This is a genomic window from Clostridium intestinale DSM 6191 (assembly GCF_900130055.1).
GTDB lineage: Bacteria > Bacillota > Clostridia > Clostridiales > Clostridiaceae > Clostridium_T > Clostridium_T intestinale.
In genome coordinates this window covers 346,029-403,699 of the sequence record NZ_FQXU01000004.1, presented here as the reverse complement: position 1 = coordinate 403,699, position 57,671 = coordinate 346,029, and the positions used below count along the sequence as shown (strand labels likewise).

59 protein-coding genes and 2 pseudogenes (2 of these 61 cut by a window edge) are annotated in these 57,671 nt (G+C 32.0%); 51 read left to right on the top strand and 10 right to left on the bottom strand.

Features of this window, described 5'->3' with window-relative positions; translation table 11 throughout:
* The 5 genes from BUA92_RS05800 to BUA92_RS05780 form a co-directional block, all read left to right on the top strand.
* On the top strand, positions 1–28 hold the 3' portion of the coding sequence (locus BUA92_RS05800; RefSeq protein WP_073017665.1) for a hypothetical protein. It extends 308 nt beyond the left edge of the window; only the last 28 of its 336 coding nucleotides appear in the window; its start codon lies beyond the left edge, outside the window; it ends in the stop codon at positions 26–28.
* Between the two features lie 19 nt (positions 29–47).
* Positions 48–380 carry a hypothetical protein gene (locus tag BUA92_RS05795; protein ID WP_073017664.1) on the top strand — a complete coding sequence of 111 codons (333 nt, stop codon included), beginning with the start codon at positions 48–50 and terminating at the stop codon, positions 378–380.
* A 326-nt stretch (positions 381–706) separates the two neighbouring features.
* Positions 707–1,159, top strand: coding sequence for a MarR family winged helix-turn-helix transcriptional regulator (locus BUA92_RS05790; protein ID WP_073017663.1), 453 nt, complete (start codon positions 707–709; stop codon positions 1,157–1,159).
* A 196-nt stretch (positions 1,160–1,355) separates the two neighbouring features.
* Complete coding sequence (locus tag BUA92_RS05785; RefSeq protein WP_073017661.1) at positions 1,356–2,762, top strand: alpha/beta hydrolase family protein; 1,407 nt, start codon at positions 1,356–1,358, stop codon at positions 2,760–2,762.
* Positions 2,763–2,866: 104 nt separating this feature from the next.
* Positions 2,867–3,373 (top strand): hypothetical protein, encoded by a 507-nt coding sequence (locus BUA92_RS05780; protein WP_073017659.1) that lies wholly within the window; start codon positions 2,867–2,869, stop codon positions 3,371–3,373.
* Between the two features lie 146 nt (positions 3,374–3,519).
* On the opposite strand, the gene BUA92_RS05775 is transcribed toward BUA92_RS05780, so the two are convergent.
* From BUA92_RS05775 to BUA92_RS05765, 3 genes are read right to left on the bottom strand one after another with little or no spacing between them, the layout of a single operon-like run.
* Positions 3,520–4,377, bottom strand: a complete 858-nt coding sequence (locus BUA92_RS05775; RefSeq protein ID WP_073017657.1) for an FtsW/RodA/SpoVE family cell cycle protein — start codon at positions 4,375–4,377, stop codon at positions 3,520–3,522.
* A gap of 54 nt (positions 4,378–4,431) precedes the next feature.
* Positions 4,432–5,736, bottom strand: a complete 1,305-nt coding sequence (locus tag BUA92_RS05770; protein ID WP_083553422.1) for an FtsW/RodA/SpoVE family cell cycle protein — start codon at positions 5,734–5,736, stop codon at positions 4,432–4,434.
* Positions 5,712–6,053 (bottom strand): PadR family transcriptional regulator, encoded by a 342-nt coding sequence (locus BUA92_RS05765; protein ID WP_073017653.1) that lies wholly within the window; start codon positions 6,051–6,053, stop codon positions 5,712–5,714. The genes BUA92_RS05770 and BUA92_RS05765 overlap by 25 nt, the downstream gene beginning before the upstream one ends.
* Before the next feature lie 248 nt (positions 6,054–6,301).
* Between BUA92_RS05765 and BUA92_RS05760 the strand changes: the two genes are divergently transcribed.
* The 3 genes and pseudogenes from BUA92_RS05760 (at position 6,302) to BUA92_RS05750 (ending at position 8,629) form a co-directional block, all read left to right on the top strand.
* Positions 6,302–7,378: a tetratricopeptide repeat protein gene (locus BUA92_RS05760; RefSeq protein ID WP_073017651.1), complete on the top strand. Its 1,077-nt coding sequence runs from the start codon at positions 6,302–6,304 to the stop codon at positions 7,376–7,378.
* A gap of 124 nt (positions 7,379–7,502) precedes the next feature.
* Positions 7,503–8,018, top strand: a pseudogene (locus tag BUA92_RS23560) (DUF2947 family protein).
* 266 nt (positions 8,019–8,284) lie between these two features.
* On the top strand, positions 8,285–8,629 hold the full coding sequence (locus tag BUA92_RS05750) for a hypothetical protein (RefSeq protein WP_073017648.1): 345 nt from the start codon (positions 8,285–8,287) through the stop codon (positions 8,627–8,629).
* Positions 8,630–8,778: 149 nt separating this feature from the next.
* Here BUA92_RS05750 and BUA92_RS05745 read toward each other — a convergent pair whose 3' ends face one another.
* Positions 8,779–9,990, bottom strand: coding sequence for a PucR family transcriptional regulator (locus BUA92_RS05745; protein ID WP_073017645.1), 1,212 nt, complete (start codon positions 9,988–9,990; stop codon positions 8,779–8,781).
* Positions 9,991–10,212: 222 nt separating this feature from the next.
* Between BUA92_RS05745 and BUA92_RS05740 the strand changes: the two genes are divergently transcribed.
* The 17 genes from BUA92_RS05740 (at position 10,213) to BUA92_RS05660 (ending at position 28,779) form a co-directional block, all read left to right on the top strand.
* Positions 10,213–11,031 carry a DAPG hydrolase family protein gene (locus BUA92_RS05740; protein ID WP_073017643.1) on the top strand — a complete coding sequence of 273 codons (819 nt, stop codon included), beginning with the start codon at positions 10,213–10,215 and terminating at the stop codon, positions 11,029–11,031.
* 97 nt (positions 11,032–11,128) lie between these two features.
* Positions 11,129–13,105: an oxidoreductase gene (locus BUA92_RS05735; RefSeq protein ID WP_073017641.1), complete on the top strand. Its 1,977-nt coding sequence runs from the start codon at positions 11,129–11,131 to the stop codon at positions 13,103–13,105.
* Positions 13,106–13,197: 92 nt separating this feature from the next.
* Positions 13,198–14,148, top strand: coding sequence for a flavodoxin family protein (locus BUA92_RS05730; RefSeq protein ID WP_073017639.1), 951 nt, complete (start codon positions 13,198–13,200; stop codon positions 14,146–14,148).
* 256 nt (positions 14,149–14,404) lie between these two features.
* Positions 14,405–15,040 carry a GNAT family N-acetyltransferase gene (locus tag BUA92_RS05725; protein ID WP_073017637.1) on the top strand — a complete coding sequence of 212 codons (636 nt, stop codon included), beginning with the start codon at positions 14,405–14,407 and terminating at the stop codon, positions 15,038–15,040.
* A gap of 42 nt (positions 15,041–15,082) precedes the next feature.
* On the top strand, positions 15,083–15,460 hold the full coding sequence (locus BUA92_RS05720; RefSeq protein WP_073017633.1) for a VOC family protein: 378 nt from the start codon (positions 15,083–15,085) through the stop codon (positions 15,458–15,460).
* A 296-nt stretch (positions 15,461–15,756) separates the two neighbouring features.
* Positions 15,757–16,203, top strand: a complete 447-nt coding sequence (locus BUA92_RS05715) for a PTS sugar transporter subunit IIA (protein ID WP_073017631.1) — start codon at positions 15,757–15,759, stop codon at positions 16,201–16,203.
* 7 nt (positions 16,204–16,210) lie between these two features.
* Positions 16,211–17,038, top strand: coding sequence for a BglG family transcription antiterminator LicT (gene licT, locus BUA92_RS05710; RefSeq protein ID WP_073017629.1), 828 nt, complete (start codon positions 16,211–16,213; stop codon positions 17,036–17,038).
* A gap of 132 nt (positions 17,039–17,170) precedes the next feature.
* Entirely contained in the window at positions 17,171–18,553 is a 1,383-nt protein-coding gene (locus tag BUA92_RS05705; protein WP_073017627.1) for a PTS transporter subunit EIIC, read from the top strand.
* Between the two features lie 10 nt (positions 18,554–18,563).
* Complete coding sequence (locus tag BUA92_RS05700; RefSeq protein ID WP_073017625.1) at positions 18,564–19,379, top strand: MBL fold metallo-hydrolase; 816 nt, start codon at positions 18,564–18,566, stop codon at positions 19,377–19,379.
* Between the two features lie 454 nt (positions 19,380–19,833).
* Positions 19,834–22,497, top strand: coding sequence for a PRD domain-containing protein (locus tag BUA92_RS05695; RefSeq protein ID WP_073017622.1), 2,664 nt, complete (start codon positions 19,834–19,836; stop codon positions 22,495–22,497).
* A 62-nt stretch (positions 22,498–22,559) separates the two neighbouring features.
* A complete protein-coding gene (locus BUA92_RS05690; RefSeq protein ID WP_083553419.1) occupies positions 22,560–23,831 on the top strand; it encodes a PTS sugar transporter subunit IIC in 1,272 nt (423 codons plus the stop codon).
* 44 nt (positions 23,832–23,875) lie between these two features.
* Positions 23,876–24,178 (top strand): PTS sugar transporter subunit IIB, encoded by a 303-nt coding sequence (locus BUA92_RS05685; protein WP_073017620.1) that lies wholly within the window; start codon positions 23,876–23,878, stop codon positions 24,176–24,178.
* A gap of 22 nt (positions 24,179–24,200) precedes the next feature.
* Complete coding sequence (locus tag BUA92_RS05680; RefSeq protein WP_073017618.1) at positions 24,201–24,506, top strand: PTS sugar transporter subunit IIA; 306 nt, start codon at positions 24,201–24,203, stop codon at positions 24,504–24,506.
* Between the two features lie 59 nt (positions 24,507–24,565).
* Positions 24,566–25,330, top strand: coding sequence for a ChbG/HpnK family deacetylase (locus BUA92_RS05675; protein WP_073017616.1), 765 nt, complete (start codon positions 24,566–24,568; stop codon positions 25,328–25,330).
* A 115-nt stretch (positions 25,331–25,445) separates the two neighbouring features.
* On the top strand, positions 25,446–26,279 hold the full coding sequence (locus BUA92_RS05670) for an alpha/beta hydrolase (RefSeq protein WP_073017614.1): 834 nt from the start codon (positions 25,446–25,448) through the stop codon (positions 26,277–26,279).
* Between the two features lie 116 nt (positions 26,280–26,395).
* Positions 26,396–27,295 carry an ROK family protein gene (locus tag BUA92_RS05665; protein ID WP_073017612.1) on the top strand — a complete coding sequence of 300 codons (900 nt, stop codon included), beginning with the start codon at positions 26,396–26,398 and terminating at the stop codon, positions 27,293–27,295.
* A 17-nt stretch (positions 27,296–27,312) separates the two neighbouring features.
* A complete protein-coding gene (locus BUA92_RS05660; protein WP_073017610.1) occupies positions 27,313–28,779 on the top strand; it encodes a glycoside hydrolase family 1 protein in 1,467 nt (488 codons plus the stop codon).
* A 127-nt stretch (positions 28,780–28,906) separates the two neighbouring features.
* On the opposite strand, the gene BUA92_RS05655 is transcribed toward BUA92_RS05660, so the two are convergent.
* The 4 genes from BUA92_RS05655 to BUA92_RS05640 form a co-directional block, all read right to left on the bottom strand.
* A complete protein-coding gene (locus BUA92_RS05655; protein WP_073017608.1) occupies positions 28,907–29,125 on the bottom strand; it encodes a DUF2922 domain-containing protein in 219 nt (72 codons plus the stop codon).
* Positions 29,126–29,166: 41 nt separating this feature from the next.
* Positions 29,167–29,391 carry a DUF1659 domain-containing protein gene (locus tag BUA92_RS05650; protein ID WP_073017606.1) on the bottom strand — a complete coding sequence of 75 codons (225 nt, stop codon included), beginning with the start codon at positions 29,389–29,391 and terminating at the stop codon, positions 29,167–29,169.
* Positions 29,392–29,601: 210 nt separating this feature from the next.
* Positions 29,602–29,790, bottom strand: coding sequence for a YvrJ family protein (locus BUA92_RS05645; protein WP_073017604.1), 189 nt, complete (start codon positions 29,788–29,790; stop codon positions 29,602–29,604).
* 108 nt (positions 29,791–29,898) lie between these two features.
* Positions 29,899–30,339, bottom strand: a complete 441-nt coding sequence (locus tag BUA92_RS05640) for a hypothetical protein (protein ID WP_073017602.1) — start codon at positions 30,337–30,339, stop codon at positions 29,899–29,901.
* Between the two features lie 382 nt (positions 30,340–30,721).
* On the opposite strand from BUA92_RS05640, the gene vanR reads away from it, so the two are divergent.
* The 9 genes from vanR (at position 30,722) to BUA92_RS05595 (ending at position 40,587) form a co-directional block, all read left to right on the top strand.
* Positions 30,722–31,417 (top strand): VanR-ABDEGLN family response regulator transcription factor, encoded by a 696-nt coding sequence (gene vanR / locus BUA92_RS05635; protein ID WP_073017599.1) that lies wholly within the window; start codon positions 30,722–30,724, stop codon positions 31,415–31,417.
* Positions 31,418–32,518 (top strand): ATP-binding protein, encoded by a 1,101-nt coding sequence (locus tag BUA92_RS05630; protein ID WP_423236806.1) that lies wholly within the window; start codon positions 31,418–31,420, stop codon positions 32,516–32,518.
* A gap of 140 nt (positions 32,519–32,658) precedes the next feature.
* On the top strand, positions 32,659–33,546 hold the full coding sequence (locus BUA92_RS05625; protein WP_073017595.1) for an ABC transporter ATP-binding protein: 888 nt from the start codon (positions 32,659–32,661) through the stop codon (positions 33,544–33,546).
* Positions 33,547–34,794 (top strand): ABC transporter permease, encoded by a 1,248-nt coding sequence (locus BUA92_RS05620; RefSeq protein WP_073017593.1) that lies wholly within the window; start codon positions 33,547–33,549, stop codon positions 34,792–34,794. It abuts the gene before it with no gap.
* A gap of 306 nt (positions 34,795–35,100) precedes the next feature.
* On the top strand, positions 35,101–35,343 hold the full coding sequence (locus BUA92_RS05615; RefSeq protein WP_073017591.1) for a hypothetical protein: 243 nt from the start codon (positions 35,101–35,103) through the stop codon (positions 35,341–35,343).
* Positions 35,344–35,680: 337 nt separating this feature from the next.
* A complete protein-coding gene (locus tag BUA92_RS05610) occupies positions 35,681–36,352 on the top strand; it encodes a response regulator transcription factor (RefSeq protein WP_242950065.1) in 672 nt (223 codons plus the stop codon).
* Complete coding sequence (locus tag BUA92_RS05605) at positions 36,349–37,491, top strand: HAMP domain-containing sensor histidine kinase (protein ID WP_073017586.1); 1,143 nt, start codon at positions 36,349–36,351, stop codon at positions 37,489–37,491. The genes BUA92_RS05610 and BUA92_RS05605 overlap by 4 nt, the downstream gene beginning before the upstream one ends.
* 2 nt (positions 37,492–37,493) lie before the next feature.
* Positions 37,494–39,824, top strand: coding sequence for an ABC transporter permease (locus tag BUA92_RS05600; RefSeq protein ID WP_073017584.1), 2,331 nt, complete (start codon positions 37,494–37,496; stop codon positions 39,822–39,824).
* A gap of 4 nt (positions 39,825–39,828) precedes the next feature.
* Positions 39,829–40,587, top strand: a complete 759-nt coding sequence (locus tag BUA92_RS05595; protein ID WP_073017582.1) for an ABC transporter ATP-binding protein — start codon at positions 39,829–39,831, stop codon at positions 40,585–40,587.
* A gap of 69 nt (positions 40,588–40,656) precedes the next feature.
* Here BUA92_RS05595 and BUA92_RS05590 read toward each other — a convergent pair whose 3' ends face one another.
* Complete coding sequence (locus BUA92_RS05590; RefSeq protein ID WP_073017580.1) at positions 40,657–41,484, bottom strand: helix-turn-helix transcriptional regulator; 828 nt, start codon at positions 41,482–41,484, stop codon at positions 40,657–40,659.
* Between the two features lie 138 nt (positions 41,485–41,622).
* On the opposite strand from BUA92_RS05590, the gene BUA92_RS05585 reads away from it, so the two are divergent.
* The 4 genes and pseudogenes from BUA92_RS05585 (at position 41,623) to BUA92_RS05570 (ending at position 45,690) form a co-directional block, all read left to right on the top strand.
* Positions 41,623–42,477 (top strand): NAD-dependent epimerase/dehydratase family protein, encoded by an 855-nt coding sequence (locus BUA92_RS05585; protein WP_073017578.1) that lies wholly within the window; start codon positions 41,623–41,625, stop codon positions 42,475–42,477.
* 479 nt (positions 42,478–42,956) lie between these two features.
* Positions 42,957–44,172: pseudogene (mef(A), locus tag BUA92_RS05580) on the top strand (macrolide efflux MFS transporter Mef(A)).
* A gap of 52 nt (positions 44,173–44,224) precedes the next feature.
* A complete protein-coding gene (locus BUA92_RS05575) occupies positions 44,225–45,064 on the top strand; it encodes a nucleotidyltransferase domain-containing protein (protein WP_073017575.1) in 840 nt (279 codons plus the stop codon).
* The gene (locus BUA92_RS05570) at positions 45,061–45,690 is read left to right on the top strand and encodes a Vat family streptogramin A O-acetyltransferase (protein WP_073017573.1); all 630 of its coding nucleotides are present in this window, start codon (positions 45,061–45,063) and stop codon (positions 45,688–45,690) included. The genes BUA92_RS05575 and BUA92_RS05570 overlap by 4 nt, the downstream gene beginning before the upstream one ends.
* Positions 45,691–45,816: 126 nt before the next feature.
* Here the strand turns inward: BUA92_RS05570 and BUA92_RS05565 are convergent, their stop codons facing one another.
* Positions 45,817–46,665, bottom strand: coding sequence for a MurR/RpiR family transcriptional regulator (locus BUA92_RS05565; RefSeq protein WP_073017571.1), 849 nt, complete (start codon positions 46,663–46,665; stop codon positions 45,817–45,819).
* 341 nt (positions 46,666–47,006) lie between these two features.
* Between BUA92_RS05565 and gnd the strand changes: the two genes are divergently transcribed.
* The 13 genes from gnd to BUA92_RS05500 all read left to right on the top strand — a co-directional run.
* Complete coding sequence (gnd, locus tag BUA92_RS05560) at positions 47,007–47,909, top strand: phosphogluconate dehydrogenase (NAD(+)-dependent, decarboxylating) (RefSeq protein ID WP_073017569.1); 903 nt, start codon at positions 47,007–47,009, stop codon at positions 47,907–47,909.
* Between the two features lie 2 nt (positions 47,910–47,911).
* Complete coding sequence (locus tag BUA92_RS05555; RefSeq protein ID WP_073017567.1) at positions 47,912–48,913, top strand: D-isomer specific 2-hydroxyacid dehydrogenase family protein; 1,002 nt, start codon at positions 47,912–47,914, stop codon at positions 48,911–48,913.
* A gap of 12 nt (positions 48,914–48,925) precedes the next feature.
* Positions 48,926–50,029: an iron-containing alcohol dehydrogenase family protein gene (locus tag BUA92_RS05550; protein WP_073017565.1), complete on the top strand. Its 1,104-nt coding sequence runs from the start codon at positions 48,926–48,928 to the stop codon at positions 50,027–50,029.
* A 10-nt stretch (positions 50,030–50,039) separates the two neighbouring features.
* Positions 50,040–50,870, top strand: coding sequence for a PTS mannose/fructose/sorbose/N-acetylgalactosamine transporter subunit IIC (locus BUA92_RS05545; protein WP_073017563.1), 831 nt, complete (start codon positions 50,040–50,042; stop codon positions 50,868–50,870).
* A 15-nt stretch (positions 50,871–50,885) separates the two neighbouring features.
* Positions 50,886–51,743, top strand: coding sequence for a PTS system mannose/fructose/sorbose family transporter subunit IID (locus tag BUA92_RS05540; protein ID WP_073017561.1), 858 nt, complete (start codon positions 50,886–50,888; stop codon positions 51,741–51,743).
* A gap of 20 nt (positions 51,744–51,763) precedes the next feature.
* The gene (locus BUA92_RS05535; protein ID WP_021802734.1) at positions 51,764–52,267 is read left to right on the top strand and encodes a PTS sugar transporter subunit IIB; all 504 of its coding nucleotides are present in this window, start codon (positions 51,764–51,766) and stop codon (positions 52,265–52,267) included.
* Between the two features lie 30 nt (positions 52,268–52,297).
* On the top strand, positions 52,298–53,185 hold the full coding sequence (locus BUA92_RS05530) for a hypothetical protein (protein WP_073017559.1): 888 nt from the start codon (positions 52,298–52,300) through the stop codon (positions 53,183–53,185).
* A gap of 3 nt (positions 53,186–53,188) precedes the next feature.
* A complete protein-coding gene (locus BUA92_RS05525; RefSeq protein ID WP_073017557.1) occupies positions 53,189–53,641 on the top strand; it encodes a PTS sugar transporter subunit IIA in 453 nt (150 codons plus the stop codon).
* 12 nt (positions 53,642–53,653) lie between these two features.
* Positions 53,654–54,727: a mannonate dehydratase gene (gene uxuA / locus BUA92_RS05520; RefSeq protein ID WP_073017555.1), complete on the top strand. Its 1,074-nt coding sequence runs from the start codon at positions 53,654–53,656 to the stop codon at positions 54,725–54,727.
* Between the two features lie 11 nt (positions 54,728–54,738).
* Positions 54,739–55,368: a bifunctional 4-hydroxy-2-oxoglutarate aldolase/2-dehydro-3-deoxy-phosphogluconate aldolase gene (locus BUA92_RS05515; RefSeq protein ID WP_073017553.1), complete on the top strand. Its 630-nt coding sequence runs from the start codon at positions 54,739–54,741 to the stop codon at positions 55,366–55,368.
* Between the two features lie 36 nt (positions 55,369–55,404).
* Positions 55,405–56,112, top strand: a complete 708-nt coding sequence (locus BUA92_RS05510) for an HAD family hydrolase (protein ID WP_207650336.1) — start codon at positions 55,405–55,407, stop codon at positions 56,110–56,112.
* Between the two features lie 668 nt (positions 56,113–56,780).
* Complete coding sequence (locus BUA92_RS05505) at positions 56,781–57,485, top strand: N-acetylmuramoyl-L-alanine amidase (protein WP_073017551.1); 705 nt, start codon at positions 56,781–56,783, stop codon at positions 57,483–57,485.
* A gap of 41 nt (positions 57,486–57,526) precedes the next feature.
* Positions 57,527–57,671: the 5' portion of a DUF1659 domain-containing protein gene (locus BUA92_RS05500; protein ID WP_073017549.1), read on the top strand. 77 nt of this gene lie beyond the right edge of the window; 145 of the gene's 222 nt are visible here — the first part of the coding sequence; the start codon lies at positions 57,527–57,529; the stop codon falls past the right edge of the window.

Below are 57,671 nucleotides of genomic sequence, written 5' to 3'. Positions count from 1 at the left end.
AGTATATTTAACTTCCAAGGATAGTTAGCAATTAAAGGAGATAGGTTATGAAGAAAGTTGTTGCTTTGTTTTTAATTTTTATATGTTTATCTTTAAATACAATTGGAGTAAAGTCTGTATTTGCTGTTTCTGAAACTTTTAAGGAGGGTATTTATAGATTGTCTGATTTTAATATTTCTCAAGGTAATATCTACACTGTAAGTAATATTTCAAAAACTAATGGTGTTCATGTGCTAATCTTTGATAAGGATTATATTCCAATTCAAAATATAAGATTAGCTCCTTATTCATTAAATATAGATACAATACCAATGATGCCCGAGTATTTATTTGTAGTAACTGGCAATGGAGAAGTAACTATTAGTCCAAAACCATCTTAAATAGTGTGTTTAATTGAAAACTAAGAAGTGTTCCTTAGAAGAATAGATAAGTAATATTTATTACTGTTTTAACTAAATAGTACTATTTATAATGCCGTAATATTCGAAATGAATTTGCGGTATTTTTTAGTACTAGTTAAAAATAAGATAAAATAAAAAGCTTGCTGAAAATTTAGTGTTACAGAATATGTTAAAGATGATATGATTAAGCTATGAGTATTATCTATATATATTTCTTGTATAGTAATAATGTGGAAATTTATCCGAACATTAGTTGACATATATATAATTTATAAATATATTAATTATTGATAGGAGTGAATGGAATGGATAGCAAAATAATTAATATTGTAAAAGAAATTAATCAATTAGAATATGCATGTAATAGCATGCTCACAAAAGAATATGAAAAATTACTAGATGACAATATTAGCAATAGTCAGATTATTGTATTAGGGCATATTCATGAAAATGAAAGTATTTCTACTAAAGAATTAGCAAAATTGATGAATATTTCTCCCAGTGCTATTAGCCAGACATTAAATAGACTTGAGAGTTCAAAGTACATAAAACGAACCATTAACCCTGATAATCGTAGAGAAATTATTGTTCAATTAGATATAAAGGGCGAAGAGTATATAGAAAATAGCAATAAATTAGAGCTAGAAATTATTGAACGTTTTTATTCAAAAATGAGTTGGGAAGACTTACTTAATTTAAAAAATATTATGGGAAAGTTCGCTGAAATAATAAAGGAAGAGCAAGAAAGTAAAGAATAATATACAATAAACTTGAGTATACAGAGAGTTTGTAGAAGGGATATTTTCATTTTTGAAAATATCTCTTTTTTTAATGATTTAGAACTAATTTCTTAAAATCTTTATAGTTGACAATGATATTTAGTTAATGTATATTAATAATTAAGTATACTTAATTATTTTCTTTAATGTTTTTAAAAGAAAAGGAGGAAAATGAATGCGTATTTTCGAAATATTACTTTTCGTTTCAAGTATTTGTTTATGGTTAAAAAGGATTTGGGGAGGGATAGTACTTAAAAGCAAGGTATATTGGATATTATTTTTTAGTGCAGATATTATCCTATTTCTTCACATTATTATAGAGGGTGCACGTTGGCAGATGAGTTTTATCTATATTAGCTTAATAATAGGCTTAATCTTAGAGAGCGTGAGTATATATAAAGGTCTTAATAGCACAAGCAATACTTTAACACGTTCAGTAATTTTAACATTTATCTTAGGAATTTTTGCTTTAATATCAATTAGTATTCCAATCATACTTCCTGTTTTCAAGTTAGCAAAGCCTACAGGGGTATATTCTGTAGGAACTTCAAATTTTATATATACTGATCAATCCCGAAAAGTGTCTAATGGGGAACCTAGGAAGATAAATGTTCAAATATGGTATCCAGCTGAAATAGAATCATCAATAAAAAAAGAAAAATATATTTCGAATTTAAGTGAATATTCAGCTGCTATTGAGAAAGTGTATGGGGTACCAAAGCAGCTATTAAGCTATCTGAGTTTAATAGATTCACATACATATAAAGATGCTCCTTTTACAGAGAAAGTTGAAAAAGCACCTGTTATATTTTTTTCTCATGGAAATATGATGGGGCAACGATTTACGAATACATTTCAAGCTTTAGAACTTGCAAGTCATGGGTATATTGTTGTAGCAGTGGAACATCCAGAAACTGCTTTAATGTCAGTCTATTCAAATTCAGATTTTGTGACTTTTAAAGGTACTTCTTCAGGATTACCAATGGAATATGAAGTTCAGAACAGAGCGTCTAAGCCTGTTATTGAGCAACAAACACTTGATATAGAATTTGTATTAAAACAAATTCAAGATATGAACGAAAAAAATGATAAGCCTACAATAAGTGGTAGAATGGACTTTGATAAACTAGGGATCATAGGACATTCACAGGGAGGAGCCACTGCAGTTGATGTAATGTATAAAAACAAAGCATTTAAAGCTGCAATAGATATGGATGGATATCTTTATGGAGAAGAAAGAATGGAGGCATTAGATAGACCATTACTAATAATGAACGGAAAATTTGAATATGAGGAATTAAAAGATTCCGTAGAAATGTCAGAAGCCGAGCAGGCAAAAAGAAAGATTGTCTTAGGTGATTTAGGAACTTCTATTGATATAAAAGAAGCAGGACATTTAAGTTTTACAGATATTCCTTTATATTCACCGATTATAGAGATCTTAAGTCCTAAGATAAAGCAAAATCATAGGATTATTAATGAATTGACATTGGTTTTCTTAAATAAGTATTTTAAAGAAGATATAAAAGATTTTAACTCTCTCCTAGACATATATCCAGAGATTTCGTTGAGTAAAAATTGAATTTAATTTTAATATAGATATGGAGTGAAAAAGAATTTGTGGAAAAATATAGTATAATTAATTTATATATATAATACTACGAATTTAAATAAGGAGATGAGTTTATGGGAATATACGAAATAGATTCTCAAAATATCCTGATGGTATCTAGACTTATGTCAAATATTAAGCCAGAGTGGTGGGATATTGAAGATGCTACGCAACAATTAAGTGAAGGCACAGGTTGGTATTTCGGCACAAGTAAGGATACTCCCAAAGGATGGATATTATGTAAATCCTATGAGGGTTATAAAACTGGTGAAATTGAATGTCTTGGATATGACAATAATGGAGTTTGTGAGATTGGGAAAGCATTACAACCTTTAATTGAAAAGTCAGAAGAATGGGCAAGAGAAAAAGGATTTGTTAACATGCGTTTTACAATAGGATCAAGTGGATTATCCTGTCATGGAAAAAACTTAAGGAAGCCTTGGGAAGAATTAAAAGATATCCAAGCTGTTGATAGAGAAGAATATAACTGGTTTCTATCAATGGGATACATACCATCTGGTGTATTACCTAACATATATGGAGAGAAATATCATGGAATTCTATTAGTAAAAACTTTATAAGTCAAATATTGATAGTTCCTGAGATAAAAGAATAAGTTTAAAAATGCCGTAGTATTCAATGAATATGCGGCATTTTCTGTTCATAGAGCATAAATAAAAAAAAGAAATACTTAGTGCTACCAACACTAAGTATTTTTGAGAGTATTTTATTTTAAGGCTATTGAACTAGACTTTGTATACCAGGTTATTGATATAAAATAGCTTATTATTGGAGAAATTCCATAGCCCATTAAAGGAACTGGAAAGTTACCAAATAATGTAGAAATTAAAACTATCATAAAATATAAACCTAAGCATGTTGAAGGTAACTTAAGATGTTTTGGTGGAAATAATATAAATGGCACTGGCAATATAATAAGAGAAAGCACACCTAATATAAGCCATATTAATCCCATATTGGCTAATAAACTCAATATTCCTTCCACATATGATACTGGGGGTAGGGTATCTAAAAACACCCATGAAATTATAATTAATATAGAAAGTATCCCAACGATAAATGAACGTAGACATTTTTTATCAGTCTTAGCATACAGCATAACCATCATTGGAATGGCAAAGGAGGTTAACTCAGAAGCATCAGGCTGAATTAACAGTAAAATTGATATCACCATTGTTATTATGATAGTAAAACGTAAATTTTTTATTTGTGATAGTTTCCATAACTCTATTATTAATATTGGTAACACTATCATTGAAACATTGAACTTAATTATCCCAATGGATAGCCATCTATGGACTCCATCTATGCCAGGGTTAACAAATGTTAAAATTATAAATATTAGTGATATTACTATTATAGAAACACCATAAAAACTGTTCTTTTTAATATTTAATTTAATTGAGGTTACAAAAGTTGAAATCAATCCAGCTATTACTAAAAAAAATATATTTTGTGCCCAAATAGATGTTGGGATTTTATTGTAATACATTGCTATCACTCCAATAGTGACAGCTGGTATTGGGATTGTTAATGGTATAAAATTTACTAACTTTAGTTTCATAAGTTTTTTACTCCTGTAGATAAAATTTAAAATTTTAATTTAAACTCAGTATTTTTATGTAGCAGTTTCTATTGCTCTATTTTTTTGTTTATATATATTTGATATCAAGCCGACTACAGCCAAGTTTATAATAAATTGTGAATTTCCATAGCTTATAAAAGGCAAAGCCATACTAGTTATTGGAGCAATGCCTAGGTTCATAAGAATATTCCATACAAACTGAACAGAAAATATTGCTGTAAATCCACTAATTAAAAGTTTTCCATAACTGCTTTTAACATAAAAAGCAATAGTACTTATTCTTATTAAGAAGAGTACTACTAATAAAGAAAGTAAAACTCCTGCTACCCAACCAAAGGTGTATACTATATAGGTGAAGATAAAATCAGTATGCACTTCAGGAGGCATTATCCCATCAAAGGTAGAGACTTGTCCCAATATACCTGCTGAGTGAATTAATTTATCTAGTTGAAATTTTAAAAATTCACTTCCAGCTAGCTCACCTTGAGTATTTAAGAAAAATAAAAACTTTTGAGTATAGTAGGGTTCCTTAAATAAGCATAAGATAAAAGCAGCTAAACAGGATGTCATAAGTATGAGGATATTTTTTATTTTTATTCCAGATGATATCAAAAGAATTATAACTGACGTACAATATGTTAACAGTGCTGAAGACGAGTTACTTGCAATCATTAGTATAATAGGGACAATCACGAGGATACTAACATAGGCAAACTGTCTAGTTTCACTCCAATTAAGTTGGCTCAGTATACCTGCAAAGGATACAGTTAACAGTAGCGGGCTTACATCAATCAAATTAATAGTTGTACCAATAAACAAATATGGTTTTCCATCAATAGTTCTGCCAAAGATAAATGTAAGAAGCATAACGGCGGTAGTTGCAAGGTATAAGTATTTGGAATAATCTTTTATTTTCATGTAGTCAAAATAATATAGAAAAGTGGCTAACGAGAAGCCTACTAATGCGCATATAATGCTTTTTGAAAATAAAGAATACTGTAGTATTCCTATGGAATCTATAAGAAAAATTATGGACAGACCAAGTAATGTAAAAATGGAAGCTAAAATAACTATGCTCCACTCAGGTCTTTGCCTATGAACCTTATTAAGTTCTCTACCGATAAGAGATGCATCGCCCATTTGTGCTAGGGCATTATTTATGGCTTCATCTTCAGAAAAGCCGCCTTCAATATATTCAAGAGCGATTTCTTCGATATGACCTCTAACCTCCTCTTGGATATCACTATGTATCTTTAAATTGCTAATTTGACAACATATACTGCTTAGATATTCTTCCATCTTTTCGTTATCAATTAACCCCATGCTATACCATCCCATAGAACTTGCCCCACAGCCTTAGTAAATATATTCCACTCCTGCTGCTTTTCTTTAAGCTCTTTTTTACCAGCCTCGGTAAGCCTGTAGTATTTTCTTCTACGAACACTTTCACTCTCATCCCAATAGGACTCAATAAAGTTATTGGATTCAAGAGAATGCAAAATAGGATAAAGTGTTCCTTCCTTAAGCTCAAATACCCCATTAGACTTTTTTTGAAGCTCTTTAATCATCTCATAGCCATACATTGATTTTCGTTCAAGCAAGCTTAATATCAGTATTACAGTACAACCTTTAAGTAGTTCCTTATTAACTTTCATAAAATATCTCCCTTCATACCTAGAGTAACTATGCATAGTATATCTAGGTAATATTATAGCATTTGAAAAAACTTAGTCAATATAATTAGAAATTTTATTATATGTGGAATTGTAACAATCTTATTATAAATGATTTTATAATAAGACTTAATTTTATGAAATAGTTCGCTGAAAATTTAGTATTACAGAATATGTTAAAGATGATATGATTAAGCTATGATTATTATCTATATAATGGAGATGAACATATGCAGATATATGAAATTTTAAAAGAACTTCAAGAGATTATGGCTCTTGATTTTGATGAAAGGGCTATAGTGTTTAAAAGCTATATGGATATTCTTAAGTTAGAAGTAGCTAATAATCCATCTAATATAGAAGCCTTTTGCCTTATGGCAATGATAACTTGTGAATTGAGAGAAGATAGCGATAAATCTATTAAAATATTAGAGCAATGTTATTTGAAAAATCAATCAAGTTTTTCAAATAAAGGTTTTGCCTTATGGGCCACTGATATGGCTTATTTTCTGCTTGAAGAATGTATAGATATGAGTGAAGAAGCTGAGGAGTTGCTTTTAAAAGCTATTAACTGCGATTCAAATTATTCAAGTCCTTATTACGCCTATGGAAAAGTCTGTTTTATAAAAAAGGATTTTGATAATGCATCAAGACTATTTCATAAAGCCTTTGAGAAATTTAAAAAGAAGTCATATAAATATTGTGAAGCAGTTAGTTTATTAGCAAATTCTAGTCAAGAGGAGGGTATTGCGGTTTTGAAATCAATATATACCTATCCATTTGAAAGTGAAGAAATTGATGTAAGGATTGCGCTAACACTAGGAAGAGCCTTGGCTTTAATTGGAGAGATAGATGAAGCAAAGAAGATAGCTCAAATACTATTGAAAACTAATTATAAAGAGTTTGATATAGAAATTGATGAAATGGCTGATTTTATGTTTTTATTAAAAGACTATAATACTTACATTGAACTATACAATAAATATCAATTTTTTGAAGAGAATAGTTGGCTTAAAAAATATTTTTATTCTTTAAAGCAAATAGGACAAACAGATACAGCTCAAAAAAAGCTGAAAGAAATTACAAAAGAAATAGAGCAAGATATTAGCGGAGAGAGAATGAATGTTGAGGATTGGGATGATTATACAGAATACGAAAGTTATATTTGTTCTGAAACTAAACGATTAAAAGATATACAAGAGGAATACGATAAGATTTTTACTCATTCAGTTAATATATTACCAGATATATATTACGATATTTACTATGAATGCTACTATATTTACTGCCCTAGGCATTATGCATAACAGAATTATACTATTAAGAGCTTACAAAGAGAAATGTTTTAAATTAGTTTAGCTATATCATTTTTCTTTAAAGGGAGGAGTAAGAAGTCTTCTGCCGAAAATAGAAAAAGAGTAGGAGGTTTTTATGGAGAAAAGCTCAATTATACCCGGTAGCTTTAATGATAAGTATATGAATATGGATGAGTATAGTCAAAATTGGTATTTTTACGACGAAGAAATTAGAGTTCCAAGTGAAGATATAAAGGAAATAAAACCTCTACGAACAAGATATAGTGAGATCCTATGGGAACAATACATTAGTAAATGTAACCGCCATTTTATGCTTCTTGATAGTAAAGATAAAATATCAATGTTAAGTAAGCTGGATTACAATTGGCAAGAGGATTGGAATAACAGCATATAAAATAACTTTAGGAATTACCTAAGTAAAACTGTACCCTATAATAATGAAGATACAATTATAGTATTTTGGTCTAAGGAGTCAGCTGTAGAAACAACATGGAGTATATTTATAAAACACTGGGCTAACTTCTTATTTGATGATGAAGGAGTGGTGTTAATTAATACTACAAATAAAAGAGTATTAGTATTCTGTTCGGATGGTGTTTTACTAAAAGGAAATAGGGTTTTAGAATTATGATACTAATTGAGTAATATTAATATATATTGTGCAAATTTTTGTCCCGGAAGAAAGGGTATGTAATGAATTAAATATATCAGGTGAATATGATTGGGAGACTGTATTGAACGAGATTCAACTAATTTTAAAAGAATTAGTTGATGAATTAAAAGATTTACCACTTTTGAATATTAATCATATAACAACTGGTTTTTCTGATGGGGATCTAGTCGTTGTAAAGTAATTAAATTAGCTAAAAATTATAGTAGCTTAATAGGTAAAGATTTATGAGGAAGAAAACTAGGGACTTAAAAAAGCATTATAGGGAAATTGAAGGAGTTCTACGTAATTTTGATATTTACCTCTCTAAAGAATCTTGGTACAATATGTGGCACACTCATTTAGATTGGAGTGGGGTAACTTCTGTTAGTAGCAAGCACAGAAAAGTTCATTTCTTATATTACCTTAAGATTTTTGAAAAGATAGAGCTACAAACAAAAGTAATTAAGAGGGACTTTCAAACGTGGATATATATAGATGGGCATGATGGTACTTATGATGCTATTTATTTTCACACAGAAAATTCACGTTCTTATATAATTCAGAAAAAAGCCTTAGGAGTAAATCTATAATATTAAAGAAGTTTTAAACTATAGTGTTATTCAAGTGAAGTGCAGTATTTTTAATGTATTAAAAAATAAGATGATTAAGGAATGCCTAGTAATCTTGTAAGAACTAAGCATTCCTTTTAATTAATCAATTTAATTATTGTGTAACATTATTAGAGTAAATCCAAAATTCTCAAAGAGACTTCATAAGCGAAAAGTTTGTTACTTTGGTTCAAATCGACATTAAGCAGTTCAGAAATTTTATTCATTCTATAAAAATAAGTGCTTTTATGGATATTCAAGAAAACTGATACTTTATGAACATTACGATCATTCTTTAAATAGGCCAGTAATGTAGAAAGATATTCTGTATTATTTAAATGATCGTATTCTTTTAAATATTTAATATCTGGATGAATTAAGGAATCTAACTGTTTTGGAGAAGATTTTTGTATTGCTAAAGATTGTATGCAATGTTCTTCAAAGTATATAATTGATTCACTAGGATTTTTTAATTGAATATCTAATATTTGTTTTGCCTGCTCATAATACAAATGTGTCTGTAGAATATCGGAATATTCATAGCTTACCCCTACTCTCATTTGATTTAAGGAAAGAAAATTCAATAAGCGTTCTTTTTCACCTGGCATAAAAATCAGCTTATCTCTTCTAGATACTAAAAGTACAAAATTCCCTTTATAATAAGAAGCCATACTATTGGATAGTATGGAAACCAGCTGTTCCATTATAAGATTTTTACTGACTTTAGAATAAGGATCGTTTTCTTCTGAAAATACAATCATTCTATAGAAAGGGAAAGGCTCTCTTCCAAGTAAACGATATCTTTTGATTGCAGACTCTAAATCAGTAAAATCACCGTTTATAAGTTCAGTCATAAAATATTCGTATTTAAATCCTGTTTTATTTGTAAATACTTCTGCCTTTTGCATTTCTAATGAAATAATTTGACTAAGTAGTTCTACATATTTGTAATCATTTTCATTGAAATTGCGACTACTTTCTATTAGACAAATATATCCTACTACGGATCTTTTAATCCATACGCTGCAAAACATAAATTCTTTATTCAATTCCGCTCTTTCAGATATAAAAGCGTGGTGCTCTTTAAATAACTTGTCTACAATTTTCTTATTATACAAATTCATAACTCCATCTGTAGTTAAGAACCATCTGCTGTTTCGGAACTCAAAATCTATTTTGTTGTTATGGTCTGACGAGCTTTCTAATATGGAAAAACTGGTATCACAAAGTACGATAGGATTTTGGAGATATAAGGATGCTACTTGAAGCAATCCACTAAATCCAGTTCCATCTACCAACGCATTAAATAATTTAGAGCTATGTTCATCTGCAAAAATATCCATAGGTATCACCTTCTACCATCATTTGAATTTTAGTTCAAAATTATCATTTTTATACTAATTAAGTTTGGATTTGAGTCTAACGAATTTTGATTTTATCTTTGTTATAATTATATCAAGTTCAGTTGGGTAAGTAAATCTTTGAAGTATTGATAATACTTTATTTCTCTTGAAAAGATTTTCTTATTAAATATATAAAGATTATTTAGAAGGAGTAGAATGAAGATGAACGAGTTGAGAACAGAATTAAACATAGCAGAGAAGCAGAAAAGTTATGCTAAATACTTTGATCAGCCTATAGCAAAACCAAATGAAGAATTAATGGAAATTCTAAGAAAAGGACCAATGAATCCTAGTGAGGCTTTAATGCCTGAAAATGTAAACGAATTACTTAAAGATGGGTATGGACCTGGAGAGACTGGATACTGTGTTCTTCCAAATGGAGCAGGGTATGTTGCTGTAAATAATAAGTTTCCTGGTGTTACTTTGGAGATGATTAAGTGGTGGTTTGCATGGCATGGACTTGAAGACCTAAGGTATATGTTATGGTTTAGAAAAGGTCATTATGGTATATCTGTGAGTGAAGAAGATAGAGCAAAGATACTAGACCCTAATACTACAATGCTGGAAAAATTTCAAGACTGTACCCATCATGTAATTGAAGATGCAGGTAACGGACCGGAAGATATTGAAATATCATTTTTGAAGACAGAAGACTTAGGCTTTGATATGGATACGTTTAACTCAAAATCTTTAGTTGTTGTAGCAGGTAACGGAATTTCTCAAGCTCGTGCAGGTGGACCAAAAGCACCTGCCATTATGATTCATCTTTTCAGGGAAGTACCTGGTGGCATAGAATCTCGTTCTCGATTCTGGATGGGATATCATATGATTGATAAAAGGCCAGTTAAACTTCTTCCAGATAAAATACAAATTCCAATTCAAGCACCTATGGGACTTGCTTTTCACAGTGTAGAAGAGTATAGCAACTTAGCTGCAATTCTACCAAGTCTATATAAAGAAATGGAAGGAAAGATAGAATAAATTTAGTAATACTTTAGAAGGCTTCAAGACGCTAAGTTTTTTAATGATTACTGATTAATAATATAATCTAAATTTTATTGAAAAAGGAGAAAATGCAATGGGAAACTTTCCAAAATTATTCGAACCATTAAAAGTTAATAAATTCACATACCGTAACAGAATTGTTAGTGCACCTATGGCTTTAGCATTCGTTGTTCAAGAGGAAAAAGCTAGAGAGAAGTCTTACAGAAAAATTGAAGTTATAGCGAAAGGTGGAAATGGAGCTGTAATCGTAGGAGAATGTAATATTAATTTTAAGGATGCAAACCGTATTCCATTTCGTCCAGTAGATTTTTCACTACGTTCGGGAGAAGATTTCGAACTTATAAAAGAATATCCAAGAAGAATTAAAAAGCATGGCGCTGTTTCTTTAGTAGAGCTTGTACATCCAGGAACAGAAAAAATCCCCTTTGGTCCAGGAGAAGAAACAATAGGACCGAATGATGAAGTAATGCCAAACGGTATCAAAGTAAGAGCTATGGATGCCTCTGATATGAAGCGTATTGCAGATGATTTTGCAAATGCAGCAAGCTACATGAAGGATGCTGGCTTTGATGGAGTACTAATTCATGGTGGACACGGTTTTTTATTCACTCAATTCCTATCACCTTTATTAAATCGTAGAACAGATGAGTATGGTGGATCTTTTGAAAATAGAGTAAGATTGCCAATAGAAATATTAAAAACTATCCGTGAAGCAGTAGGACCTGACTTTATTATTGAGCTTCGTTTAAGTGGTAGTGACCATAAAGATGGAGGCATAACACCAGAAGAGTCTGGAGAATTCTGCCACATGTTAGAAGGTATAGTTGATGCTATACACGTATCTAGCGGAATTTACTATGAGCCAATACTTACTCAAAATGTAAGCTCAATGTTTATGCAACATGGGTGCAATGCAGAGATTTCAGCAACTATTAAGAAGTACACAAATATTCCAGTAGGAGTAGTAGGGGGAATCAACTCTCCAGAACTTGCTGAAGAAATCGTTGCCACAGGTAAGGCTGACTACGTAATCATGGGAAGACAGATGTTAGCAGATCCAGATTTTGCAAACAAAGCAAAAGATGGTAAAGAAGATCAAATTCGTCGTTGTCTTCGTTGTTACAAGTGCTTCCCTGGTTCTCCAGAAGGTGGTTACGATGATATCCCGTACACTAGCAAGGAGCTTGCTCAAATAGTAGGTCAATGTACAATAAATCCAAGAGCTGGTATTCATTTTGATCCTGATGCAGTCGAACCTGCTAAAACTTCAAAAGAAGTTATGGTGGTTGGTGGTGGTGCAGCTGGTATGCAGGCTGCAATAGATTTATATGATAGAGGACATAAAGTTACCTTAGTTGAAAAGTCAGATAAATTAGGTGGATTGCTTTATTTTACAGATGTAGATATTGATAAACCAGATTTAAAAGCATTTAAAGATCTGTTAATAAGAGAAGTGAATTATAGGAAAATCAAAGTAGAACTAAATACAGAAGTTACACCAGAGTATATTAAAACTTTGAAACCAGAAGTTATTATTCTTGCCACTGGTTCTGTACCTGTAACTCCACCTATCCTAGGAATAGATAAGGCTTCACAAGCAATGGCTGTTTACGACAAAAGTATTACTCTAGGAAAAAACATTGTCATGATTGGAGGAGGCTTAGTAGGTTGTGAAACAGGTTTATTTCTTGCAAAAACTGGTCATAATGTAACGATTGTTGAAATGCTTCCACGTCTTGCGAATGATTCTTTCGGTATGTATAGAGAAGCCCTAATACGTGAAATGGAAAAATGTAATATGGTTACTTATACAAAAACAAAATGTTTAGAAATCTTAGATAACAGCGTGCGCATTGAGGTAGAAGGAGAAGGAGAAAAACAATTATCAGCAGATACTGTTTTATATGCACTTGGTATGAAATCTGTAAGTGCAGTTCATCTTAAAGAAGCAGCTGGTGATATTCCGGTTTATGAAATAGGAGACTGTATAACACCAGGTAAAGTAGATTCAGCTATGAAAACTGCGTATTTTACAGCAATAGAAATATAGAGGTATATTGTAAGAATTTTAAATATTTAATTAGGTAATGTACAAAAAATAAGCTTTTATGAGAAAGTAATTATATAAAGAGGAGTGTTATTATGACTTTTAAAGTAATGGGAATTACAGCTGGGAGAAAAGATTCTAATTCTGAAATTTTATTAAAGGAATCACTTCTAGCTTGTCAAGAACAAGGCGCAGAAGTAACAATGATAAACATTAGAGACTACAATATTTTAGATTGTACAGGCTGTACAGCATGTACACATGCTATGTCCCAAGGTAAATATTTTGGTTGTACACTAGATAATAAAGATGACAAAAAAGCAATTATGGATGTTATGCTAAACCAAGATGCAATCATCCTTTCAGCACCAACCTATGATTTAATGCCAACTGCAACATTTCTAAAATTTATGCATAGAAATTTAAGTTACGAATCTGCATTTTTAGAGTCTATTGGTGTAATTGAACATAGGGATAAAGTTGGTGCATTGATTGCTGTAGGTGGATCTACTCGTTCATGGCAGTCTATGGCATTAGAATGCATGCAAGCAACTTGTTTTACAAATGATTTTAAAGTTGTTGATATGTTTTTAGCTACACGTGTACCAGCACCAAAGCAATGTTTATTGCATGATGATATGATAAAACGTGCCTATGAAATAGGTAAAAACGTTATGATGTCATTAAATACACCAGTAGCTGAAAGAAAGTGGTTAGGAGATGAAAATATGGGCTGGTGTCCAAACTGTCACTCTAACGCTTTAATTTTAGGTGAAGTCCAATGGGATGGACTACATTTTCCAATTGAGTGTCAAGTATGTGGAGCAGGTGGAGATTTAGAAAAAACTGAAGACGGTAAATGGAAATTTGTTATTGCTGAAAATGGATTAAGTCGTGACCGTACTGATACCAAGGGTAGAGGATGCCATGTAGAGGAAATCATTCATACACAAGGTGGTTTTTATACAGAAGAAAATCTTGCAATTGTAAAAGAAAAGTTTGTTAAATATAAGGATTTAAATTTTTCAACAATTAAAATAGATTGATATTTTGTACAAAAATAGATATTAAAAATTAACTTTGTTTATTAGTAGTAAGATTTTATGAATCTTACTACTTTTTTTTATTTGAAGATATTGAGAAATAAGTGGCTCTTTGAAAATTGAGTAATGCTAGTTTTGGGAAATATGATATAATTTACTTGTAATTGTAAATTTATCGTAAAATATTTGGGTTATGAGAAAAGAGATTCAGTTAGAGTTATATAAAAAGTGGTATTAGATATATTATGGGAGGTTTAAAATGATTAGGATTAGGAATGAAGAAAAAACAGATTATGAGAAGGTTGAAGAAATCACAAGAAAAGCCTTTTGGAACTTATATGTCCCTGGATGTGGTGAACATTATTTAGTTCATGTTATGAGGTCCCACAAAGATTTTATTCCAGAGTTAGACTTCGTTATTGAAGTTGATAATGAAATAATCGGGAATGTCATGTATACAAAAACAAGGCTAGTTGATGAGTCTGGGAAAGAAAAGGATATCCTTACTTTCGGTCCTGTTTGCATTGTACCAGAATATCAGAGAAAGGGATATGGAAAAAAGCTATTAGAGTATTCTTTTGAAAAGGCTATAGCACTTGGTTATGATGTGATCGTAATATTCGGAAACCCTGGGAATTATGTAAGTCGTGGATTTAAGAGCTGTAAAAAGAAAAATGTGTGTCTTGAGAATGGGACATATCCGTCGCCAATGATGGTTAAAGAACTAAAACCAGGTGCTTTAGATGGCAGAAAGTATGTTTATTATGAGAGTCCTGTATTTGAGATAGATGAAAAAGATGTAGTAAGTTTTGATGAAGGTTTAGAAAAGTGGGAGAAAAAGTACCATCCAAGTCAAGAAGAGTTTTATATTCACAGTCATTCTATTATACAGTAATTTAAATCTAATATGATAAGAATAAAACAAGGAGGAGTAGTTATGAAAAGATCAATGATGCAAGCATATGTTACAAGAAGCGATGAGGCTGTGGCTCTTTATCAAAAGGCTTTTGATGCAGTTCTAATCAGTAGTTATCTAAATGAAGATGGAACATTTTTTCATTCAGAACTTGATATTGAAGGTGAGATTTTAGCCGTTGCAGAACGAAATTCAGATATTGCTAAAGAAAGTGTTACTGGCAATGTAATGCAGTTTTGTTTACATTATGGAGAAGGCAATGAAGACAAGGTTAGGAAAGCTTATGAAGTGTTAAAAAATGATGCAACAATCTTGATGCCCCTTGCACCATGTGAATTCAGCTCACTTATGGCAGATTTCATTGATAAGTATGGTATCAGATGGTGTTTGTTTGTATAATACGACTTTTTAGGTAAAAAGGACAAAATGAGCAAAATATGAAACTGAAAAGTTCAACTTTATATAATATATAATGTTTAAGTTTTTAAGATCAATTTTAAAGTGCTGGAAACCTAGCTGATTGAATTAGTAAAAAGTGATGAGAAAAAATATTTGATGTAAACAGTTGCGATGTATTTTATTTATGATATAATAAAAACATAGAGTTTAGGATTGTTATTATTAAGTTAAGCAAGACCTGTTTCTAAGATTTATTCTTGAAACAGGTCTTTTTTGTTTTGAAAGGAGACGTTGAAATGAAAGTAGTAAGTCCTATTGATGGAGAAATGAAGTTGTTAAATGATGTAAATGATGAAGCTTTTGCAAGTAAAATGATGGGGGATGGTATAGCTGTAACTCCGAGTAATGGGATAGTATATGCACCTGTTAGTGGTGAAATAACAATGCTATTTCCGACTAATCATGCATTAGGAATTAAGACTAAAGAGGGGGTAGAGTTGCTAATACACATAGGTATTGATACTGTGGAACTTAATGGAAGAGGTTTTACTGGTTTAGTTAAACAAGGTGATGTTGTTGATATTGGAGATAAGTTAATAGAATTTGATGTAGATTTAATAAAAAATTTAGGATATGAAAGTGATATTATGATAATTATAACTAATACATCGGATTTTAATTCTATTAATTATATTTCAAAGGATACTCTTAAGCATGGTGATTATATTCTTGAAATAATGTAGGTGAGATATGTATATAAAACACATATTAAATAATAATGCAGTAGTTACATTAGATACCACTGGAAAAGAAGTTATTGTTAAAGGTAAGGGAATAGCTTTTAAGAAGGCAGTTGGAGATGAGATTGATGAAAGCAAGATAGAAAAAAAATTTGTTCTTGATAATAAAGAAACAAGTCGTAATTATCAAGAAATAATAATTAATATACCTAGCGACTGTATTGAAGTAAGTGAAGAAGTTATTGAAGCTATAAAACAAAATATTGATAAAAAGTTAAGTGACAAGATATATGTAACTTTAACTGATCATATTTCTAATTTACTAGAAAGAATATCTATGGGAATAACATTTAATAATATTTTATTATGGGATGTTAAACGTATGTATAAAGAAGAGTATAAGGCAGGCTTAAAGGCAGTTGAGATAATCAGAGAGAGATTTGATATAAAGGTATCAGATGATGAGGCCAGTTTTATAGCTTTGCATATTGTAAATGCTGAAATGAATGTAGAATTTGAGAAAGTTTTTGATATTACAGCAATGATTGATAGGGTATATTCTATTATAGAAGAAGAATTTAATTTAGAAGTAGATAAAGACAGCTTGGCATACAATAGATTTATTATTCATCTTAAGTTTTTTTTCGAAAGAATTGTCAATAAACAAAGTCTTGAAATAGATACCTCGGATAATCTCTTAAATATGATGAGAAAAGAATATCCAAAACAATACGACTGTGTTGAGAAAATTGTAGACTATATTTCCTCGAAATATTCAGAACCTATTGATGGAGAGCTTATATATTTAATGTTGCATGTAGTAAAACTAACTAGTTAAAAAGAGAGTTTTACTTATTATATAGTGTTATTAATGGAGGTGAGTTTTTTTTAACTGGATGGTTACGGTAAGGCCGGCTAGACCTTTATTTTATTAATTAAAATCATTAATTATAAGATGGAGGTAATTTGTATGAATTATGAATTATTAGCAAAAGAAATTATAAAGAAAATTGGGGGAAATGAAAATGTTAATAATGTTGCTCACTGTGCAACAAGGCTTAGGTTTAATTTAAGAGATAAAGAAATTGTAGATGCTGAAGAAGTTAAAAAAATTGAAGGTGTTATGGGAGTAGTCGATAAAGGTGGGCAGTTTCAATTAATTATAGGGCCTCAGGTAAGTAGCTTATATGATGAAGTAATAAAACTAGTAACTCATAAAGACGTTGTGGAAGTCAAAAAAGAAAAAATACAAGAAAAGAAATCTTTTAAGAACATTATAAACACTGTATTTGACTATCTTGCAGGAAGTTTGACACCATTAATACCTATTCTTTTAGCTGCATCACTATGTAAAACTATTGCAGCTATTATTGGTCCAAGTTTGTTAGGGGTAGTATCAGATACAAGTGATATTTATACTTTATTTACCTTTGTAGGGGATGCAGGGTTCTACTTCCTACCAGTTTTTGTAGGATATACAGCTGCTAAAAAGTTTGAATGTAATCAAGCTATAGGTATGTTACTTGGTGGAATACTTATACACCCTACCTTTATAAATATGGCTCAAAATAAGGTTTCATTTAGTGTTTATGGAATCCCAACCATAATACAAGGATATTCAAGTACAATTATTCCGATGATGCTAATTGTTTGGGTTATGTCATATGTAGAAAAATTCTTTAAGAAATATTCTCCAGATGTATTAAAGGTATTTTTAATTCCTTTTGGAACATTAATTGTAATGCTACCTCTAGCATTATCTGTTCTTGGACCTTTGGGAGGATTTTTAGGAACTTATGTCTGTGAAGGAATATTAGCTATAAATAGAGTTGCGGGTCCACTAGGCGTAGCTATAATCGGAGGAACTTTTGCTATATTAGTGTTAACTGGAATGCATCCTCTATTATTTACTTACTTATTTGTTACATTCCCAACCATAGGCTATGATAACTTCTTGTTACCTGGAATATTATGTGCAAGCTGGGCAGGAACAGGGGTAGCTATAGCATGTATATTTAAATTTAAAAATAGAGAGAAAAAATCTTTGACTTTTGGATATATAACTACATGGTTTTTAGGAGGAGTAGGAGAACCTTTATTATATGGTATATCAGTTACTTACAAAACACCGTTATATGCTGGAGCTATTGCAGGTTTTGGTGCAGGATTAGTTGCAGGATTATTAAAACTTACTGCTTATGTATTAAATACATCTAATGGAGTTTATGGATTAGCGGCTTTTGTAGGAGGTTCGACATCCAATTATGTTGCATTAGTAATAACTGTTGCTGCATCTCTTATCATAGGTTTTGTAGTTATGTTATTTATGAAACTTGATGAAAATATAAATTAGAGGTGATAAAATGGAGCTTTTTAAATCAGAGAAATTAAGTGATAGATTATATCGTATTACTGAATTTAGTGGAGTATGTTGTTATCTGATAGTTGGAGACAATAAAGCCTGCCTTTTAGATACTTGTTGTGGTTATGGAAATATTAAAGAGTATGCTGAGACATTGACAGATAAACCTATATTTCTAATATTAACTCATGGGCACTATGATCATATGGGGGGAGCAGCTCTATTTGATGAAGTATATATGAATCTTGATGATATGCCTGTATTTAAGAATCATGGAGATATGAAGTTAAGGATCAAAGAAACAAAAGCATTTCCACAGACTGCTCATGTTAAAGAAAAGGATATTGTTCCAACGAGAGTTGGAGAAATCAAAGATATAAAAGATGGTGACATCTTTGACTTAGGAGGAATTACAATTAAGATGATTCTTGTGAAAGGACATACACCAGGAATGATGTGCCCTCTTATTCAAGAAGAAAAATCTATAATTTTTGGAGATGCTTGCGGAGTAGGTGTTTTATTATTTGATGAATATTCATCAAATGTATCAGAATATAAAAATAGTCTATTAAATTTAAAGAAATATGAACATTTATATAATACAGTATATCGTAATCATGGTACATTCTTCTCCAATAAAGATTTATTAGATAATGTTATAGAGTGTTGTGATTTAATTCTTGGAGGAAAAGATGATCGTGAGCCGGTAGAGATTCACGGATATAAATTATTTGCAGCTAGAAAAACTAATAATGGGCATAGTAGAGCTGACGGAAAAGAAGGAAATATAATGTATGCTTTAGAAAAAGTAAAATAGACTTACAAAGCTCTTCAATGTTATACAAAAAGTAGGGAATACAAAAAAAAGGTTTAGCGAAATGCTAAACCTTTTTATATGGCAAGAAAAATATGAATACTATAAGTCAAAGTACTAAGGGGAGGTAAAGGAAATTCAAATGTTAATAAAAGGTTAACAAATAATGAATAAAAGGTAAAATATATATTTAAATTAAGAAAAGTTGTGTATGTAATATTTTACATATAAAATTAAGAGTGTATAAAACTGCTACACACTTAAGAAAAAGATAAAAATGATTTTGAACACTAGAATAAGTGTATCTATATAATTAATCAAATAGTGTACAAATAGATAATACAGTGTATTAAAAATCTATGAAAAATGAGCATTTTAGCGTTATTGACACACTAAAATTCATATAGTATCTTTTATCTATAGTATTAAGTGTATAGCTTCTTTGGGAGGTATTTTGATGAAGACTAATAGAGAAATAATTCTTCAATTTATGAAAGAGAATTCAGACTCAACCAATTATGAAATATCTAAAGGGGTATCTACACAATACTTATCTGAATGTTTAGTTATGCAGAGGACCAATATAAGCAGTATATTAAATACTTTGGTTAAAGAAGGGATTGTTGAAAAGATTAATGGTCGACCGGTTCTATATAAAATTAGAACAAAACACTCTCTCCAAAATGGAGAACAATCTTGCTTTAATCAATTAATTGGTTGTGACGGAAGTCTTAAGAATGCAGTTCAATTGGCCAAGGCTGCAATTCTTTATCCACAACATAGCTTACATTCATTAATACTAGGACCATCAGGAGCAGGTAAAAGTTATTTTGCTAATTTAATGTACCATTTTGCAATTGAGAATAAAATCATAAAAGAGGATGCTCCATTTATTAAATTTAACTGTAATACTTATAATGATAATTCAAAACTTATGATTGAAGAGCTGTTTGGAAAAGATAGAGATAATTTTGTGGAACAGGCTAGAGGCGGAGTACTATTTATCGATAATATTGAGTTGCTTCCTACTATTGGAAGAGATAATCTAGTCAGAATAGTTGAAAATAACAACAATATGAAAAATAATACCGATGTCATCATAATATGTGCAATGAATGACAACGTAAACAAAAATTTAATTGATACTTATAACAGCTATTTCTCAATTAAGATTCAAATATCAAAGTTAGAAGAACGAACATTAAAAGAAAGACTTGAAATGATTGAAAGGTTCTTTTCTATCGAAGCTAAGAGGAGTAATAAAATTCTTAATATTAATTCGGAACTTATGATATGCTTATTACTTTATAATTGTGAAGCAAATATAAAACAATTAAAGAGAGATATTCAATTAGGGTGTGCCAATGCATATGTAAGAGAATTTAATACTGAAAAAAACAACATATGGATTTACATGTCAGACTTTCCTTATAATGTGAGGACTGGACTACTAAATTTTAAAAATCATAAAAATGATATAAAAGAACTGATATCTGATAATTATGAGTATAAGTTTTCTATAACAGAATCTACAATAACTTCTATTAATGAAAAAAGTTTAACAGATCAAAAGAGTATGTATGATTGGATAGATGAGAAAGTAAACGAGCTTAGACAAAGGGGAATTGAAGAACAGGATATAAATACAATAATAAGTATAGATATTGAAACTGAGTTTAAGGAGTATAGTAAAAGACTAACCAATCAAGTTATTAATGAAGATCAGCTATCAGAAATCGTAAATAGTCGTATTATAACAATGGTCAAAGAATTTTTAGAAAAGGCAACACAGAAATTTAACAAGGTATATCCTATATCAATATTCTATAGCTTGTGCTTGCATTTGAACTCAACTTTGAGCAGAAAAAATAGAGGACAAAGATTAAGCAACGAACAAATAATGGAGATTATAACAAGATATAATGATGAATATGGGTATTGTATGAAGTTTATAAGTCTTTTGGAAAGAGAATTTAATGTGAGGCTTCCAATAGATGAAGTAGTATTTATAACAATGTTTATGACCAAAGATTCATTAGAAATAGAAAAAAGACATCCCGTAGTTTTAGTTGCACTTCATGGAGATTCGGCTGCAAGTTCAATTGTTAATGTAGTTAATTTTATGAGTAGTAATAAAACCTATGCTTATGATATGCCTTTAGATAAAAGTACTAATATAGCTTACGAAGAGTTGAAATCCTTAATAATAAAAATACATCAAGGAAAAGGAGTATTTGTCATATATGATATGGGATCATTTAAAACATTGTTTGAAATGATTTCAGCAGAGACAGGAATAGAGATTAAGTTGTTGCAAGTTCCTATTACTTTGATAGCACTGGATTGTACTAGGAAAGTTATGATGGATGGGAGTTTAGATGATATTCATAATAATTTAATGAACAGTTACACCTCTTTATTACCTATAAATCAAGAGAACTATTATAAAGCAAATAGTAAAAAAGTAATCCTGACTTTATGTATGAGTGGTAAAGGAGCTGCTATTCAGATAAAAAGCTATATTGAAAAACATATACAGCTTAATGATATTCAAGTAATTCCTTTATCAGGTATAGATAAAGATGTATTAATAGAAGAAGTTAATAATTTTAAAGAGAAATACGATATACTTTGCGTTATAGGAGGATATGATCCAGAGCTTTTAGGGATACGCTATCTACCAATCACAGATATTTTTCAAAATGAAGCAAGGGAGTTAAAGCAATTACTTAATTTAAATTCAAGCAATATTGAATTTAATGATAACTTTGACGCAATTTTTAATCATTTAAAAGAAGAATTGGTATTGGTTGATATAGACAAGCTAAAGATACATTTAATTAAAATAATTGATGAAATAAATCATACGCAAGGGTGTAATTTTACTCAGGAGCAAAGGCTAGCATTAATGATACACATAGCTTGCTGTATAGAACGTATACACGAAAAAGCAATCATACCAGTAAAGGTTTTTAAGGATGATATAATTAGCAAAAACTATGACTTATATAAATGCATAAAGAAAAATCTTTCAATTATAGAAGAAGAGTTCAATGTAAAATTTGACGATAATGAATTTGCAAATTTAATATCTATAATTAAAATGTCTAATAAAGGTTAGATAATGAAAAAGAATTACCTTTAAACCGTACGTTATTATATTAAAGTAAGGAGAAATGAAATATGTCTAACATAATGGAAACCATGGAAAAAAAGGTTATGCCGCCAATGGCTAAATTAAATAAAAATAAAGTCATAAAAGCCCTTACAATGGGAATGATGGCCACAATGCCACTTACTCTTGGAACCTGCTTAATAGCAATAGCAGTAAATTTTCCGCTAAAGTCTTGGACTGATTTTCTTGCAAAAACTGGAGTAGATGTGCATATGAATGCCGTCATTAATGGGACAACCCAGCTTATGGCATTATACATTGTATTTGCCATTGCATATAATTATGCAAAGTTAAAAGGACATGATGGCATGACAGCTAGTATGTTGTCTTTAGGTTCATATATTATTCTAATGCCACAACAAGTTATGGTTGATAATGCACCAATACTTGCACTAACAAAAAACTATTTAGGAAGTACAGCTATTTTTGGTGGAATGATTATAGCCTTACTAGTAACACATTTATATTGTTATCTCGATAAAAAAGGTCTTGTAATTAAAATGCCTGATAGCGTGCCTGAAATGGTATCTAAATCATTAAGTCCAACTTTTATAGCAATAATAGTTTTTATAGTTGTATTGTTTGTACGTATTGGTTTTGCTGCTACAACATATGGTAATGTATACGATTTTATTAATGGAACAATAGGATCACCAATAATGAAATTCGGAGCATCACCTTGGTCTGTTGTAATTGTATTTATGATTATAAATTTCTTATGGTTCTTTGGAATACATCCTAACACTATATTAAGTGTATATATGCCAGTACTTATAACTGCTGGTACAGCAAATATTGCTGCATTCCAATCAGGACAACCGTTACCTTATTTTGCCTTCTCAGCAATAGCTGCATATATAGGACTTGGGGGAGCTGGGTCAACACTAGGATTAGCAATTTGTATGCTAACTGCAAAGTCAGAACGTTATAAGACAATGGGAAAACTAGCTATTGTACCATCATTATTTAATATTAATGAACCATTGATATTTGGTGTACCTATAATGTTTAATCCGATTTACTTTATTCCAATGATTTTATCTACACCAGTAGGTGCCTTGGTTGGTTTGATATTTATTAAGCTTGGAGCTCATGCTAAAATGAATCCATCAATTAGCTTACCTTGGACAATGCTATCACCAGTAGGAGCTGCTATTACCACCGGATTATTTGCATCTTTAGGAATCTGTTGCGCTATCTTAGCTGTAACAGTATTATACTTCCCATTTTTCAAATATGCAGATAGACAAGCTTTGAAAGAAGAGTCTATTGGTGAATAAGAGTATTTAATAGTATCAGTAAATTAATAAAGGAGAGATGTAAAATGATTAATATATTATTATGTTGTTCAGCAGGGATGTCAACTAGCATATTGGTAAAAAAAATGAGACAAGCAGCTGAAGAAAAAGGGCTTGAAGCTGAAATATGGGCTATACCTGAGTCAGAATTAGAAAAAAACAAAGATAAAGCAGATATAGTATTGTTAGGACCTCAAATTCGTTATGCTCTTGAAAATGTAAGGGAATCAGTTGGAGCAGATAAACCAGTAGAGGTAATTGATATAAGAGACTATGGAACAATGAATGGCAAAAAGGTTTTAGAATTGGCTTTATCTAAATTAGCTTAAATTATAGAAAGGAGATCATACCATGGAAGGTTTGGAGATGACTTGCTTTGAGATTATTTCAGCAGTAGGTTCTGCACGTTCTTGTTATGTAGAGGCAATACAAGCTGCAAAAAAGGGAGATTTCAATAAAGCAACTAATTTAATGAATGAAGGTAAAAAATTATTTCAGGACGGACATAAGTTTCACAAAGTATTAATTGAAAATGAGTCATCTGGTAAGAAAATAGAAGCTGGATTATTGCTAATTCATTCTGAGGATCAAATGATGAGTGCTGAAGTGCTAGAAATTATGGCACGTGAAATTATAGAACTCTATAGAAATAAATAGATACTTGGGGTGTTTTATTAACACCCCTTAACAATATTAAAAAAAGATAGGAGGCAGAAATGATTAATGTAATTATCAATGCAGATGATTTTGGTATGTCAGAAGCATTTAACTACGGTGTTATTAAAGGATATAGAGATGGTGTTGTATCTTCAACAACATTGATGGTAAATATGGATGCAGCGGAACATGCAGTCTCATTAGCTAAAGCTTTTCCAGATTTATTTATAGGACAGCATACAAATTTAGTATTAGGAAAACCTTGTTCTAATCCCAAAGATATTCCATCGCTAGTAGATGAAAACGGATATTTTTGGAGTTCTTCTTACTACAGAAATGGTAGCAAAAGTTTTGTATATGAAGATGTAAAAAAAGAGACTGTTTCACAGATGGAAAGATTTAAAGAACTACTTGGCTATTATCCACAACATATAGAAGGACATTCAGTTTTTGGAGAAGTTGTAGAAAAGGCATTTAAAGATATAGCATTAGAATATAACATTCATGCTTCATTATTTTCTGAAAATTTACATGGATATAAGGAAACAGTAGGCTCAAGTGACTTTAAAACTATGATGAACATAATGTCAAAAGGACTTTCTGTTGAGAACATACTTAACGATGATTTGAATATTTTAAACTGTGATGGCAAGATTGTAGAGTTACACTTTCATCCAGGATATTTAGATCAATTTATTTTAGATAATTCTACTCTTACTACACCTAGGTGTAAGGATCTTGAGACCTTATGCCATGACAAAGTTATTAGTTGGTTTAGGGAACACTCTATTAATCGTATTAGCTTTGGAGAATTAAGACAATAAATAAAAAGTATATTTAAATATATCACTGATTTTATAAGTAAGAAAAGGATAACGTCACTTAAAAGCGAATTATAAAATTAAGTAAAAATGCAAAAAATTTAAAGGAGTTGTTAATATGGCGCTAATTCAAGCTAATTTTATATCAAAATCTTTGTTTAGGACAGTTACTATTAATGTGATACTACCAGTTGATAGAATTTTATTACCAGGTATGGTTGAAGGAGAACAGAAACCATTTAAGACTTTATATTTACTACATGGAATATTTGGTAATTATACTGATTGGGTTTCTGGGACTAATATTCAGAGATGGGCAGAAGAAAAGGGCTTAGCTGTTGTTATGCCTTCAGGAGATAATGCATTTTATCTAGATAATCCATTAGCTCAAAATAATTACGGAGAATTTATAGGAAAAGAGCTTGTTGAAGTAACTAGAAAAATGTTTCATTTATCTCACAAAAGAGAAGATACTTATATAGCAGGTCTTTCAATGGGGGGATATGGAGCTCTTAGAAATGGTTTAAAATACAATGATACTTTTGGTTATGTAGCAGCACTTTCAGCTGGATTAATTCTTGATAATATTGATAAAAGAACAAATGATTCCGAGTTCTTTTTGGAGAGGCGTAGCTTTGTGGAAGAATTTTTTGGGGATCTTACAAAAGTCGAAAATAGTGATAAAAACCCTAAGTGGCTTTTAAAAGAGTTAATTGATAAGAAAGCCAATATACCTAATATATACATGGCATGTGGCGAACAGGATCATTTGATTGAAGCAAACAGAGATTTTAGAAATTATGTAGAAAAGCTTGGTCTTGATATAACTTATGAAGAAGGACCTGGGGGACATGAATGGGATTTCTGGAACAGATATATAAAGAAAGTGGTTGATTGGTTACCTTTAGAAAGTAGTGATGCAGGTATTAATAGTGGAAATATAGGAAGGTAAATATAATTTTAATATTTACGTGGGGAAAAAATGAATACTAAAGACTTTTTATTATATCTACAATAGAGATATCACTCAACTATATGAAATAACAAATATAACCAAGGGGGATTCAAATGAAATATTTAGTACTAGATATAGGCGGAAGTGCAATTAAATATGCACTAATGAACAGGGAATCAGAGTTCTTAGAAAAGGGGAAGGTTAAAACGCCTAAAGATTCTTTAGAAACATTTGTTGAAGTCATTGGAGAAATTTATGATATATACAAAGATCAAATTGAAGGTATTGCAATAAGTATGCCAGGACGAATTGATAGTGATAGAGGATATACTTTTACTGGTGGAGCATTAACATATAATGATAAAAGAGATATGGTTGATATACTTAAAAAGAGATGTCCGACTTCTATAACTATAGAGAATGATGGGAAATGTGCTGCACTTGCAGAAGCTTCATTAGGTAATCTATCGGATTGTAATGATGGAATAGTAGTAATATTAGGAACAGGCATAGGTGGAGGAATAATAAAGGATAAAAAACTTCATAAAGGTGCTGATTTTATTGCAGGTGAGTTTAGTGTTATTATGACTAGCTCAAACACTAAAAAAAATCCAATGGAATCTATGTGGGCAAGAACCTGTGGAGTTAACGCACTTATAAACGAAGTAGCTTCAGTGAAAAATATATCTGAGGAAGAGATAAATGGTGAAAAAGTATTTGAATATGCTAATTCAGGAGATAAAGAGGTATTAGAAATATTAGATGAATATTGTTATAAAATAGTTGTGCAATTATTTAATTTACAATACATTTATAATCCAAAAAAAATAGCTATAGGAGGAGGAATAAGTGCACAAAATATTTTAATTGAATATATACAAAAAAATATACACGAATTAGCATCCATGATACCAGTGGATTTTCCAGCACCTACTGTTGTGGCGTGTAAGTTTAGAAACGATTCAAACCTAATAGGTGCACTACAAAATTTTATTAGTAAAAGTAACGTTTGAAAGGAGATATAAATAATATGAGTTTTCCTAAAAATTTTTTATGGGGTGGGGCTACTGCCGCTAACCAATACGAAGGTGGATATTTAAGTGGTGGAAAAGGTCTAGCAACTGCTGATACAGTTACTGACGGTGATATGAAGAATCCAAGAAAGATAGTTATTGAATTAGAAAATGGTGAAAGAAAGACAATATCAAGATTTGAAGATGTACCAGAAAATGCAAAAGCAATAGTGGAGGAGAATAACTATTATCCTAGTCATGTAGCTACTGATTTTTATAATCATTATAAAGAAGATATTGCACTAATGGGGGAAATGGGATTTAAGACCTTTAGAATGTCTATAAATTGGACACGTATTTTCCCAAATGGGGATGATGAAATAGCAAACGAAGAAGGTTTGAAGTTTTATGATGAAGTTTTTGATGAATGTCATAAACAAGGAATTGAACCATTAGTAACTATAAATCATTTTGATTTACCGCTAAACCTTGCTATTAAGTATGAAGGCTGGTTACATAGAGGAACAATAGATTTCTTTGTAAAATATTGTGATACAATTTTCAGAAGATATAAAAATAAAGTTAAATATTGGCTTACCTTCAATGAGGTTAATTTTTTGAGAAGTTATCTAGAATTGGGTATTACGAATGCTTCTAATATACAAAAGCAACAACAAGCAATATATCATCTTTTATTAGCAAATGCTAAAATTGTTAAATTAGGACATGAAATCAATCCAGATTTTAAAATAGGTCTTATGATAGCTAATATTCTTTTCTATCCAGAGACTTGCAATCCTAAGGATTCTATAGCTGAAATGGAAATTTCAAGAGGTTTTAAAGATTTCTATTATGATGTTCAATGTAGAGGATATTATCCTTCTTATAAATTAAAAGAATTAGACAGACAAAATGTTGTTTTAAAGAAAGAGGTAGGTGATGAGTATATCCTAAAAGAAGGAGTTGTAGACTTTATTTCTTTTAGTTATTATAATTCTTCAGTTATATCTACTAAAAAGAATTCTGAAGGTTCATTTGGAAATCAGCTAGCTGGTGTAAAAAATCCATATCTAAAAGAATCAGAGTGGGGATGGCCAATAGATGCAGAAGGCTTAAGATTAGTTCTTAATAGGCTTTATGACAAATATCAATTGCCACTAATGATAGTAGAAAATGGATTGGGGGCTTTAGATACAATCGAAGCTGATGGTTCAATTAATGATGATTATAGAATTGACTATTTAAAGGAACATATTAAACAAATCAAAAAAGCAGTTGAATATGATGGGGTTGAGGTTTGGGGATATACTCCTTGGGGATGTATAGATTTAGTCTCAGCTGGTACAGGAGAAATGAAAAAACGTTATGGATTTGTTTATGTTGATATGGACGATAAGGGAAATGGAACATTAAAAAGAGCCAAAAAGAAATCCTTTGAATGGTATAAAAAAGTTATTGAAACTAATGGTGAAGACTTAGAGTAATAGAAGTTTATTTTATAGAATAATTATAAATTTCAGAAAGTTATACTATATAAAGCACCTATCGTCGATAGGTGCTTAAAAATATAGTTCGCTTAATTTATTTTTTTACTTAGAATAGATACTAAGATTATTGTAAATCAAACTTAGTAACTGCTCTTTGGGTTAACTGAGCTGTATACTTACCAGTTAATGATCCATTTTTACTTAAGAAAACATCTTTAGCTATAATAGTATCCATTAAAGCTGATATCTCAGATTTAGTTATGTCACTCTTAACACCAGATACTGTCATGGAAACCTTGTCCCCAGTTTCAGTAACAAAAGTCATTGATAATGAATATTCCATAATTTCATCTCCTTTCTATAATAAAATAAATTGATTAAAACTTAAACATTAGCGATTTTTGATGTTTCATTTAATAAGTAATCACGAGCAGGATTACTTAAAACACCTTTGATGGCTTCAGCTACATCAAATACATTTTCGGGAGCAGCATTAATCTTAACACCTGAGAAGTTTTTCTTCTTATAGACAACTTTGCCAGATCCATTAACACCATTCTCCACTTCAATAGCAAGAGAAGTAGAACTTAAAACCTTACTAACAGCCATATACCTCACCTCCTTTCCATGCACTTCTGTCCTGTAGAGGCTTCTTCCCAAGCCTCATCAAATCCGTTTAGCTTCTGTACTGTAGAGACTTCTTCACAAGTCTCATTAAACTCTTTCTAGATAGTAAGAAGTTAATCAAAAACTTAAATTCACCTGTACACTGAAGATATATGCCAAACCTAAAATTATTGCTGAACTTTTTATAAAAAATTATGCGATTTTATCATCATTTCCATTATCTATAACCACTCCAAGCTTAGTTGAAATAATTGTATTAAGTTTGTTTATAGATGCGGTTAAACTGTTTAAGTTTTTCTCAAGTCTAATAAGTAGATATGCACTAATAGCAACAGGAAATCCAAGGTTGGCTATTAGGGTTATTAATTCATTAACTTCCATAGAAAATCACCTCCCTTTCTTTTAGATTCTGTCCTGTAGAGACTTTTTCTCAAGTCTCATCAAATCCTTAGCTGTTTAAGATATATGCATAAATAGAAAATATTCATATTATTCTTTTTTGTTTTCATAAAAAGTTAGATTATAAAAAACATTAATGGCCTCATCCAGTATGGTACATAAATAAACATTAACATCTGGATGTTTTGCTTTAAGTTCATTTAACTTTCTAATAGTTGATTCTCTGTAGTTGTGGCAGCGTTTAAGGTTAAAAGGCTCACCATCAATAGGTGGAGCAGCCCCGTTGGCAGTTGGTTTTCCATAGCGGTTATCCATTGATTTTTTATTAGCTTGTTTAGTAAAGAAAATATCTTTGGTGTTATTATTAAAATCTATATTGTTAAAGTTATCTGCTTCAGTGGTATCATTACAAAAAGAAAAACTAGATACTTGTGTTCCAAGAGGTGCAACATCAAATCCGCTTTCATCAAAATCTTCTTCAAAAGATAATTCATCTTCAGCAATTGTTTTCTTAAAACTTTTCTTTTTCATACTCATATCTCCTCAAAATTTTCTTATTTAACTTAGATATATGAAAAAGTTAAAATAATTAATGTAAAATTACATCAGTTTTTATTGGCAAAACCCTCTGAAGCCGCATAAACACTATATATAGTTATATAGCTAGATAGATATATAGGGAAAAATATATCTATCTTTATTCCTAGGATTTGACATTTGAAAATATCATAATTATGATGAGAGTAATAGTTCGTACGTATTTCCTGGTTATCTTGTTATTATCAGAGTAACTATAAAAGTTATAGAGTTAGGAAAATCTTAATAATTTCTTATGCAGGAAATCATAAACAGCAAAGAAGATTTTGATACAATAATTAAATATCTTAGATATGCTTAAAGGAGGACAATAGTTATGAATGATAAAATTCTCGTGGTAGATGATGAACATGATATAGCAGACCTTATAGAGGTCTATTTGCAAAATGAAAATTATATCGTATATAAATATTATTCAGCTAAAGAAGCTCTTGTTTGTATAGAAAATACAGAGCTAGACCTTGCTATTTTGGATATTATGATGCCTGATTTAAATGGATTTGATCTTTGTAGGAAAATACGTGAGAAGTTTACCTTTCCAGTTATTATGCTGACTGCAAAAGATGAAGAAACTGACAAGATTACTGGACTTACTCTGGGGGCAGATGATTATGTAACGAAGCCTTTTCGTCCTCTTGAATTAATTGCTAGAGTAAAGGCTCAGTTGCGTAGATATAAAAAGTACAATCCTGTAAAAGAAGAATTTGATACAAGTACAGTTCTAAGTTATTTTGGTTTAGAAATTAATACTAAGACATATGAATGTATACTTGATGGAAATCCTATTTCACTAACACCAACGGAGTATTCTATACTTTGTATCCTGCTACAGAATAAGGGGAATGTTGTTAGTTCGGAAGAGTTGTTTCATAAGATATGGCAAGATGAGTATTATAGCAAAAGCAATAATACTATCACAGTTCACATACGACATTTGCGTGAAAAGATGGGTGACACTATTGATGAACCTAAATATATCAAAACCATATGGGGAGTGGGGTATAAAATTTAATTGTTATTTAAGATAAGGAGAAAAAATTACGATATGGAGGTGATAGCAATGATGAATACTGGTACAGAAAAGAAATTACGTGTGAAACTTTGTATAACTTTAATTATCTATACTGTGGCTGGGTATATTTTAACAATATTATTTGATTATATATTTAGTAGATTTTCAAATGTATTTTTTCTTTGGATACACCTTAGAATTGATTTTATCTATTTTCTATATTTGGTTATAGGATTTTTCTATATTTTTTATCATTACTGGAAGAAGCCTTGGGGATATTTGCAGGAAGTTATGAATGCAATTAAAATAGTATATCAATCAAATGACAAAACCATTGAATTATCTGAACCACTCAAAGATATGGAAAAACAAATGAATCAAATAAAGATGGCTGTTATGCTTAGTCAGCAAGCTGTAAGAGAGGCTGAAAGTAAAAAGGATGAATTAGTTATGTATTTAGCACATGATATTCGCACACCTCTTACATCTGTAATAGGATATCTAAGCTTGCTTGATGAAGCCCCTGATATGCCAGTGGAGCAGAAAGCAAAATATGTTGGAATTGCTTTGGAGAAATCTATGCGTTTAGAAAAGCTCATTAATGAATTCTTTGAAATCACTAGGTATAATACACAGCAAATTCAATTAACAAAAACAAGTGTAGATTTATACTATATGCTTGTACAGCTTATTGATGAATTTTATCCTGTATTATCTTATAAAGGTAATTCTGCTGTACTTAATGCAAATGAAGATTTGACTGTATATGCTGATTCTGAAAAACTAGCTAGAGTGTTTAACAACATGCTTAAAAATGCCATTGCCTACAGCTATCCTAATACAGAAATTCTGATTTATGCCTATAAGGAACAAAATAAGATTAATATTAGATTTGAAAACCAAGGGGATACTATTCCACCAGATCAGCTGTCTAAGATATTTGAAAAATTTAACCGTTTAGATTCTGCTCGTAAATCCAATAGTGGCGGTGCAGGTCTTGGACTTTCTATTGCCAATGAAATTATTCGTCTGCATGGTGGAGAAATTTTGACTCAAAGTGAAAATAATAGGATTACTTTTACCATATCACTTCCTACTTAAAATTAGTAAAACATTAATAGGATATTAGGATTTTCTTAGGAATTTATCCCGTTAATATTAAAGTTTAAAAGATCCTTGTTCAGTAAAATAAAACTGAACAAGGATTTTTATCTTTGTATTATAAAAAGAGGGAGAAAGACATGGAGTTAATAGTTAAAAATCTAAAAAAGGAATTTAAGGATAAAACTGCAGTTGATGGTGCAAGTTTAAATCTTACGCCTGGTGTATGGGGACTTCTTGGGGCTAACGGCGCTGGTAAAACTACACTTATGAGAATGATTGCAGATATTCTAAAACCAACCAGTGGGAAAATACTTTTTGATGGTAAGGATATTCATTTAATGGGTGAAGAATATAGAAATATATTTGGGTTTTTACCACAAGACTTTGGCTTTTTTCAAGATTTTACAGTAAAGGACTATTTGGAGTATGTGGCTGCTCTTAAAGACATTCCAGTTCGCGAAACGAAAAAAAAGATTGATGGCTTACTGCATACACTTACCTTGATGGAGGTGAAAAATAAAAAAATCATCAAGTTATCTGGTGGTATGAAACGTAGAGTGGGGATTGCGCAAGCAATGTTAAATGACCCAAAACTTTTAATAATGGACGAACCAACAGCAGGGCTTGATCCTGGAGAGAGGGTGAGGTTTAGAAATTTTATTTCAGAGTTTTCCCATGACAGGATTGTACTTATTTCAACTCATATTGTATCTGATATAGAGTATATTGCTACTAAAAATGCCATTATGAAATCGGGAAAAATACTTGATGTAGGAACAACTAATGAATTGGTGAAGAAAGTTACGGGTAAGGTTTGGACCTGTATAGTACCTGCTGAAAAAATGTCAATGTATGAAATGCAACTTCGTATTATTAACCAACGAAGTGAGGGTAATAATAAGGTATCAATTCGTTATTTAGCAGATGAGGCAAAAACAAGCGACTCAGTAATGGCTCCACCTCGTTTGGAGGATTTATATTTATGGCTATTTCCACAAGAAGATATCATTAAGGAGGAAGAGTAAATGTTTCGTATTTATAGCCTTGAAATAAAGCGTGTTTTAAAATCACGTCGTTCTATCATTTTATTACTTATGGCATTAGTCATGTCTATGGTGATGGCTTGGCTTCCCGTAATGTATGAAGATATAAATCAGTATGATGAAAATGGGAATAAGGTAGCAGATTTAAATGGATTAAAAGCAATTAAATATAAAAAGTCACTTCGCTCTGAAAATAATGGAGAAGTTACTTCGGAAAAGTTGAAAGAAGCTTTGAATATCTATCAAAAAGCGGTTTTACCATATGGAGAAGAAAGTATTAATAGTGGTGAATTCCCATCAAATATTTATATAAAAAAGGTATTTCCAGTTCAAAATTTGTTAGGAAGGCTACCAGAAACCTATTCTAATTCCAAAACTGGTCAAGGAATAAGCCTAATGAATATTCATCCAGATAAATTGGATGGATTTTATGATCAGACAGCTGAACATCTGAAAAATATAATGCAGATGGAGCAGAAGGAATATCCAAGGGCACAGGAGCATGCAATAAAAAAATATACCGAAGTAAGTAGACCTTTTAAGCTTTACGCTGGATATTCAAGAGACGCATTCGATTATATTGTCCTGTTTATTTTTCTATTAGTCATTATTTGTATAGCTGCTGCAACTCCTACGTTTTCTAATGAATACCAAACAGGTTCAGATAGCATTTTACGCTGCACAAAATATGGACGTTCTCAACTAGGAATTGCAAAGATCATGTCAGCACTAACTATTTTCACTACAACATTTATAATATGTATTTCAATTCATTTGCTCATTTCAAATCTAGCATTTGGAACCGAGTGTATGAAAACATCTATGCAGATGCTGTTTTCAGTTATCAGCCTACCTGCACTCAATTTAGGTGAGCTTCAGATTACCTTGGCAATAGGAGGAATTATTTCCTTATTAGCAACTGTTAGTTTCACACTGTTTTTGTCAGCTAAATGCAAAGATTCACTTACTGTTATCCTAATTGCCATTGTAACTTGCTTACTTCCTATATTCACCTATTCAGCTGGAGCAAATTGGTTTACTTTTATATTACCATCAGCAGGAGTAGGTACACAAAATAGTCTACTTTACCAGTTAACCAGCTTTAATTATCTGCATATTGGTCAGGTGAGCATTTGGACACCTTACGTAATAATAGCCGCTGCAATAATTGAAATTCCTGTATTTCTTTTTCTTGCTATACGTACTTATAACAAACATCAGGTTGCATAAATCAATATTTTATAAAAAAGTTCAGCAATAATTTTGAGATTTGCATATATACTGAGTGTACAGTTAAATGATTTGATGAGGCTTGGGAGGAAGCCTCTACAGTATTAAGGTGTATATCTTTTGCGTAGAGGTGAAATTAAGTTTTTGATTAATTTCTTACGTCTAGAAGGAGTTTAATGAGACTTGAGAAGAAGTCTCTACAGATCAGATGTGCATATATTCTCAGTGTACAGGTAGATGATTTGATGAGGCTTGGGAAGAAGCCTCTACAGGGCAAAGGTGTTTATTTTGATAGGAGGTGTTAAGATGATAAAAGATAGGATAACTGTAAGTTCTAAACAAGAGGGACAGAGCTTTGATAAGCTGCAGATTGCCTTAGCAATTAAAAATTCTACTTATGATGATGAGTTAAGCTGCTCTTTACTTGAAAATGGAGTAATTAAAGAGTGTAGCCATTGTAATCTAAAAGAGATTTGTGAAGGAGTTGAAGAAGTTTCTAAGGATTATTATGATAGGACTACTAAGGTTGTAGGGAGTTTTAAATTTTAGAGATTTATAAATGCCACTTAAAGGGAGGATATCCTTTTGAGTGGCATTTATTTTATCCTCAAATAATTTTGTAGGAAAATAATGTGTTAAAATTTAGTTAGTAATATTTAATAAGCAGAAGAGTCCATTTACAGAAAAAGTATTGCACTTTGGCAGAAGAAAAAAGAAATTTACACTTAGTATATTATTCAGCATTAACAGGCTGATTGCAGAAAATATCTTAAGGTAATGTTAAGGTTAACCGTGTTTAACTGAAAGATAGGGAAACTATAATTAACTTAAGGCTCGAAGGTATTATAAGACAAAAGAGAGAGGTGAAACCATGAATAAAAATATTATGATTGTAGATGATGAGAAGGAAATTCGTGAGCTTCTGAGGTTATATATAGAAAAGGACGGATATTCTGTGATACAGGCTAAAAATGGCTTGGAGGCACTTAAACAAGCTAAATCCATGCAGGTTGATTTGGCTGTTATAGACATTATGATGCCAGAGCTTGATGGCTATCAGCTTATCAAAGCTTTGAGAGAGAATAGTAATATTCCTATTATTATTGTTAGTGCGAAAACAGAAAATCATGAAAAAATACTTGGGCTTGACCTTGGTGCTGATGATTATGTGACAAAGCCTTTTGATCCATTAGAAGTTATTGCTAGAATTAAAGCTCAACTACGTCGTTATAATGGATATGTGGCAGATTCTGAAGTAGATTTACTAATTGCAGGCGAGTTGTGTATGGATATTTATGCTTGCAAACTTAACTTTGGCAGAGTAACAATTCCTCTTACTGCCACTGAATTTAACATTATGAAGCTATTTATGCAAAGTCCCGGACGTGTATATACCAAACAGCAGATTTATGAAGCTGCATGGCAGGAGGGAAGTATCGTAGACGATAATACGGTGATGGTTGCAATCAGCAAGCTACGAGGAAAACTTCCCGAAGAAGGAGCAGTATCTATTGGAACAGTCCGAGGATTAGGATATCGTCTGGAGGTGTGTAAATGAAGAAAAAGCGCAGCTTCAAAAGCGTAATCATGCGTAGTTTTATCGTCTATAGCCTGGGAATTGCACTTATGCTTCTGATATTGGAGGTTTTATTCAGCCTGTTTACATTAAATAACGGGATGAATTTTTCAGAACTGGCATCTTCCCCTCTTGAGGAGGAGACACAAAAACTTCAAATCACACTTTCGGTTGTCTGGAATCTTATCACGGCTGCGGTATATTTTATAGGGGTTATTTTTTTGGGACGTGGAGTCAGTAGAAAAATCATGGAACCTGTGAAGAAAATGCAAGAGGGTTTCAATGAGGTTACAGCTGGTCACTTAGACACTACGCTGGACTTTGAAACAGAAATAGAGTTTGGAGAAATGCGAGATGCTTTCAATTTTATGGCGCGAAAGCTAAAGGATTCTGAAGAAAAGCGAATGATAATGGAAAATGAGAGAATGAGACTTTTCTCCCATATTGCCCATGACTTGAAAACTCCCATGACAACAATTTATGGATACGCAGGGGCCTTGGCAAATGGTATGGTAGAGGATGTGGACAAACAGAGAGAATACAATTTGGCTATAAAAGCTAAGTCTGCTCAGATGAATCAATTGATTGACCAATTACTTTCCTATTCAAAGATGGGAACTTCGGAATACCAGATGAATTTAGTTAAGGTTGACCTTGTAGAGCTACTCCGAGTATCTTGTGCCACTTTGTTTGGTGAAATCGAAAACAAACAGATGAAGTTGGAGCTGCATCTGCCAGATAAGCCTATATTTTACCTGGCAGATTCGTTAGAAATCCAGCGTGCCATTGGTAATCTACTGACTAATGCTATCCGACATAACCCTGTTGGAAGCCAGTTGTCTGTAAGGATTACTGAGGAATACAATAGAGTTGAGATACAAATTGCTGATAACGGAGCGGCTATCCCAGAGTCTATTTCTAGGAATCTATTTGAGCCTTTTGTTTCAGGAAATGATTCAAGAAGTACCAATAGTGGAACAGGACTTGGACTTGCAATTGTGAAAAAGGTAATGGAACAGCATTCCGGAGAAGTTTTCGTATTAGACGCACCTGCTCCTTATACAAAGATGTTTGTTTTGAGGTTCCCAAAAGTTTCAGAATGCAGAAAGGGGGAGGTATAAAGATGTATGGAAAAATTATTAAAAATGATATACGAAAAAGTAAGCTAATTACCGTGACAATTACAGCTTTTATTCTCGTTGCCTCCATGCTAACTGCTTTGGCTGCATCTATGACAGTAAATCTGTTTGGTGCTATAGATAATATGCTTGTTTCTGCAAAATCACTCCATTTCATGCAAATGCACACAGGAGACGTAGATAGGGGACAGTTGCAAAGTTTTGCAGAGGATAATGATAAAGTTGAGGATTATCAGGTGTTAGAGTTCCTTAACATCGAGGGTGCGGACATTGTAATAGGTGACGATTCCCTTGCTGGAAGTATACAGGACAACGGACTTTCTGTGCAGGGTAAGAAATTCGACTTCCTACTTAATTTAGATGGTGAAGTTATACATCCTAATGATGGAGAAATATATGTTCCAATATATTATATGAAAGAAGGAAACGTGGCACTTGGCGATAAGGTGAAAATACACGATATTTCCTTTACGGTAGCTGGTTTTTTAAGGGATTCTGTAATGAATGCTACCCTTGTAAGTTCAAAGAGGTTTCTTGTGAGCCAAGCAGATTTTGAAAGAGTCCGAGAGTTTGGAAAGCTAGAATACCTTATTGAGTTTAGACTAGCAGAGGATGTTTCCTTCCCTGCTTTTGAGGCAGATTATATTAATGCTGGACTTCCTGCAAACGGACCTCCTGCTATCACTTACAAACAAGTAAAGATGATAAATGGCATTACAGACGGCATCATGATTGCTGTGCTGATGTTAATAAGTCTCCTTGTTATAATTGTGACATTTTTGTGCATCCGCTTTACGCTACTGGCTAAAATTGAAGAGGATTATAAGGAAATAGGTGTACTTAAGGCTATTGGTATACGTGTATCTCTGATTAAAAAACTCTACCTTGCAAAATACGGAGCTATAGCGGGAGTAGCATGTGCGTTAGGTTTTTTGGTTTCTCTACCTCTTCAAACGCATTTTATGAAAAATATTAGTTTATATATGGGAGAAAGTAGAAGCGAAATTCCTGGCTTACTCTGGGGAGTTTTGGGGGCTATGCTAATTTTCGGAGTTGTCATGTTGTATGTGAACAGTGTGTTAAAGCGCTTCCGTAAAATATCTGCGGCGCAAGCAGTGAGGTTTGGAGCTCCAAGGGAAAAATCGAAATTTTCAAGAACATTCCGTCTGAGCGATAACAGGGTCTTCTCTAGAAATATTTTTCTTGGAATCAAGGATATTCTATCAAGGAAAAAACTGTATATTACGATGTTGATGGTGCTGATAATTTCTTCATTTATTATGATTGTGCCACAAAATATCAGTAGTACTATTTCTGCGAAAAGCTTCATTACCTATATGGGAATGGGAATTTGTGATGCTAATATTGGGGTGATGAGGACACAGGTAGAGGATGTTGTGGGGAAAGCTAATGAAATTGTTGATGTACTTGTGGAGGATAAGAATGTTGAAAATTATACTTTGTTTACTAGCAGGATGTTAGACAGGATAACAGACGAAGGGAGGACGGAGAAACTTATGGTAGCATTTGGTGACTACTCTGTATTTCCTATCACCTACTCCAAAGGTTATGCTCCGCAATTAAAGTCAGAGATTGCCCTCTCAAATCTCAATGCTAAAGACCTTGAAAAAACTGTTGGGGATGAGATCGTTTTAATGGTTGACGGCTCAGAAAAGCACCTGAAGGTGTGCGGGGTTTACTCTGATGTCACCAATGGTGGACGAACAGCACAAGCCATTTTTGATACAAATAGTGGAGATGTTTTGAGTGTAGGTATAGCGGTCACGTTCCTAGACCGAAAGAGTGTAAATGAGGCAATAGAACAGTACAGAGAACAGTTCCCTTTCGCTAAGATTACAGGGATAGACGAAAGCATTAAGCAGATGCTTGGATCAATACGGGACGCAGTCAAAATGGCTTCCACTGCAGCCATAGGAACAACTATCCTGATCACACTACTAGTTACTATGCTATTTATAAGAATGATAGTGACGAAAGACCGTCATCCTATAGCAATACTGAAATCAATTGGATTTACCAGTAAGGATATTCGTGGACAGTATCTTACGCGCTCAATCACTGTGCTTATACTTGGATTAATCATAGGGACTATTCTGGCTAATACATTAGGAGAGCTTGTTGGTGTGGCAATCGTTTCTTCTTTTGGAGCAACAACATTCCGTTTTGTAGTAAACCCTTGGTTTGTCTACCTGATTTCCCCGCTACTAATTGCGTGCTGCATCATTACAGCAACTAGGCCAGGTATTTCAGGTATCCAGACATTAAAAGTTTCCGATTATATTAAGGAGGATTAATATTATGAATAGCATCATTGTAGGGAAAGATATAGTGAAAATTTTTGGCAAAGGTAGAGAGGAAATCAAAGCACTGAATGAAGTAAACGTGGAAATAACAAAAGGTGAGTTTGTCGCTGTGATGGGACCATCTGGTTCTGGTAAATCTACACTGCTGTTCGCCCTCAGTGGCATGGACGACATTACAGGTGGGTCAGTAAAATTTGACGATATGGAACTATCTAAACTTAGGGAAAACACACTTGCTGATGTTCGTAGAAGGAAAATGGGCTTTGTATTTCAGCAACCTACCATGTTAAAAAATTTAAATATTTTGGATAACATCATCCTCCCAGCAGAGTATAAGGGCAAAAAAGATAGTAGGAAACTTACACAAAAAGCGAAAGAACTGATGAAGAAAACAGGGATTTCAGGGCTTGAAAACAGGGATACCACAGAGGTTTCGGGAGGGCAACTCCAGAGAGCTGGAATTTGTAGAGCTTTGATGAATGAGCCAGAGATTCTATTTGCTGACGAGCCTACTGGCGCGCTCAACTCAAGGTCGGCAGAGGAAATCATGGATCTGTTAGTGGATATCAACAAAGAAGGTACGGCTATATTGCTCGTGACCCACGACTCTAAAGTTGCAGCAAGGGCTGATAGGATTTTGTTTACGAAGGACGGTAATATAGTTTCCGAACTTACGCTACAAAAGTTCAGCGACAAGGATATAGATTTGAGAGGGAAAAAGGTACTTTCTGGAATGGCTGCTGTAGGTATTTAGTGTAAATGGCAAACTAAAAATGTATTAAAAAGTAGATGCTTTAGGGCATCTATCTCTTTATTACTGAAATTAAAAACATATTTTTTCTTTAAGCTTTTCTGATGTAGAGGGGGAGTTAGTATAGATCATTAACTTAAAGTCAGGACAGTTCGACAGTTGCAAATTTACATGCTCAAACTCCAATTCCCCAATTCGAGGATCATTCAATAATTTATGACAGTCATTGATAGTTTTAACTTCGTAGCGTGGCCACCATGAACTGAATAGTTCACTTTCTTGTTTAAATTTCTCAATCATTTTGTTTAACCTCACATCTTGAGGGTGTAGAGCACAATCAGCCCTAAATCTGGCAATGGCTATTTTAGCTTGTTCCTCCCAATCTGAGTTAATTTCTTTATAAAATGGGTCAGTCAAGCATTGACGTAATATGTTTGGTTTTGGATTTATGTTGTCAGAATATGAAGGGAAACGAAATAAAAACTCTGCTGCACGATTCCACAATAATACATCCCAGTATTTATCCATTATATAAGCAGGATTAGGATCCAATGACATAACAGTTCTTTTTAATCCTACACTAATTTCTTTATAAATTTTTGATTCTTCTACTTCATTTGATTTAGATAATAGAAAAAAATATTGGCGTTCATCATCGGATAATTTTAAGGCAGTAGCTAAACTCTCCAATACTTGATGAGAAGGGTGTACATCTTTTCCTTGTTCTATAGATGTGTACCAAGAAACACCGACATTGGCAAGCTGGGCAACTTCTTCGCGGCGAAGCCCAGGTGTGCGACGACGTCCGTGTGAGGGCAGGCCAACCTGTTCAGGGGTAAGACGTTCTCTTGTTGTACGCAAAAATTCACCAAGGGACTGCTGTAATGTAATTTCCTTCATTTATTTTCCTCCTCATATCCTACTACTATCAATACTAGGATAACCACAGTGTGGTTAAATTATTTTGATGCCTATATACTAACAATATAGCATGTAAGTGCCGTATAAACAAACAATCTAGAATGGAGTGATTAATTTATGAAGATATTTGTAACTGGAGCAACAGGTAAGGTTGGAAGTCGTTTAGTACCATATTTACTAAAGAATGGTCATGATGTACGTGTTCTTGTAAGGAATGTTGATAGAGGATTAGCACTAAAAGAACAGGGTGCAGAAGTGGTCATGGGTGATCTTTTGAATAATGAAAATCTCACTGAAGCTATACAAGGAGTTGATGCTGTTATACATACAGCTGCTCAATTTAGAGGTGGAATTAGTGAAGAAATGGCACGTGCAGTGAATCTAGATGCAACTATTTTGTTAGCTAAAGCAGCGCTAGAGGTAGGGGTCACAAGATTTGTTTTTACTAGCACATGTAATGTATATCGTGACTTGAATGTAAACAGATTATGCAGAGAAGATGATGTTCTTATGCCAACTAATCTGATGTATCCCAAAACTAAAATTGCTGCAGAAGAAGCTTTATTAAAACTAAATCGTGAACAAGGACTAGATATTCGTATTATGAGACTTGCATTTGTTTATGGAGATGGTGATCCACACATTGAAGAAGTTATGCCTTATATGATTAATTGGAATCCATCAAAGCTGATGTCTATGGTGCACCATGAAGATGTGAGTCAAGCGTTACTTCTTGCTGCTAGTACACCAACTGTTAGTGGTAGAATTTACAATGTTGCAGATGATAATGCTATTACTTTAGGTGCGCTATATAAGCTACAGGGAGGATTAGAGCAAGTGCCTACTGAAGATGGGTGGATTATGTCTAACCTATGGGAATTGACAGCAGATCCAACTAGAATTAAAAACGAACTCAATTTTATCCCTAAATATACTTCTATTTATAGTGCTAGAGATAAGGGCGCTTTATAGTAATAATTACTAGGACGTATAATGAAATATACAGTCACTGTAAAAACACACCCCTCTTTATTTTAGGGGTGATATTTTTACGCAAAAATAAGATTAATGCGCATTAGTATCATTTTTCTAAACACGGGGGAAAAGGAGTTCAATTGAAGAGTTTGACATGAATACATCATCTATGATAATATGATGTAAATTTGGTGAATTAAAGGAGGACATATATCTATGTATTCAGTACGTTTAAGATAAGAAGGCAATAAAAAAAGCGTTTAAAACATCCACAATGGTGGGCTTTTTTGTTGTACTTATTTTACGTATTAGGACATAGATAGAGGGAGTGTAGTTATATTAGGCTATGCGTTTTTCTTTGTGTCTTTTTAACGTTGATATGCAGACTAAAGATTCCATTGGGGATTTTAGCCTGCATTTTTTATTGCCTAAAACTTATAAGGAATCAACAATAAAAATGCAAGGAGAAATTTGATATGATAAAACAAAATTCGAAATGGAAACAAGATTTTTTTACGATATGGACAGGACAAGCAATTTCACTTATTTCTAGTGCTATTCTTCAAATGGCTATAATTTTTTACCTTACAGAAAAAACAGGATCAGCTATGGTTCTGTCAATTGCTTCATTAGTAGGATTTCTGCCTTATGCAGTATTTGGTCCTGCCATAGGTGTATTAGTAGATCGTTATGACAGAAAAAAGATAATGATTGGAGCAGATTTAATTATTGCTGGGGCTGGAGCTATACTTGCTATTATTGCATTGTATATGGAGTTACCAGTTTGGATGGTTATGATAGTACTGTTTATAAGAAGTATTGGAGCTGCTTTTCATTCCCCTGCCCTAAGTGCAGTTACTCCTCTTTTAGTACCAGAAGAACAGCTAACTAAATGTGCTGGTTATAGCCAATCACTGCAATCCATAAGCTATATTATTAGCCCTGCTGCCGCAGCATTTTTATATTCTGTTTGGGAATTAAATGCGATTATAGCCATGGATGTGCTGGGCGCTGTGATTGCGTGTATTACAGTGGCACTTGTGCATATTCCTAAGCTAAATATAGAGGAGCAAGACCAGAAGAGTAATTTTATGAAAGAGTTTAAGGAAGGATTTAATGTTTTAAAAGAAAACAAAGGATTATTTGCATTGCTTCTTATAGGCACACTATATATGTTTGTTTATATGCCAATAAATGCACTTTATCCTTTAATGACCATGGAGTATTTTTCGGGAACACCAATGCATGTATCTATTACAGAAATAGCCTATGCCGCTGGTATGCTAGCAGGTGGTTTGCTGTTAGGACTACTTGGAAACTTTAAAAAGCGAATAATATTAATAACTGCATCTATATTTATGATGGGAGTTAGTTTGACCATTTCAGGACTTCTTCCTTCAAGTGGGTTTATAATATTTGTAGTTTGTTGCGTTGTTATGGGGCTTTCGGTTCCATTTTACAGCGGTGTTCAAACGGCTCTTTATCAAGAAAAAAATTAAGCCAGAATATTTAGGGCGTGTATTTTCTCTAACAGGGAGTATCATATCTCTAGCTATGCCTCTTGGTTTGATCCTCTCTGGATTGTTTGCTGATAGAGTAGGTGTAAACTATTGGTTTTTAATTTCAGGTGTTTTAATAATTATTATTGCTATAGTATGTCCTCTAGTCACTGCTATTAGTAAATTAGATTAAATAAAAAATGAAAACATGGCATTTTAGATATTGATAAAAGGAGTGTGTTCGTATGACAAATAATATCATTCAATTAGTAACAGAGAAATTATCCCTTTTGCCTTTTATAGAAGGTGTTGTATTAGGTGGCTCACGTGCAAGAGGTACCCATACAGAGGATTCTGACATAGATATCGGAATCTATTACAATTCAGAATTATTTGACCTGACTTCTATCAATCAACTTGCTACAGAGCTAGATGATGAGCATAGAAGTAACCTTGTTGTGGCTCCAGGAGCTTGGGGTGATTGGGTTAATGGAGGTGGATGGTTAGTCATAAATGGGTATCATGTTGACTTGATTTTGCGTGATAAAAAACGTGTAGTCCAAATAATTAAAGATACGGATCAAGGAATTGTTACTGCTAATTATCAGACAGGACATCCCCATGGATATATTAGTGCCATGTATCGTGGAGAATTGGCAATCAGCAAGATACAATACGCTAATGATGAAAACTTTTATGAATTAAAAAAGCAAGCAGAATGTTATCCAACATCTCTTCAGAAAGGGTTATCCGAATTTTTTATGTTTGAGGCAGGTTTCTCTTTAGTGATTGCCAAGAAAAATATAAATAAAGATGATATATCATATGTTTGTGGACATTGTTTTCGAAGCATATCTTCGCTTAATCAAGTCTTATTTGCATTAAACAGGGAGTACTGTATAAATGAGAAAAAGGCTGTTAAGATGATTGAAGATTTTAAAATCAAACCAAGTAATTACAAGGAAAGGATCGATAAGGTTATTTCCTTAATATCAACTGATGTAGATTGTACAACAAACGGAATAGATATTCTTCAAAGACTAGTAGATGAGGTTGAAGAACTGAAAGGAGTTAATATTCAATGATAGGACCAGATAAGAAAAAACTTTATCCAAATGAAAATATAAAGACAGTTTGCTATATAAGTAACCTGCCTAAAAGACCTAATGTTGAGATTGGGGAATACACTTATTATAGCGATAATCAAAAGTCTCCAGAGAAATTTTATGATAATATAGAGAACCATTACGAGTTTTTAGGGGATAAACTGATAATAGGCAAGTTCTGTGCAATTGCAGAGGGAGTTAAGTTTATTATGAATGGTGCAAATCATAGAATGGATGGAATTACAACCTATCCTTTTAATATCTTTGGCTGTGGATGGGAAAAGGTGACGCCTACAGTAGATGAGCTTCCTTTTAAGGGAGACACAGTAATTGGAAATGATGTGTGGATAGGTCAAAATGTAACCATTATGCCTGGTGTTAAGGTTGGAGATGGAGCAATTATAGCATCTAACTCAACTGTAGTAAGAGATGTAGAACCTTATACAATATATGGTGGAAATCCTGCTAAATTTATTAAAAAACGATTTAGTGATGAAAAAATAGAGTTTTTATTAAAACTTCAATGGTGGAATTGGGATGAAGAGAAGATATTTAATAATCTTGAAAATCTAACATCGGAAGTTGGGTTAGAGCAATTACTTTAAATTTACTATAAATCCTGCATTCTTTTGAGTGTAGGATTTGTTTTTTATGCAAAAGGAGCTGAGCGCTAATTATTTAGTGCCCAGCTCCTTTTAAAGGATAACGTTGAAATGTTGACGGTGTAGATTTTAATACTTTAGGTCCCATATAGTGCGTCTAACTTTAGATAAAGCTTCTTTTGATTTATCTTTATTCATAAACATCAAAATTACATAGAGTGAATCTAATATGCTCAATTGAGATATACGAGAAGATAAAGCTTCTGAATGAAATTCTATTTCTTCAGATATAGAAATAAAAACGATATCACCTATCTTAGCTAAAGGAGAAGATGCGTGGCTAGTGATGACAATTACTTTTGCACCAGCTTTTTTTACTACTTCAGCTATTTTGATAGTTTCTTTTGATTTTCCTGTATGGGAGATACAAATTGCACAATCCTGTGATGTTAATAAAGATGCTTCCATAAGTTGTATATGATAATCGGTACTATGACGAACATGAGTTGGAGAACGTAAAAATTTATGATATGCATCTCCTGCAAGTATACCTGATCCACCCACACCAAAAAAGTATAGTAGATTTGAATTTGATATAATTTCAGCTGCTTTTTTCAAATCGTCTAATTGTAAGATTTTCTTAGTATTAGTTAGTGTTTTAATGTTTGAATCAAAGACCTTCTGCGCCATAGTTAACTCATTATCATCAATTTCAATCTTTTCATGAATTGATGTAGTTGAAAAATTATTTTCTTCAACTAAGATAGCCATCTTAAATTCTCTAAAGCCAGAATAACCTAGCTTTTTTGCAAATTGAAATAACGTAGAGACTGCAACATTGAGCTCAGCAGATAAATCGCTGATAGAATTTTGAGCCACAGAAATTGGATTTTCAAGTATATAATCTGCAATATTTTGTTCTTTAGTACTTAATCCATTGTATAATGATTTAATTTTAAGTCTAACAGATACATCCATGTTGGGCCTCCTTTGTTTAAATGATGTATTGTAACTTCAAAATAATAAAAAAATTTAGCTTTAATTTATATTTTAAATATTATCATATAAAAATAAAATTTATAAAAAATAGCGTTGTTATAAGTATATCAAATAGTAATTTCATGTCAATATCTTGTATAAGGCAAGCTTTTGCTCAATATTGTTGCTACTTTATATGAATATCATATTATTTCTTAAATTGCAATAGTAGGTGAAAATAGAAATACGAGGGAAAAAATATTTAGAAAAATTTTTTTCTTAAAAAGCTTTACAGAAAAAAATTTTTTTGATAAAATGAAGGCATGAAATGGAGGGATTGTATGAAAATAGCTATTATAGGTCTTGGCAAGATGGGTTTAAACATAGCATGTAATTTAAAGAGTCATAATTATGATGTTATGGGGTTTGATTTATCTGAACAAGCAAAAGAAAATGCTGAAAAGGCAGGTATAAAAACATTTGATGATTTAGAGGAAATGATTACTTCATTTACTGAAAAAAGAGTTATATGGTCTATGTTACCTTCTGGAGAAATTACGGAAACTGTATTAAATCAATTGTTGAAGTTGCTTTCTCCAAATGACATTGTCATTGAAGGTGGAAATTCAAATTTTAAGGATTCAATACGACGTGCAAAAACTTTTAATGAGAAAGAAATATCTTATTTTGATTGTGGAACATCAGGTGGAACTTCTGGAGCACTAAGTGGTGCATGTACAATGATTGGTGGAGATCCTGAAGTATTTAAGTATATAGAACCTATTTTCAAAGATATCTCAGTTGAAAATGGCTACTTATATACTGGCCAATCTGGAAGTGGTCACTTTTTGAAAATGATTCATAATGGAATCGAATATGGAATGATGCAAGCAATCGGTGAAGGGTTTCAAATTGTTAAAGAAAGCGAGTTTGATTACGATTTAGCTGCTGTTGCGAAGGTTTGGAACAATGGATCGGTTGTTCGAAGTTGGCTTATGGAAATTGCTGAATCACAATTTAAAGCTAGTCTAAATTTAGAAGATTATAAAGGAGTTGTTGCTGCATCTGGAGAAGCAAAATGGACTATTGAAACTGCTTTGGATATGGGAATTGCAGTACCAACAATTGCTTTAAGTTTATTCATGCGTAATTTGTCTCAGGAAGATGATAGTTTTTCTGCAAAAGTTGTTTCGGCTTTACGAAACGGATTTGGTGGACATGCTATTGTAAAGAAGGATAAGTAAACATGAGAGAATATAAGATAGCTATTGTTAATTCAAGTAGTTTTGGAAAGATATTCCCTGAGCACATCGAGCGTTTGAAGAAAATAGGATCTGTTGATTATTTTCAAGTTGATAATGAAATGCATGGAAAAGAACTTGCAAAATTATTAACTGGATACAATAATATCATTGCAAGTGTAACCCCTTTTTTTACTAAAGAATTTTTTGATTATAAAGATGAACTTTTACTGATTACACGTCATGGAATTGGATACAACAATATAGATATTGATGCAGCAAAAGAGCATGATACTGTTGTTACAATAGTTCCAGCTTTAGTAGAACGTGATGCAGTGGCAGAAAACAACATTACAAATCTGCTAGCTGTATTAAGAAAAACAGTAGAATCCAGTAATCGAGTTAAAGCGGATCGTTGGGAAGATAGAGCTAAATTTGTTGGACATACACTTTTCAATAAAACAGTAGGGGTTATTGGAGTTGGGAACACAGGAAGTTGTGTTGTAGAGATTGTTAGAAATGGTTTTAGATGTAATGTTTTGGCCTATGACCCATACAAGTCAGATTTATATTTACAGAGTTATGGGGCAAGAAAGGTTGAATTAGATGAATTATTGACTTCCTCTGATATTATTTGTCTTTGTGCAAATTTAACTGAAGAAAGTTATCATATGATATCTAAAAACGAAATTGAAAAGATGAAAGACGGTGTTTATATATCTAATAGTGCTAGAGGAGCATTAGTGGATGAAAATGCGGTTATTGAGGGATTGAAATCTGGAAAAATTGCTGGTTTTGCGACAGATGTTTTAGAAGAAGAACCAGGAAGAAAGAGTCATCCATATTTAGTTTTTGATAACGTTGTAATGACGCCTCATACGTCAGCTTATACTATGGAATGTCTAGAACAAATGGGAAATAAATGTGTAACAGATATCGAACAAATGGTTCAAGGGGTTTTACCGGAAAGGGCAATTCAGCCAACAAGTAAATTTATTAAAAAATAAGGGGGGATAAAAATGTTGACAGATTTAAAGGTTAAAGTTGGTCCTGAGTTCTATAGGTATCATGAAGGTGCAATTGATTTTATTCCGGAATTATTAAAAGAACATAAATCAAAGAATATCTTGATTGTACATGGGACAGTTTCTTGGGAAAAAACTAAACCTAAAATGAAGTTTTTAGAAACTATAGAGCAAGATGTTTTATATCATCAATATACAGGGGAATGTAGCTATTATGGTGCAGATTTAATATCACAAATCGTTGAGGAAAATGATATCGATTTTATAATTGGAGTTGGTGGCGGAAAACTTGTAGATCTGGTTGGATATGCGGCTCATATTTGTAATGTTAAATATGGTGTTGTTCCAACTTTGGTTAGTAATTGTGCACCATGGACGCCTTTATCTGTTATGTATAAAGAAAGTGGAGAATCAGAAGGAAAAACTGAGCATTATATGAGACAAGCTGTTTTTTTAATAACAGATCCCTATTTAGTGATTGATTCTCCAGTACGTTATTTCATTGCAGGCTTGGCAGATACAATTGCAAAATGGTATGAATCAGACTCTATTTTAGCTCAAGAACATTTACAGAACGAACCCTTTTTAAAATTAGCAAGTTATACTGCAAAGTTATGTAATGAATCAATTGTAAAACACTCTGCTAAAGCAATGAAAGATATGGAGAATAAAGTAGTTTCGGAAGAATTTGTACATTTATCTGAAATTGTGATAGCAGTTGCAGGTTTATGTGGAGGACTAGGAGATAAATATGCCCGTAATGCTGCAGCACATGCAATGCATGATGCAATAGCTAAATATATTCCAGAAAGTCATTCATATCTTCATGGAGAAATAGTAGCTTATGGGGTTTTATACCAATTAGCTTTAGAGGGGAGGTGGACGACGATTGATTCTTTAATGCCTTTCTATTCAGATTTGAAACTGCCTGTATCTCTAAATCGTATGGGATTGTATCCAGCAGATGAAAAAGTTCTTGATGATATAGTTGGTTTTATTGATTCAAAAGAAAAAGTTCATTTAATACCTATTTCAATTACACCGGAGATTTTGAAAAAAACAATTTTTGAGCTAGAAAAATATATAGAAAAGAGGTAGAAGAAGAGTAATGGAAACTTTAAGTGTATTACAGAGTTTTTTAATCGCTTTGTGGGTTGGAGCGGTTATGTCAAGATGGTTAGGTGGAGGAGCAACCTTAACGCTTCGTTTTTCACCTTTAATGACTGGTTTGATTGTTGGTATTGTTATGGGAGATGTTGGACAAGCGATGATTGTTACAGCAGCTTTACAGTTGATTTATATGGGGGTTTTCTCTCCAGGAGGATCCATGCCATCAGAACCATCTATTGCAGCTGCTATAGCGGTACCAGTTGCTTTGTTGGGAAATTTACAGCCTGAAGCAGCTATTGCTGTTGCAGTTCCTGTTGGTTTGTTAGGAAGTTATTTATATCAATTCCGTTTCTTTATCAATACATTCTTAGGTAAATATACAGATAAAGCTGTAGAAGATTTAAATGATGGCGCTATTAAACGTTCAATCATTCTTTTACCTACAATTGCATCATTTGCTCTATTTGTACCACTTGTATTCATAGCTTTATATTTTGGGGCACCAATGATTGCAGATGTAATAAATGCTTTAGAAGGAACCTTTGTATTTCATATTCTTGGAGTTGTTGGTGGCGGATTGGCTGCTATTGGTATTGCAACAACAGTTTATGTAATTGGACGTAAAGATTACTTAGTATTCTTTTTCCTAGCATATTTCATGAGCGTTTCATTAAAGTCATTGAATATTACAATGGTAACTTATGCTGTATTTGGTCTATTGATTGCTTTAATTTTCATAATGTCTCAAAAAGGAAAAAATGTTCCTATTACAACTTCGGCTAAGGCTGCAGAGACATTAGATGAAGATGATTACGATGACGGGTTTTAAAGGAGAGAAGATAAAATGAGTGAAAGTGTAAAAAGAGCTGCTGCAGCTCCAGAAGAGATTACAAAAAAAGATGTTACTAAAGCATATTTAAGATGGCACTTTGCAAATGAAATTCCACATTCATTTGAAAGATACCTTGCATCTTCTTTATTGTATGCAATGATGCCAATTTTAAGAAAACTATACAAAGATGATGAATCATTAAAAGCTGCTTATAAAAGACAACTATTATTTTTCAATACTCAGTTAAGTTGGGGTGGTGGAGTTATTACTGGTTTAATGGCTTCTATGGAATCACAACGTGCAAAAGAAGAATATGAGAAATCAGAAATAATGATGAAAGACGATTTGATGTATAATACAAAAGCTGGTTTGATGGGTGCACTTGCTGGAATTGGTGATGCAATCGACTCAGGGACTGTACAATATATATTTATTGCAATAGCAGTTCCTTGGGCTCAGCAAGGTAGTCCATTAGGAGCATTATTCCCATTCGTTTGTTTTGCAATTTATCAGGTTTTATTAGGTATATTCTTTTCTCGCCAAGCATTCAATATGGGACGTAACGCAACAGGACTTATGGCAAGTACAGGCGTTCAGACTGCAATTGACACTTTATCAGTTTTAGGTATATATATGATGGGAATCTTAGCAGGTAACTATGTAAAAGTAAGTTCAACTTTGCAATTCACAATTTCAGGGAAACCATTCGTTATCCAAAGTATTTTAGATTCTATTATTCCTGGACTTTTACCATTAACAGTAGTTATGGGAGTTTATTGGTTCTACAATAAAAAAGGTTTAAAAGTTACCTCAGCATTATTATGGTTAACATTAATTTTAATTGTTTTAGCTGGAGTTGGAATTCTATAAAATAAAAAGGAGATTTGAAAATGGGTGTTATAAATTTAGCAAGAGTAGATGAACGTTTAATTCATGGACAAGTTATGATGACTCTTTCACAGAAGAGCGGGGTAAATTCAATCTTTGTAGTGGATGAAGTTGTAGCAAATGACAAATTCATGAGAGAGTTATATAAAAATGCAGGTAGCCGTACTGGACAAAAAACAATAGTAATTACGCCAGAGAAAGCTAAATTTTATTGGGATGAATACCAGTTCAAAGATTATAATTGTATCTTGTTAGCAAAAACTGTAAAGGTTATGCATGACCTAGTTAAGCATGGAGTACCAATGAAAGAGTTGAATATTGGAGGTATTGCACAAAAAGATGCAACTAAAGATTTATTAGTTACAAAATCTGTTTATATAAATAAAGAAGATGTGGATAGATTAGTAGAAATGAAAGAGAAATATGGAGTAGAGAACATCTATTTCCAAGCTACTCCTTCTGCTCCTAAAACAGAACTAAAAGATGTTGTTAGTAAATTTAAGTAAATTTTCCTAAATAATAATTGGAGGTTTATCATGGATAATATTTTTAACGATAGATTGGCTAGGTACTCCTTTATGTATCGTTCACGGAATAGCGATAAAGAGAAAACTAGATTTCTGAAGGCACTTGTAACAGATATATCACAAGTGAGAAAAGATGTTTCCGTAATCGAGTATAGTAATCAAAAAAAATACAGTGCACGAAATGTGTATGTTGGAGATATTAAAAAGGCAGATCAAATCGTTTGTACTTATTATGATACACCTCCAGCTTATTTGGGAGATTATGTGTTGTTTGATAGAAAAAAACAAGAAAAACAAACTACAAAAGCGGTTCTTTGTTCATCTCTAATTTGGGTTTTCCTAGGTATTCTAGGAACACTTTTATACATGAAGTTGGTTTCTTCCCCATTTGTTTTATTTTCAGTGCAAACAGCATGTCTTGCGCTGATATATGGTGGATATTTTGTGATTTTATCAAAACTAACAAAAGGTGAGTTGAATCGAAAGAATTTAATTAGGAACACATCTTCAGTACTTTTTTTACTACAGATGTTAACAGAGAATCAAAAGCAAAAAAAAGTGGCTTATGCATTTATAGATGAAGGCTGTTATGGAAATCGAGGAGTAGATGTCTTAATGAGCTCTGTAAAAAAGAATGCAAAGATCTATTATTTAGATTCTATTGGAGCCGATGCCACTTTAAATGTAATGGGTCAACAATTTGAAAAAGAGGTTACTGAATCTAAGGGAGTACGTTATGTATCGCCTAAAGATCAAATCAATTATTTGTTTTGTGCAGATATAAATAAAAATAATGAGTTTTACTTAGATAAATCAAAATTAAATAAGAAAAATTTAAATTATGACCATTTTACTAAGGCACTAGAATTGTTAAATCAAGATATAAAAGGAGATTAATTTATGCTAGGAATTGTAATAGCCACACATGGTACTTTAAGCGATGGCATCAAAGATGCAGCAGAAGTTATTATGGGAAATACAGAAAATATAGTAACAGTAAATTTAAATGCTGGAGATGATGTTGAGAAACTTGGTAAGAAGATAAATAGCTCTATTTTAGAAGTAAATCAAGGCGATGGTGTTCTGGTATTGGTTGATTTAGTAAGCGCAAGCCCATATAATCAATCAGTTCTTGTTACAAATCAATTAGAGCAAGAACTAAAAGACAAGGTTTATATTATTGGTGGAGTTAACTTACCTATGTTATTGGAAATAATAAATCATCAAATTTTAGGAACACAAATAGAAATAGTTGCAAAATCAGCTGCAGAACAAGCAAAAGACTGTATTAGTTTATGGCATGCACCTGTAGATGTAGATATGGATGATACTGATGAAGATGATGATTTTTAATGGAGGAATAAAATGAAGTGGGGATTTAGATGGTATGGAGCGAAAGACTCTATTCCTTTAAAACATTTCAGGCAAGTTCCAGGTACAGATGGGGTTGTAGGAACCTTATTAAATAAGTTGCCTGGAGATGTTTGGGAAATTGATGAAATAAAAGAATTTAAAGATTCAATTGAAAAAGAAGGTTTAGAATTACTTGGAATTGAAAGTGTTGCGGTTCATGATGCAATTAAAGCAAGAACAAAAGATTGTGATCATTATATTGATAATTATATTAAAACAATTAGAAATTTAGCAGCATGTGATATTCATTTAGTATGTTATAGTTTTAAGCCGATTTTTGGATGGGCTAAAACAAATTTAAAACATGAAAATCCAGATGGTAGTTATTCATTGCTATTTGATCAATCTGTCGTAGAAAATATGGATGCGAAAGATATGTTTAAGCTTATAAATAGTCAATCTAATGGATTTAAATTACCAGGATGGGAAGAAGAGCGTCTGAAGAAGTTTAATGATTTGATGGAAATGTATGAAAATATCACAGAGGAAGATTTATTTAATAACCTTGCATATTTTCTAAAAAAAGTTATTCCTGTTTGTGAAGAGGTTGATGTAAAAATGGGTATTCATCCGGATGATCCACCATGGGAAATTTTTAATCTTCCAAGAGTAACAAAAAATTTAGAGGATTATAAGAGAATAATAAATATTATTGATTCTCCTTATAATGGGGTAACACTTTGCACAGGATCTTTAGGAGCAAATCCAGAAACAGATTTAGTCAAAGTAATACATGAATTAGGAAGTAGAATTCATTTTGTACACTTAAGAAATGTTGAATTTTTAGGAGAACAAAAATTTAGAGAATCTGCTCATTTGAGTATTGATGGATCATTTGATATGTATGCACTTATGAAGGCACTTGTAGATATTAACTTTGATGGTGTAATCCGTCCAGATCATGGACGTGCAATTTGGGATGAAATAGCAATGCCAGGATATGGTTTATATGATCGTGCTTTAGGTTTCACTTATTTAAGAGGCTTACACGAAGCTATAACAAAGTCTCAAAATGAAAATAGATAGGAGAAAGAGTAATGAGTGTAGATGTATATAAAAAATTAGGAGAAATAAAGTTATTACCTCTTTATACTGCAACTGATTTAAAGTATTTAGATGATTTGGAAGAGATTCTTTTGCAAAATGATGTACCTTTTATAGAAGTAACATTTAGAAGCAATCTTGCTTTAGACGCAATTAATAAACTTTCACAATCTGGTAAGTTGATTGTTGGAGCAGGAACTGTACGTACATTAGAAGAAGCTAAGAAGGCAATTGAAAATGGAGCAAGTTTTATAGTTTCTCCAGCTGTGATTCCAGAGGTAATAGAATATTGTATTGAAAATGAGGTTCCAGTTTTCCCTGGAACAGCAACTCCAACTGAAATTCAAAAAGTAGTTAGTTATGGACTTAATGTTGTGAAGTATTTCCCCGCAGATATTTATGGTGGTTTAAAAGCTATTAAAGCATTAAGTGGACCATTTTATGATGTTAAATTCTTGCCAACAGGGGGAATTAATGCAGATAACTTTATGGATTATGTTAGTAACGATTATATTTTAGCGGTTGGAGGATCTTTTATTATTTCTGAAAAAATGATTAAAGAGGAAGGTAAAGAAAAGACAAGCAACTTGTTAAAATCATTAGTTGATCAAATTAAAGCTTAGTGCAATATTGCACGGCTTTTTTTTTAGGAGGATTATATGAGAATGGAAAAACCTGAATTAGTTATATTTGATATGGATGGGTTAATGTTTGATACTGGACAACTAGCATATCGTGCATATATAGAAGGTGCTAAAAATTTTGATTTTACAGTGAATCATTCTGTATATTATTATTTGACTGGACGTAGAGAGCCCGAGATTCGAGAGGGAATGAAAAAATTATACGGAAAGGATGTTCCTGTATCTGAATGGAGAGATAAAATCATTTTAAATAGAGAAAAAATTTTAAGTGATGAGAAGCGTGTATACAAGAAAAAAGGTTTATTAGAACTTTTGGAATTTTTAAAGAAAAATTATTATAAAATAGCTTTAGCTTCTTCTAATAGCAGAGAGAAAATAAAACACTATTTTAAAATTGAAGATATGCCTGATGTATTTGATATCATTGTATCAGGAGATGAAGTCTATAATGGAAAACCAAATCCTGAAATATTTTTAAAGGCCTGTGAAAAAGCAAAAGTTTTACCAGAACATGCTTTAGTATTAGAAGATTCTATAGTAGGTATTAAAGCTGCTTTGCAAGGAAATATTAAACCTTTTCTAATTCCAGATGACATATCTAATTTACCAACACACAAAGGAAAACATCCGTTATTAATAAATCCTGAAGAGTCTCTTATTACGATACCAGAGAATGTAGAAACTTTTAAAAATTTATTAGAAGTTATAGATTACTTGAAATGATTAATGTGTAATTCACCTGTTTTTATTTATAAAATGCCCTGAAAGCCGCATAAACACTATATATAGTTATATAGCTAGCTAGATAAGAATATATCTAGCTATATTCCCGAGGATTAAAATTATAAATAATTTTATGCGTTAATCAACGATTTATTTGAAAAAGAAAAATTAATTGAAGAAGTTGAAAAACTTATAAATGAAAATAGCTAAATATAAAGGTGTTAACAAAATAAAAAATAGTACATTTTATTTTCCTTCAGAATAAAAGTTTGGAGGATTTTTGTTAAAGAAATTTATGATAGTAGAAGATGTTAGGGTTAGAATATAAATTATATTTACAGAGAAGATGGTAAGTCATCTTGCATAAAAAATGTAATTGTTCAATATATGCAAAGGCAGTTGGTTAGTAAGTTTCGTCTTTCAGTTTTATAAATTTTGCTAGTGAGCAGACATGCTACTAAAGGATTAATTTAAGGCATAGAGTTTTCACTCTATGCCTAATTTTTTTTGCTTTGAGATTAATGGTGTTAGAGTTATTTTCTAAATATCAGCGGTATTGAATATGAATAGACACTATATTGCTACGCAAATAAAATTCAATTTTATCCTATCTTAACTTAGCAATTTTTTGGGAAATGACATATATATTCTGTGAGGAGGTTGATAGATTGAGTAATGTATTAAAACTAGCCATTGATATTGGTCATAATTGCAGTTATGACATAGGGGCATCTGGGATTAAGTCAGAGGATAAGTTAAATCTTGAGGTAGGTAGTAAATTAATTGAGAAATGTTTAAGTGCAGGTATTGAGGTTATTAAATGTTTACCTAGTAGTGCTTCAAGTCTTTATGACTCTTTAAACAAGAGAGTAGCTATAGCTAATAATCATAATGAGGATTTCTTTATATCTATTCATCATAATGCATTTCCAGGAGCGCAAGGATGTGAGATTCTTTGTTATCCAGGCAGTAAGGGGATAGATATTGCAAAAGTAATACTTCCAGAGATTGTTGACCTAGGTTTTAGAGACAGAGGGGTAAAAATTAGGGATGATCTCTTTGTATTAAAGAATACTAAAATGCCTGCAATTCTTATTGAATGTGCTTTTTGTGACAGTGAACATGATATGCAAATTTATAACTCTGAAGCTATGGCAGCTGCAATTTTTAGAGGAATTAAAAAGGCTTTTAATATCCATAATGAAGAAAGCAATCAGGCAAAAGAAGAAGGCTTATATCATGTAGTAAAAAAAGGGGATAACTTATGGACATTATCAAAGATTTACTTCACAACAGTAAAAGAAATAGTAGCTCTAAATAATATTGAAAATCCAGATTTAATATATCCTAGTCAAAAAATAAGAGTTAAGTAAATAATCAAAAATTCTATTTAAAATGAAAGGAGGCGAGTCAGATGACAGAATCAATTTTAACTTCATTAGCTTTAGTTGTAGAATATAAAAGCGGATTAGATAAAGAAGGAAAAGATGTCTACAAGAAGCAAAGATATTCAAAAATATCTGAAGATGCTACAGATGAAGCTTTATATGATGTAGGAA

Excerpts from the sequence above, each read along its gene's own strand:
- BUA92_RS05740 (WP_073017643.1), top strand. The coding sequence starts at position 10,213 with ATGAACGAGTTGAGAACAGAATTAAACATAGCAGAGAAGCAGAAAAGT.
- BUA92_RS05550 (WP_073017565.1), top strand. The coding sequence starts at position 48,926 with ATGTTGACAGATTTAAAGGTTAAAGTTGGTCCTGAGTTCTATAGGTAT.
- BUA92_RS05535 (WP_021802734.1), top strand. The coding sequence starts at position 51,764 with ATGGGTGTTATAAATTTAGCAAGAGTAGATGAACGTTTAATTCATGGA.
- BUA92_RS05570 (WP_073017573.1), top strand. The coding sequence starts at position 45,061 with ATGATAGGACCAGATAAGAAAAAACTTTATCCAAATGAAAATATAAAG.
- BUA92_RS05575 (WP_073017575.1), top strand. The coding sequence starts at position 44,225 with ATGACAAATAATATCATTCAATTAGTAACAGAGAAATTATCCCTTTTG.
- BUA92_RS05690 (WP_083553419.1), top strand. The coding sequence starts at position 22,560 with ATGTCTAACATAATGGAAACCATGGAAAAAAAGGTTATGCCGCCAATG.
- BUA92_RS05695 (WP_073017622.1), top strand. The coding sequence starts at position 19,834 with ATGAAGACTAATAGAGAAATAATTCTTCAATTTATGAAAGAGAATTCA.
- BUA92_RS05720 (WP_073017633.1), top strand. The coding sequence starts at position 15,083 with ATGAAAAGATCAATGATGCAAGCATATGTTACAAGAAGCGATGAGGCT.
- BUA92_RS05600 (WP_073017584.1), top strand. The coding sequence starts at position 37,494 with ATGTATGGAAAAATTATTAAAAATGATATACGAAAAAGTAAGCTAATT.
- BUA92_RS05745 (WP_073017645.1), bottom strand. The coding sequence starts at position 9,990 with ATGGATATTTTTGCAGATGAACATAGCTCTAAATTATTTAATGCGTTG.
- BUA92_RS05595 (WP_073017582.1), top strand. The coding sequence starts at position 39,829 with ATGAATAGCATCATTGTAGGGAAAGATATAGTGAAAATTTTTGGCAAA.
- BUA92_RS05525 (WP_073017557.1), top strand. The coding sequence starts at position 53,189 with ATGCTAGGAATTGTAATAGCCACACATGGTACTTTAAGCGATGGCATC.
- BUA92_RS05615 (WP_073017591.1), top strand. The coding sequence starts at position 35,101 with ATGATAAAAGATAGGATAACTGTAAGTTCTAAACAAGAGGGACAGAGC.
- BUA92_RS05675 (WP_073017616.1), top strand. The coding sequence starts at position 24,566 with ATGATTAATGTAATTATCAATGCAGATGATTTTGGTATGTCAGAAGCA.
- BUA92_RS05735 (WP_073017641.1), top strand. The coding sequence starts at position 11,129 with ATGGGAAACTTTCCAAAATTATTCGAACCATTAAAAGTTAATAAATTC.
- BUA92_RS05660 (WP_073017610.1), top strand. The coding sequence starts at position 27,313 with ATGAGTTTTCCTAAAAATTTTTTATGGGGTGGGGCTACTGCCGCTAAC.
- BUA92_RS05680 (WP_073017618.1), top strand. The coding sequence starts at position 24,201 with ATGGAAGGTTTGGAGATGACTTGCTTTGAGATTATTTCAGCAGTAGGT.
- BUA92_RS05770 (WP_083553422.1), bottom strand. The coding sequence starts at position 5,736 with ATGGGATGGTATAGCATGGGGTTAATTGATAACGAAAAGATGGAAGAA.
- vanR (WP_073017599.1), top strand. The coding sequence starts at position 30,722 with ATGAATGATAAAATTCTCGTGGTAGATGATGAACATGATATAGCAGAC.
- BUA92_RS05705 (WP_073017627.1), top strand. The coding sequence starts at position 17,171 with ATGAATTATGAATTATTAGCAAAAGAAATTATAAAGAAAATTGGGGGA.
- BUA92_RS05605 (WP_073017586.1), top strand. The coding sequence starts at position 36,349 with ATGAAGAAAAAGCGCAGCTTCAAAAGCGTAATCATGCGTAGTTTTATC.
- BUA92_RS05715 (WP_073017631.1), top strand. The coding sequence starts at position 15,757 with ATGAAAGTAGTAAGTCCTATTGATGGAGAAATGAAGTTGTTAAATGAT.
- BUA92_RS05725 (WP_073017637.1), top strand. The coding sequence starts at position 14,405 with ATGATTAGGATTAGGAATGAAGAAAAAACAGATTATGAGAAGGTTGAA.
- BUA92_RS05565 (WP_073017571.1), bottom strand. The coding sequence starts at position 46,665 with ATGGATGTATCTGTTAGACTTAAAATTAAATCATTATACAATGGATTA.
- BUA92_RS05515 (WP_073017553.1), top strand. The coding sequence starts at position 54,739 with ATGAGTGTAGATGTATATAAAAAATTAGGAGAAATAAAGTTATTACCT.
- licT (WP_073017629.1), top strand. The coding sequence starts at position 16,211 with ATGTATATAAAACACATATTAAATAATAATGCAGTAGTTACATTAGAT.
- uxuA (WP_073017555.1), top strand. The coding sequence starts at position 53,654 with ATGAAGTGGGGATTTAGATGGTATGGAGCGAAAGACTCTATTCCTTTA.
- BUA92_RS05650 (WP_073017606.1), bottom strand. The coding sequence starts at position 29,391 with ATGGCTGTTAGTAAGGTTTTAAGTTCTACTTCTCTTGCTATTGAAGTG.
- BUA92_RS05670 (WP_073017614.1), top strand. The coding sequence starts at position 25,446 with ATGGCGCTAATTCAAGCTAATTTTATATCAAAATCTTTGTTTAGGACA.
- BUA92_RS05585 (WP_073017578.1), top strand. The coding sequence starts at position 41,623 with ATGAAGATATTTGTAACTGGAGCAACAGGTAAGGTTGGAAGTCGTTTA.
- gnd (WP_073017569.1), top strand. The coding sequence starts at position 47,007 with ATGAAAATAGCTATTATAGGTCTTGGCAAGATGGGTTTAAACATAGCA.
- BUA92_RS05610 (WP_242950065.1), top strand. The coding sequence starts at position 35,681 with ATGATTGTAGATGATGAGAAGGAAATTCGTGAGCTTCTGAGGTTATAT.
- BUA92_RS05765 (WP_073017653.1), bottom strand. The coding sequence starts at position 6,053 with ATGAAAGTTAATAAGGAACTACTTAAAGGTTGTACTGTAATACTGATA.
- BUA92_RS05760 (WP_073017651.1), top strand. The coding sequence starts at position 6,302 with ATGCAGATATATGAAATTTTAAAAGAACTTCAAGAGATTATGGCTCTT.
- BUA92_RS05625 (WP_073017595.1), top strand. The coding sequence starts at position 32,659 with ATGGAGTTAATAGTTAAAAATCTAAAAAAGGAATTTAAGGATAAAACT.
- BUA92_RS05655 (WP_073017608.1), bottom strand. The coding sequence starts at position 29,125 with ATGGAATATTCATTATCAATGACTTTTGTTACTGAAACTGGGGACAAG.
- BUA92_RS05640 (WP_073017602.1), bottom strand. The coding sequence starts at position 30,339 with ATGAAAAAGAAAAGTTTTAAGAAAACAATTGCTGAAGATGAATTATCT.
- BUA92_RS05510 (WP_207650336.1), top strand. The coding sequence starts at position 55,405 with ATGAGAATGGAAAAACCTGAATTAGTTATATTTGATATGGATGGGTTA.
- BUA92_RS05780 (WP_073017659.1), top strand. The coding sequence starts at position 2,867 with ATGGGAATATACGAAATAGATTCTCAAAATATCCTGATGGTATCTAGA.
- BUA92_RS05590 (WP_073017580.1), bottom strand. The coding sequence starts at position 41,484 with ATGAAGGAAATTACATTACAGCAGTCCCTTGGTGAATTTTTGCGTACA.
- BUA92_RS05620 (WP_073017593.1), top strand. The coding sequence starts at position 33,547 with ATGTTTCGTATTTATAGCCTTGAAATAAAGCGTGTTTTAAAATCACGT.
- BUA92_RS05665 (WP_073017612.1), top strand. The coding sequence starts at position 26,396 with ATGAAATATTTAGTACTAGATATAGGCGGAAGTGCAATTAAATATGCA.
- BUA92_RS05750 (WP_073017648.1), top strand. The coding sequence starts at position 8,285 with ATGAGGAAGAAAACTAGGGACTTAAAAAAGCATTATAGGGAAATTGAA.
- BUA92_RS05540 (WP_073017561.1), top strand. The coding sequence starts at position 50,886 with ATGAGTGAAAGTGTAAAAAGAGCTGCTGCAGCTCCAGAAGAGATTACA.
- BUA92_RS05685 (WP_073017620.1), top strand. The coding sequence starts at position 23,876 with ATGATTAATATATTATTATGTTGTTCAGCAGGGATGTCAACTAGCATA.
- BUA92_RS05545 (WP_073017563.1), top strand. The coding sequence starts at position 50,040 with ATGGAAACTTTAAGTGTATTACAGAGTTTTTTAATCGCTTTGTGGGTT.
- BUA92_RS05775 (WP_073017657.1), bottom strand. The coding sequence starts at position 4,377 with ATGAAACTAAAGTTAGTAAATTTTATACCATTAACAATCCCAATACCA.
- BUA92_RS05790 (WP_073017663.1), top strand. The coding sequence starts at position 707 with ATGGATAGCAAAATAATTAATATTGTAAAAGAAATTAATCAATTAGAA.
- BUA92_RS05700 (WP_073017625.1), top strand. The coding sequence starts at position 18,564 with ATGGAGCTTTTTAAATCAGAGAAATTAAGTGATAGATTATATCGTATT.
- BUA92_RS05785 (WP_073017661.1), top strand. The coding sequence starts at position 1,356 with ATGCGTATTTTCGAAATATTACTTTTCGTTTCAAGTATTTGTTTATGG.
- BUA92_RS05795 (WP_073017664.1), top strand. The coding sequence starts at position 48 with ATGAAGAAAGTTGTTGCTTTGTTTTTAATTTTTATATGTTTATCTTTA.
- BUA92_RS05645 (WP_073017604.1), bottom strand. The coding sequence starts at position 29,790 with ATGGAAGTTAATGAATTAATAACCCTAATAGCCAACCTTGGATTTCCT.
- BUA92_RS05730 (WP_073017639.1), top strand. The coding sequence starts at position 13,198 with ATGACTTTTAAAGTAATGGGAATTACAGCTGGGAGAAAAGATTCTAAT.
- BUA92_RS05555 (WP_073017567.1), top strand. The coding sequence starts at position 47,912 with ATGAGAGAATATAAGATAGCTATTGTTAATTCAAGTAGTTTTGGAAAG.
- BUA92_RS05530 (WP_073017559.1), top strand. The coding sequence starts at position 52,298 with ATGGATAATATTTTTAACGATAGATTGGCTAGGTACTCCTTTATGTAT.